This is a genomic window from Mesorhizobium sp. M0410, from assembly GCF_040321435.1.
Classification (GTDB): Bacteria; Pseudomonadota; Alphaproteobacteria; order Rhizobiales; family Rhizobiaceae; genus Mesorhizobium.
On the sequence record NZ_JAMYRN010000004.1, the window covers coordinates 169020 to 225185 of the forward strand.

Genomic DNA, 56166 nt, shown 5'->3' on the forward strand with positions numbered 1-56166 from the left:
ATCTCGGTCGAGTGGGTTGTAGAACATGTTGGCGGCGTCGAAACCCAGGTCGCCGAGGACGCCCTTCGGATCGATCGCCAGCCAGCCGCGTGGACCGTGCATGATGTTGTCGTGATGCAGGTCGCCATGCAGCGGCCGTACGTCGTGCGGATTGGACAACAGCCGTTCCGCGATTTCGGCAGCTTCGACATACAGGCTCTTTTCGCCGGCGGCGCGATCGGCCTTCGCCTTTTTGAACAGGCTGGAAAACCGTCTCCGCAACGGCTGAAGGTCCGGCGGGGCGGCGTGCTTCGACGGAGAGACCAGTCTTGCCATCACCTCGGCCGCGATGGCGGTGGCGGCATTGTCGTCCTGATCCGCAATGATCTGTGACAGCGAGATTTCGCCGGCGTATTCGAGCAGCATGCGGTGGCCGTCGCGGCCGAGCAGCCGCACCGCGCCTTCGCCGCGTCGCCAGGTGAGGAAATGCTCGCCACGCAACTCGTCCTCCACATCGTCGAAAGGCTTTAGATCCTTGACGATTGCCGGTGAGCCGTCCTCGCGAACAACTTTCCAGATGCGGCTACCGAACGTTTCGGCAATGAGCTCCGGCGCGCCGACCTTCCAGCGCTTTGGAAATCTCGGCGCATCCATTCAAAGGCCGAGCATCAGATCCATGTTCTGCACAGCGGCGCCCGAGGCGCCCTTGCCGAGATTGTCGTAGACGGCAATCAGCAGCGCCTGCGCCCTGTTATCATTGGCAAAGACATAAAGCTTCATCCGGTTGGTGCCGTTGTAGATCTCCGGATCGATGTCGGGCATGCGTTCCTGATGCAGATACGGCGCCACCTCGACCACGCCGCCATCGATGGAAGCGAAATGATCGGCGATTGCCGCATGAAGCTCGGCGCCGGTCGGCACATGGTCGAGGCCGCCGAGTTGCAGCGGCACCACGGTGATCATGCCTTGCGCGAAATTGCCGACTGCCGGCTGCATGATCGGATCGTGCGAAAGCTTGGCATAGGTCCTTAGCTCAGGCACGTGCTTGTGCTGCAGCGTCAGCCCGTAGGGCAGGAATTCCGGCGCATCTTCGCCCTTGGCGACATAATCCTCGATCATCGGCCGGCCGCCGCCGGAATAGCCGGAAATGCCGTTGACGGTGACCGGAAAATTGGCCGGCAACAGCCCCGCCGCAACCAGCGGCCGCAGCGTCGCGATCGGTCCTTGCGGCCAGCAGCCCGGATTGGCGACGCGCTTCGCCGAAGCGATCTTCTTCGCCTGTTCCTTTTCCATTTCGGCGAAACCATATTCCCAGCCCTCGGCGACGCGATGCGCCGTCGAGGCGTCGATCACCTTGGTGGTGTCATTGGCGATCAGCGAAACGCTTTCCTTAGCGGCCGCGTCCGGTAGGCAGAGGATCGCAACATCGGCGGCATTGAGGAACTCGGCGCGCGCTGCCGTTTCCTTGCGGCGTTCGGCCGTGATGGAGATGATTTCCAGGTCGCCGCGCTCGGCAAGCAGCGCCCTTATCTGCAAACCGGTGGTGCCGTGCTCGCCGTCGATGAAGATTTTCGGTTTCATTGCCTGCCAAAATTCCTGTTATCTCAAAGCTATATGCCGCTTGCCTGATTCAATCCGGCAACGCTGTGGTTGCTCTGGTTCATGTCCTCGAGCCGGGCCTTTCGTTCCGCCAGCAGCCCGAGATAGTGCATGGCCACCATCGAGCCGGCAATTGCCGTTATATCGGCGTGATCATAGGCTGGCGCAACCTCGACGACGTCGGCGCCGACGATATCGACCTGGTTGATCTGGCGCAGCACCGACAGGATCTTTGCCGAAGACGGGCCTCCCGCGACCGGCGTTCCCGTGCCGGGCGCAAAAGCCGGATCCAGACAATCGATGTCGAAAGTGACGTAGGTCTTCTTGCCGCCCGTACGGTCGACGATGGCATAGGCGATGTCGGACGCCCGCATTTCCTCCACTTCATGGCCATATAGGATCTTGATGCCGAATGTGTCGGGCGCATGGGTTCGGATGCCGATCTGGATCGAGCGGTCGGGATCGATGATGCCTTCCTTGACCGCACGGCCGACGAAGGAGCCGTGATCGATGCGCTTGCCGTCGTCGGGCCAGGTGTCCTGATGTGCGTCGAACTGCACCAGGGCCAGCGGGCCGTGGATGGCGGCATGCGCCTTGAGCAGCGGCCAGGTGACGAAATGATCGCCGCCGAGTGAAAGCAGAAAGGCGCCGGATTTCAAGATCTTCGCCGCTTCGCGCTCGATCGTGGCAGGCGTCTTCTGGTGATTGCCGCTGTCGAGCAGGCAGTCGCCAAAGTCGATCACAGCAAGCTGTTCGAACAGGTCGCGCGAAAACGGATATTGCGGATCGTTGTCGAGGATGGCCGAGGCGCGGCGAATCGCCTGCGGTCCGAAACGAGCGCCCGGCCGATTGGTGACCGCCGCATCGAAGGGAATGCCCCACACCACTACATCGGCGCCCTTCACGTCCTTCGAATATTTGCGCCGCATGAACGACAGCGCGCCGGCATAGGTCGGCTCAAACGACGCGCCCGTCCTGGAGCGGGTGGTGAAGGCGTGATCGATGGTCCTTGGCGGCATGAAGCGATCTCCTGTGCGTCGACGCGCAACCTTATTGGACATAATTCTCAGAATTGCGACCCCTGCGGAGGATCACGGCCATTCGATCCGGTCACAAATCCTTGCTCGCCAGGCGAACCCCGCATGGCCGGCCCGGAGATTGCCTGGTAAATAACCGAAAGTAGCCGCCAACGGCTGCTTCGGCCGGCATTGATCTGATTTTCCTGCGTTTGCGAAGCCGGCTTCGTTCACCTGCCTGTCACGGGCATCGCTTAACCGGGGTGCGATCCCGGTACGGAGCGATTCTCGTGCGAACGACTTGTCTCATGCGAACGATTTGGCTGAGCCTTCTGCTTTCCGCGGCGCTGGTGGTCTCCCTTGGCCAGGCATTGGCGGGTGAAACGCGCGCCAGGCAGATTCTCGACCGTTTCGAGCACGCCAACCAATGGCGCGACCATGTGATGGTGGCCGCGCACCGCGCCGGCGGCATGCAGGCCGGCAAGACGCTCTATCCCGAAAACTCGATCGCCGCCGTCGAGGCGTCGATCGCAATGGGCGCCGAAATCGTCGAGGTCGACATCAGGCGCTCGAAGGACGGAGAATTCGTCGTCATGCATGACAGCTGGCTTGACCGCACCACGACCTGCAAGGGCGAGGTGGTCAACCGCACATTGGCCGAACTCAAGACCTGCCGATTGGTGATCGAAGGCACCGGCGCCGTTACGGGCGAGACGGTCTCGACGTTGCGCGAGATGCTGGTGGCGACCAGGGACAGGATTCTCGTCAACCTCGACAACAAGCTCGACACCGGAAGCCTCGCCGGCATGGTCGCCGTCGCCCGCGATCTCGGCATGGCCGAACAGGTGATCGTCAAAGAGAACCTGTGGAATGCGGAGAGGATCGCCAGGGTCAAGGCTGCCATGGCCGAGATCGGCAGCGGCTTCCAGTTCATGCCGATCATCGCCGATGACGCGGTTCGCGACGCCATGTTTGCCGAGGAACTGAGCCGGGCCTTCCCGATGCGCGCAGTCGAGATGATCAACTGGCGCATGGGATCAGAGACGCTGACGGAGACCGGCGGCCCGCTGTTCAGCCCGCGCATGCGCGCGCTGGCGGTAAGGGGCGACTGGCACATCTGGGCCGACACCTATGCCATCGTCAACAAGCCGGGCGGCTTCCTCGCCGGCGGTCGCGGCGACGAGCTGGCGGTCGCGGCCAGCCTGCCGCGCGAGACCTACGGCTTCTGGGTCGAGCGCGGCGCCACCATCATCCAGACCGACGAACCGAAGGCGGCCATCGGTTGGCTGGCGGCGAACGGTTTTCGCGTGCCCTACGCCGGTGAGAAGCGCCCGGCCGAGCCGGCGAATACGGCCAGCATTAACTAACGCCGGGCACGAACCAGAGCGATTGCCGCGCTACGCGTGAGCGGGGACAGTTCCGGCGATACTGTCCAATTCCTCGATCGCATCTTCGGGCAACGCGAGATCGCCCGCGGCGAGGTTCTCCCTGAGATGCGCGACGGAAGACGTGCCTGGGATCAGAAGAATGTTGGGCGCGCGGCGAAGCAGCCAGGCGAGCGCGACCTGCATGGGCGTGGCGCCGAGGCGTGCGGCGACCTTGGACAAGGTCGACGACTGCAACGGATTGAAGCCGCCAAGCGGGAAGAACGGCACATAGGCGATGCCGTCGCGGGCGAGATCGTCAATCAAGGCATCGTCGCCCCGATGCGCCAGATTGTACTGATTCTGCACGCAGACGATCTTGCAAATCCTGCGGCCTTCGGCGATCTGCGCAGCGGTGACGTTGCTCAGCCCGATGTGGCGCACGAGGCCCTGTCGCTGAAGCTCGGCGAGCGTCGCAAGCGGCGCCTCGATCGACCCTCCGGCGGGGCCATGCGCGTCGAACATGATCCGAAGGTTGACCGCCTCCAGCACGTCGAGCCCGAGATTGTGCAGATTGTCGTGCACCGCCTGGGTGAGTTCTTGGGCCGAGAAGGCCGGCAGCCACGATCCGCCCTGGCCGCGCCTGGCGCCGATCTTGGTGACTATAACGAGGTCGTCAGGATAGGGTGCGAGCGCTTCGCGGATCAACAGGTTAGTCACGTGCGGGCCATAGAAGTCACTGGTGTCGATGTGATTGACGCCTTGTGCAACGGCTTCGCGCAGCACGGCCAATGCCGTGTCGTGGTCCTTTGGTGGCCCGAAGACGCCGGGCCCTGCGAGTTGCATGGCGCCGTAGCCGAGCCGTCTGACTTTGCGGTCGCCGAGGATGAATGTGCCGGACTGGTCGATACTGGACATGGTCTTTCTCCTTCAGGGATGGCGCACAGATAGACGCTGTCCGATCCAATGATAATTGGGTACAATCCGTACAGGCTGTGCGGAATGACGAACAATGAAGATCGATCTCGGGGATCTGAACGCTTTCGTGGCCGTAGCGCGCGCCAAGGGTTTTCGCGATGGCGCCCGCGCCAGCGGCGGCAGCGCGTCGGGGTTGAGCGAGGCCGTGCGGCGTCTGGAGACGCAGCTCGGTGTCAGGCTGCTCAACAGGACGACCCGCAGCGTCGTCCTGACGGAGGCCGGCGAAGGCCTGCTGGCGCGGCTCGGTCCAGCCTTGACCGAGGTGGAGTCGGCTCTCGACGTGGTGAACGGCTTTCGCGACAGGCCGGCGGGCTTGTTGCGCCTCAACGTGCCGGTCAGCGCGGCGCGGCTGGTCCTGCCCAGCATCGTCCCGCGGTTCCTTGCCGCCTATCCCGGCATCCGGCTGGAGGTGATCGCTGAGGAAAGCTTCGTCGATGTGCTGGCGGCCGGCTGCGACGCCGGCATCCGCTACGACGAGCGGCTGGAGCAGGACATGATCGCCGTGCCGATCGGACCGCGCGTGCAGCGCTTCGCCACCGCCGCCAGCCCTGCCTACCTGGATCGTCATGGCCGGCCGCAACACCCGAGCGACCTGCTCGGCCACGCCTGCCTGCGCGGCCGCTTTGCCAGCCGTGCGATGCCGCCGTGGGAATTCGAGCGCGACGGCGAGGTGGTGCGGGTCGACCCGACGGGGCCGCTTCTCGTGACCCTGGGCGGGGCGACGGACCTCAAAGTCGATGCAGCCATCGCTGGCACCGGCATCATCAGCCTGTTCGAAGATTGGCTACGCCCTCATTTCGAGAGCGGGGCGCTCGAGCCGCTGCTTGAACCCTGGTGGCAGAGCTTCTCCGGGCCGTTCCTTTATTATCCCGGCCGGCGCCTCGTGCCGGCGCCGCTCCGGGCGTTTATCGACTTCATCAAGGCCTGAAGTCTGCCACGATGCGAGCGAGCCGCGCCTGCCGCCGGTGATTGGTTGCCGCCATTCATGAAAAGGCCGCCCGGAGGCGGCCTTTCGATAGCGTGTAATTGCGCAGCGCTTAGCGCTTGGAGAACTGGAAGCTCCGGCGGGCCTTCGCCTTGCCGTACTTCTTGCGCTCGACGACGCGGCTGTCGCGGGTCAGGAAGCCGCCCTTCTTGAGTACGGCGCGCAGCGCCGGCTCGTAATAGGTCAGCGCCTTGGAGATGCCGTGGCGCACGGCACCGGCCTGGCCGGAAAGGCCGCCGCCGATGACGGTGGCAACGATGTCGTACTGGCCGGCGCGGTTGGCCGCGATGATCGGCTGGTTGAGGATCATCTGCAGGACCGGACGCGCGAAATATTCGGCGAACACCTTGTCGTTGACGACGATCTTGCCGGAGCCGGGCTTCACCCAGACGCGCGCGATGGCGTTCTTGCGCTTGCCGGTGGCATAGGCGCGGCCCGATTTGTCGAGCTTCTGGACATGGACGGGTGCCGCCGGCTGGGTGTTGGTGTTACCGGTGGCAGTTCCGAGTTCTGCGAGCGAGGAAAGCTCAGCCATCTTACGAAACCTTCTTGTTCTTGGCGTTCAGCTTGGCCACGTCGAGGACAACGGGCTGCTGGGCGACATGCGGATGTTCCGTGCCTGCATAGACGCGGAGATTCTTCATCTGGCGTCGGCCGAGCGGGCCGCGCGGGATCATGCGTTCGACGGCCTTTTCGACGACACGCTCGGGAAAGCGGCCCTCGAGCAGCTGGCGCGCGGTGCGCTCCTTGACGCCGCCGGGGTGGCCGGTGTGCCAGTAATAGACCTTGTCGGTGAACTTCTTGCCGGTGAACACCACCTTGTCGGCATTGATGACGATAACGTTGTCGCCGTCGTCGACGTGCGGGGTGAAGGTGGGCTTGTGCTTGCCGCGAAGATGATTGGCGATGACAGTGGCGAGACGGCCGACGACGAGACCCTCGGCGTCGATCAGCACCCACTTCTTCACCACATCCGCAGGCTTCTGCGAAAAGGTTGCCATGGATTGTTGCTTTCGGTTCGGACCTTCAAAAGAAGGCGTTTCTTGTTGCTTGGATTGGCAAAAGGCACTTGCCGTCGCCAATAACAAAACGGCGGCCTTTGCGGGCCGCTGCTTCGTCACGGTTTATAGGGGAGGGTGGTTATCGCGTCAAGGCGCATGAAATGATTGCTGGAAGATAAACTTAAATGAAAACAAGGATTTGAGTTAAAGGTGTGATTTTACCACATCGCGATTTTGGCCCTGTGTCAGGTGAGTTCAGTGCTTTGCCTCGATTTCCTTGCGAGCTGCGCTGGAGAGGAATGCCGATCGCGTTATGCCTCGGTCGCGCGCTGCGGCGTCGATCGCCCGCAAGACGCCGCGCTCGAAAGTTACATTCGCCCTTACGACGGCGCTGTCATTGTCGATGAGTGGTACCGAGACCAGATAGCCTCCTTCAGCAAGTGCTTTGCGTATATCCGCAAGCGCAACGATCGCCTCATGGCTGGACGGTTCGGGAACAGGCATGTCCTCCGCCCACAGTTGCAACGCTTCGACTGCATTCGGAACGATGTCTTCCGCCTCGTCCGCGGCTGAAAAGCAGCCGGGAATGTCGGGAAAGCGAATGCCGAAAGCGCTGTTGGGATCTTTATCGACCAACGCGAAATAGTTCTTCATCTCAGCCTCCAAGACGCTTCAGGTACCTATATCCAGCCCGCTTGTTTGGAGATGGCGCGAGCTGTACCGGTTGGTAGATCCTTCTCCGGATGCGGAACGATCAACACGATCTCGCCCTTTCGAAACTTGTGATGCGAGCCGCGTACGGAAACCAGCTCGAAACCATCATCCTCGAGACGCTTCACGATTTTGCGGCTGTCACGCTCAAACAAAAATCCCTGTGCGCACATATATACACATCAACAAAAAATTCAATAGAAAGCATCAGGCCGGTACCCGCCTTGGTGGGATCGAATAGGTGCCCGTTGCGTGCGCTACCGTGTGTCTCTCAGGCCCGGCGACGATGTCGATGTCGAACACCATCAGGCTCTTGCCCAGCTTCAGGATGCGGCAATGGCCGTCGATCGGCCCGGCCTCGGCCTTGCGGACGAAATTGATGTTGAGGCTGGTGGTGACCGAAAGCGCATCCGGTCCGGCATGCGATAGCACGCAGACATAGCCGCCTATGTCGGCCAGCGTGAACAGCGCCGAACCCGACACGGTGCCGCCGGGGCGCAAATGGCGCTCGTCGGCATTGAGTCGCACGATACAGCCGCCTGGAAACACCTCCAACGCCTCATAGAAGGTGAACTGGTCGTTGAGCTGCGGGAAAACGGTTGCCATCAGCGTGTTGATTTCGGCAGCCGCCAGCATCGGCTGGAGATTGCTTTGGGCAGGCATTTCAGTCTCCCGGTTTGCGCCCTGCTTGTATGAACGCGACGTGGCGTTTCTGGCAACGGCCATTCATTAGGGCAGAAGCGGACGAGGGAGTTGGACGAAGCGAGACGGCATACTAGATTAGTTCATCACCGATCCGGAATCGCAGAGGAACGATCATGGCCGAAATCGTCGCCATCAAGCCTGCCGTTGCCGAAGGGCCGGTCGTCTCCAGGCTGGACAACGGCGTGCTGCGCCTGACGCTCGCCAATCCGCCGGCCAACGCTCTTTCGCTTGCAATGATGGCGGCGCTGACGGCGGAACTCGACCGCGCCAAGGCCGACAAATCCGTCCGCGTCATCGTGCTTGGGGCGACCGGCAAAGTGTTCTGCGCCGGGCACGACCTCAAGGAGTTGAGCGCGCACCGCGCCGATGCCGATCGCGGCAGGGCCTTCTTCGAAAAGACGTTTTCCGCCTGCGCTTCCCTGATGCAGGCGATCGTTCGCCATCCTAAGGCGGTGATCGCCGAAGTCGATGGCCTGGCGACAGCGGCCGGATTGCAGCTGGTCGCCAGCTGCGACCTCGCCATCGCCTCGCACGAGGCGACCTTCTGCACGCCTGGCGTCAATATCGGCCTGTTCTGCTCGACGCCGATGGTCGCGCTGTCGCGCAACGTCTCGCGCAAGTACGCCATGGAGATGCTTTTGACCGGCGAGACGATCGATGCGGTAACCGCCAAGGAATTCGGCTTGGTCAACCGCGTCGTGCCGCGCGAATATCTGAATCAAATCGTCACCAAATACGCGCAAACCATTGCCTCCAAATCGTCCTTGGTCGTCAAGATCGGCAAGGAAGCGTTTTATGAGCAGGCCGAGATGGGGCTGGCCGAGGCCTATGACTACACCGGGCGCGTCATGGTCGAGAACATGCTGGCGCGCGATGCGGAAGAGGGCATCGGCGCCTTCATCGGCAAGCGCAAGCCGGAATGGCCGGAGGAATAGGAGGCGGGTATGGAACCGCGCGTCTCCATCATCACCATCGCCACGGACGATCTCGACCGCGCCGTGCACTTCTACGAGGCGATGGGCCTGAAGCGCCATGCCGGGATCACCGAGGGCGTTGCCTTCTTCCAGATGGGCGGCGCCATTCTCGGCCTGTTCCCGCGGCAAAGCGCCGAAGAGGATTCGGGCGTTACCTTCTCCAAGGCGCCGTCGGCCGTCTATCTCGCCTACAACACCCGCTCCGACGCCGAGGTCGATGCAGTGCTGGCGATGGCCGAGAAAGCCGGCGGCCGTATCGTCAAGCCGGCTGGCCGCGCCTTCTGGGGCGGCTGGTATGGATATTTCGCCGATGCCGACGGGCATGTCTGGGAAGTCGCGCACAATCCGGCCTTTCCGATTGCGGAAGACGGAACGATCTCGCTGCCCGGCTGACGAGGTTCCCCTCTGGCCCATTGCAAGCCACTTGCTCGGCTGTTGGCACCTCACTCCGAAGCGCTGTATGACAAGGCATGAACCACGACGCCTACGACAACGCCTATATCACCGGCATCCTCAATTCGGTGAAGACCATCGCCATGGTCGGCGCGTCGGCCAATGACGTGCGGCCGAGCTACTTTGTGCTGAAATATCTGCTCGGCAAGGGGTTTTCGGTGTTCCCGATCAATCCCGGCCAGGCCGGCAAGGAAATCCTCGGGCGGATGACCTATGCCAGGCTGGCCGATGTTCCAGAGCCAATCGACATGGTCGACGTCTTTCGCGGCTCCGTGGCAGTGCCGGGCATCGTCGAGGAGGTCTTGCGGCTCGATCCGCTGCCGAACGTCATCTGGATGCAGCTTGGTGTGCGCAATGACGAGGCCGCCGCGCGTGCCGAGGCCGCCGGCGTCAAGGTGGTGATGAACCGTTGCCCGAAGATCGAATACGGCAAGCTGTCCGGCGAGATCGGCTGGACCGGCGTCAATTCCGGCGTCTTGTCGTCGAAAAAGCCGCTGATGCGCCCGGGATTCCAGAGTTTCGGCGTTCGCCAGAAATAATCTTCCAGTTCTGCTGTATTTTTCCGCCAGCCCCGCCCGCCGTTGTCACGGGGAAGGGCATTTTCTTCTTTGCATTCGGAGCCGGGCTCCGCCAAGAATGCGGCGCGCTTTTCAGAAGGTTCAAAGGGAGGTTTTTCGATGGCCCGCACGCCCGGTTTCAACACGCTCGCCGTCCATGCCGGCGCCAAGCCGGATCCGGCGACCGGCGCGCGAGCGACGCCGATTTACCAGACGACCTCCTTCGTCTTCGACGATGCCGACCATGCCGCCTCGCTGTTCGGGCTGAAGGCGTTCGGCAACATCTATACCCGCATCATGAACCCGACCCAGGCGGTGCTGGAAGAGCGCATCGCGGCACTCGAAGGCGGCACGGCAGGCCTTGCGGTCGCCTCCGGCCATGCCGCGCAGGTGCTGGTCTTCCACAATCTGATGCAGCCCGGCGACAATTTCGTTTCAGCGACAAAGCTTTACGGCGGCTCGATCAACCAGTTCGGTCATGCCTTCAAGAATTTCGGCTGGCAGGTGCGCTGGGCCGACACCAATGACATCTCGAGCTTCGAGAGCCAGATCGACGACAGGACCAAGGCAATCTTCATCGAAAGCCTGGCCAATCCGGGCGGCGTCTTCGTCGACATCGAGAAGATCGGCGACGTTGCACGCAAGCACGGCCTGCCGCTGATCGTCGACAACACGCTGGCCTCGCCCTATCTGCTGCGGCCGATCGAACATGGCGCCGACATCGTCGTGCATTCGCTGACCAAGTTCATCGGCGGTCACGGCAATTCCATCGGCGGCGCCATCGTCGACGGCGGCACCTTCGACTGGTCGAAGTCGGGCAAATATCCGATGCTGTCGGAGCCGCGCCCCGAATATGGCGGCCTCGTCCTGCACGAGACCTTCGGCAATTTCGCCTTCGCCATCGCTGCCCGCGTGCTTGGCCTGCGCGATATCGGCGCGGCGCTTTCGCCGTTCAATGCATTCCTTATCCTGACTGGCCTGGAGACGTTGCCGCTCAGGATGCAGCGCCACTGCGACAATGCGGCGGCGGTCGCCGGATGGCTCTCCAAGCACCCCAAGGTCGCCTGGGTGTCCTATCCCGGCCTGCCCGGCGACAAGAACAATGCGCTGCAGAAGAAGTACTCGCCGCTTGGCGCCGGCGCGGTGTTCACCTTCGGGTTGAAGGGCGGCTATGCGGCGGGCATCAAATTCGTCGAAGCGCTCGAATTGTTCTCGCACCTGGCCAATGTCGGCGACACCAAGTCGCTGGTCATCCACCCGGCATCGACCACGCATCGCCAGCTTTCCGACGAGCAGAAGATCAACGCGGGGGCAGGGCCGGACACAGTCAGGCTTTCGGTCGGTATCGAGGACGTCAACGACATCGTCGCCGATCTGGAACAGGCTCTCGCCAAGGTTTGATCGCCATGACTCCGCCGAAATTTCTTTCCGTCGGCGTCGACACCGTCGAACCGGAACTTGGCGCGCCGGCGCCGGATCGCCTGATTTCGGGCGATCCGAAATTCCGCACCTGGAATGTCGAGGAACAGGACGGCGGCCTTTATGCCGGCGTCTGGGAAGCGACGCCAGGCAAATGGCGCATCGAATATGATGAGTGGGAGTTCTCCCACATCCTGTCAGGGGTTTCGGTGATCGCCGAAGACGGCGGCGATGCGCGCACTGTCAGGGCAGGCGACAGCTTCGTGCTGAGGCCGGGCTTTAAGGGCAGCTGGGAAGTGTTTGAAACGACTCGCAAGGAGTATGTGATCAAGCTTTGATCACCCCTGCGGCTGAGCCTGCCGGACGAATGCTCAAAAGCGCACGGCGAGCGTTTCCAGCCCATGGAAATGATAGGTGTCGCGCAAGCGCGGCTGTTCGGCAAGATGCAGCTGCGGTAGCCGGTCGAACAGGGTTTTCAGCGACACCTGCAATTCGAGCCGGGCGAGCGGCGCGCCGATGCAGAAATGAATGCCGGCGCCGAACGATACGTTCTTCTGGTCGGCGCGGCCCGGCCTGAAGGCGAAGGGCTCGGCAAAGGCCGCCGGGTCGTGATTGGCCATGCCGAGCAGCAGACCGATCGTCTCGCCCGGCTGGACGACGATACCAGGCCCGGCCTCGACCTTCTGATAGGCGTAGCGCGTGAACATGTGCAGCGGCGCGTCGAAGCGCAGGCACTCTTCGACCGTCGCGGCTGTTGCTTCCGACGAGGTGAAGAAGCGGCGTGGATCGCCGCCTTGTGCGAGGATCGACCGCACCGCATTGCCGGTCTGGTGGACAGTTGCCTCATGGCCGGCATTGAGCAAAAGGATGGCCGAGGATACCAGCTCGTCCTCCGACAGTTTCTGGCCGTCCTCCTGCGCCGCAATCAGCAGCGACAGAAGATCGTCGCCCGGCCTCTTTCGCCGCTCGGCGACGTAGCCGCGCAAAAAATGCGAAAAGTCCCGCGCCGCGCGATTGGCCGTCTCTTCGGTCTCGCGGGTGCGGCCGTGCATGTACATGGCGACCATCCGATGCGACCAGTCGAGCAGCTGCGGCCCCATGTCGACCGGCACGCCGAGCATCTCGGCAATGATGGTGATCGGCAAGGGAGCGGCGAGCGCCGGCAGCAGGTCGACTTCTCCTGGTTCGAAGCGGTCGATCAGTTCGTTGGCCAGCGCCTCGACGCGCGGCCTGAGCCGCTCGATCTGGCGCGAGACGAAGGCGCGGTTGACCAGCGTTCTGAGCCGTGTGTGGACAGGCGGCTCCAGCTCCAGCATCGAATTGGCCTCGACGCCGTCGAATGCGCTGAGATGCGTACGGTCCTGGCCGATGCCTCGGCTGTCCGGAATGCCGGCCGGGTTCTGGCGGCCGAAGCGGCGATCGCGCAGCAGACGGTTGACATCGTCGAAGCCGCCAAAGCACCAGAAGCCAAATTCTTCCCAGAAGAAGGCGTTCGATGCGCCATGCAGGAAGGTGTAGGCCTCGTATGGATTGTGGAAGAAAGCCGGCTCGTGCGGATCGAGCCGCAGGCTGCGCGTGGCTGGATCAAAGGCAAGGTAGGGCGGCTTCAATTCGGTCATGCCAGATCATTAGCGCGGCTTGCCAGTCTGGTGCCAGACCGTATGTTGGCCCTGCCGTGAGGTGAGCCGCCGAAGCGGTTGCGGAAGGACAGTTTTCATGAATGTGATCGTGGTCGGTGCAGGCATTGCCGGACTTTCGACGGCGTGGTCGCTGGTCAAGGCTGGTCACCTCGTCTCGATCGTCGAGCAGGGATCGATTCCCAATCCGCTCGCCGCCTCCGGCGACCACCATCGCATTATTCGCCGCGCCTACCGGGCCGGAACGGGCTACGGCCGGCTGATCACCGAAGCCTATGAGGCCTGGGACGAGATGTGGGCCGATCTCGGTGAAAGCCATCTCGATCCGCGCGGCTTCATCTGTATTTCGCGCGAGCCGGGAGATGAGGCGGAGGAATACCGCGAGGGCATGGAAGCGGGAAATTATCCGTTCGAATTGGTCGAGCCGGACGCCGCGGTCGAACGCTGGCCGTTCCTAGAACCTGGTTCATTCCGCTATGCATATTTTTCGCCGGACGGCGGCGCGCTGCACTGCCGCAAGATCGCTTCGGGCCTCGCCAGGTGGCTGCGCGCGAACGGCGCCAATGTCTACGAAAACAGCAAGGTCGCCGAGATCGACGCCGACGCCGGACAGGTCGTGCTTGCGAGCGGCGAAACGATGCAGGCCGACCGGATCGTCGTCGCTGCCGGCGCCTGGGTCCTGAAACTGTTCCCGGAACTGGACGGCGAACTGAAAACCTGGCGCACCGCGCTCGCCTATGTCGAACCGCCGGTTGATCTGAAGGCAGCCTGGCAGGCAGCGCCGGTCGTCCTCAACGTCGGCGGCACCATCGACGGCTACGCAATTCCGCCGACAGGTGGCGCCGGCATGAAATTCGGCTCGGGCCTGCACAGGGTGCCGACCAGCGATGCCGACTGGAACCGCCAGCCGGTGCCGGGCGAGGGTGAGGCGATCCGCAACCTGTTTTCGCCGCCGATTGCCCGGATCGAGGAGTACAGGGTCACCGAAGTGGTCACCTGCGCCTACACCTTCACCGTCGACGAGAGATTCCTGGCCCACCGGAAAGGCAAATGCCTGGTCGTCTCGGCCTGCTCCGGCCACGGCTACAAGTTCGGCGCGGCTGTTGGCAGAAGGGTTGCGGCCTGCGTCGGCAATGACGATGTCGACGGCCTGAAGAAATGGCTCAGGGCCGAGGCGCCCTGAGCGCCTAGTATCGGCAATGCCTCGGAATATGCACTCGCCGCCAGCTCGACGAACCCTCCCTGACCACCAAGCGGCGAGCCACTGTCTGATACGACGCCGGAATGTCGATGATGCGCCGCTGCTCCGGCCGCACCAGAACCTCTTCGGCGACGCTCTCGTATTCGGCGGGGAGGACAACGCGCCGCCGGCGTTCCGGCTCAACCACGACGATTTCGGCCACGCGTTCATAGCGCGCCTTGTGCCTGACCTTGCACAGCACCTTGCGGCCATTGATGATGCGCCATTCCCAGGAATAGCCGCCGTCAGCAACCTTCACGGAGCGGTAGATGATGCGGGTGATGGCGGGCACGATCTCGTAGCTGACGTGCGCCGGCGCGATCTGCACCAAGCGCTCGCGCGTCCCGTAGATTGGCGCTTCGTATTCCACCTGCTGGCCGGCTGGGCTGACGAGCACGTCCTCATAGACTGTGTCGTAGACGGCCGGCCTGTTGACCTGCTCGTAGCATTCGATCACGCGTCCGCCGGCAGCCGTTTCGGACGCCATGCCGAGAACGGTGATGCCGGTAAGGGCCAAGGAAGCAGCTTTCCTGATCATCGCACTCCCCTGTTTGAACTGCATGAAGCGAGTTCAACGTTGAATTGTAGGGTAAGCCGTGGCTGGAAAAAGCGGTTTCACCACTTTTCGTTAAGCGATGCGGTTAAGAAAACGCTAAACGCCGGCCAGGCATGAGCGACCTTCCGACGGCAGGAGAGGGCTGCCGGCACGGCGACGGGCAAAACTTGCTTTGGAAACCTTGATTCGACTTAACCGGATGGCTAGGAGAGGCGGCCTTGCGCTAGGGTGAGCCGGCATCCTATTTACACAATAACGATCCAGAACCGATTCTGCCCGATTGCAAATCTCCGGCGCCGGAATCCCATCCTCAAAAAGGGATAGTCCATGAAGAACCCCGTCGAAACCTACATGAACCTCGTTCCGATGGTGGTCGAACAGACCAATCGCGGCGAGCGGGCCTACGACATTTTCTCGCGGCTCCTCAAGGAGCGCATCATTTTCATCACCGGCCCGGTCGAGGACGGCATGGCGACGCTGGTCTGCGCGCAACTGCTGTTCCTCGAAGCGGAGAATCCGAAGAAAGAAATCAACCTCTATATCAACTCGCCCGGCGGCGTCGTCACCTCCGGCATGGCGATCTACGATACCATGCAGTTCATCAAGCCCGCCGTGTCGACGCTCTGCATCGGCCAGGCCGCATCGATGGGTTCGCTGCTCCTGACTGCCGGCCACAAGGACATGCGCTTTGCTACACCGAATGCCCGCATCATGGTCCACCAGCCTTCCGGCGGCTTCCAGGGCCAGGCCTCCGACATCGAGCGCCATGCCCAGGATATCATCAAGCTGAAGCGCCGCCTCAACGAGGTTTACGTCAAGCACACCGGCAAGAGCTACGATGAGATTGAAAGAACGCTCGACCGTGACCATTTCATGACTGCCGACGAGGCCAGGGATTTCGGCCTCATCGACAAGGTCATTTCGTCACGTGAGCCGGTCGAAGGTATTGCCTTATAGTCCCGCGGTGGCCACGCGGTGGCAATGAGTGGCGGGATTACGCGCTTTTGGCGCAGCTTGCGGCATTTCGGCCACAATTGGCTGTTCCCTCGACGGGTGCAATTGCCTACGTTAAGGCTATGTTGATTTTCGACGGCTTAGCTTTGCGTGGGGTTGTTCGAATCATTGCCCCGTTTTCCGATTTGTGTTTCGTACGGAATGCGTTGCGGGAGCCGGGGCACTGGCGGCAGCGGATTCCCGCGATAGATTGAATATGCGCCCTTTCAACCAGACCATCGGCGGGCGGCCATGAAAGGACAGGAAAATGAGCAAGGTCGGCAACAACAGCGGTGATTCCAAGAACACGCTTTATTGCTCGTTTTGCGGCAAAAGCCAGCACGAAGTGCGCAAGCTGATCGCCGGGCCGACGGTGTTCATCTGCGACGAATGCGTCGAACTGTGCATGGACATCATCCGCGAAGAGAACAAGACCTCGATGGTGAAGTCGCGCGAGGGCGTGCCGACACCGCAGGAAATCCTCAAGGTTCTCGACGACTACGTCATCGGCCAGCCCTACGCCAAGCGCGTGCTGTCGGTGGCCGTCCACAACCACTACAAGCGCCTCGCCCATGCCGGCAAGAACAACGATGTCGAACTGGCGAAGTCGAACATCCTGCTGATCGGCCCGACCGGCTGCGGCAAGACGCTGCTGGCGCAGACGCTGGCCCGCATCATCGACGTCCCCTTCACCATGGCCGACGCGACGACGCTGACCGAAGCCGGTTATGTCGGCGAGGACGTCGAGAACATCATCCTGAAGCTGTTGCAGTCGGCCGACTACAATGTCGAGCGCGCCCAGCGCGGCATCGTCTATATCGACGAGATCGACAAAATCTCGCGCAAGTCGGACAACCCGTCGATCACCCGTGACGTATCGGGCGAGGGCGTGCAGCAGGCACTTTTGAAGATCATGGAGGGCACTGTCGCGTCCGTGCCGCCGCAGGGCGGTAGGAAGCATCCGCAGCAGGAATTTCTGCAGGTCGACACCGCCAACATCCTATTTATCTGCGGCGGCGCTTTCGCCGGGCTGGACAAGATCATCTCGGATCGCGGCAGGAAGACCTCGATCGGTTTCGGCGCTATCGTCGCTTCGCCCGAGGATCGCCGCACCGGCGATGTTTTCCGCCTGGTCGAGCCTGAGGACCTCTTGAAGTTTGGCCTCATTCCCGAGTTCGTCGGCCGTCTGCCTGTCTTGGCGACGCTGGAGGATCTCGACGAGCCGGCACTGATCCAAATCCTGACCGAGCCGAAGAACGCGCTGGTCAAGCAGTATCAGCGGCTGTTCGAGATGGAAAATGTCGACCTGACCTTCCACGAGAACGCGCTCTCGGCGATCGCCAAGCGCGCCATCGAGCGCAAGACCGGCGCACGCGGCCTGCGTTCGATCATGGAAGCGATCTTGCTCGACACCATGTTCGAGCTGCCGGCACTGGAAGGCGTGCGCGAAGTGGTTATTTCGGAAGAGGTGGTGTCAGGCAACGCCAGGCCGCTCTACATCTATTCCGAGCAGAAGGAGAAGAAGGGCAACGTCAGCGCCTGACGTGAGCCGGCAATGGATTTTTCTGAAACGGCGCCGCGGGGCGCCGTTTTGCTGTCGCATACCGCGCATGGCGCCGCGTGCTGGGTGCGGATTGGAGGTACGGACCGTGTTGACCCTTGATCTTTACCCTCAGTGCCTCCAACTAATGGCAGAAGGCCGTGGTGCCGAATTCTGTGCTGTAAAACTCCCGTCACAAACGGTGGTAGGCGGAACGATCCTCGGTCGTTAATATGAGATTCGCGGTTGGCCGATTGGCGGCCGCGACATGAAAGGTTGGACAATGGCCAAATTATCCAAGGCTCCCAGCGACGGCGTCTTCGCAGTCCTCCCACTGCGCGACATCGTGGTGTTCCCGCACATGATCGTTCCGCTCTTTGTCGGGCGTGAAAAGTCGATCAAGGCGCTGGAAGAAGTGATGGGTCAGGAAAGGCAGATCCTGCTCGCGACCCAGATGAATGCCGCCGACGACGATCCGGAGCCCGATGCCATCTTTGACATCGGCACGCTCGCCAATGTGCTGCAATTGCTGAAACTGCCGGACGGCACCGTGAAGGTGCTGGTCGAAGGTGCCTCGCGTGCGAAAATCGTCGCGTTCACCGACCGTCCCGACTTCCATGAAGCCCGTGCTGCGGCGCTGGTCGAACCGGATGAGGAAGAGGTCGAGGTCGAGGCGCTGGCGCGTTCCGTGGTCACCGACTTCGAGAACTACGTCAAGCTGAACAAGAAGATCTCGCCCGAAGTGGTGGGTGCCGCCAGCCAGATCGACGACTATTCCAAGCTCGCCGACACGGTCGCTTCGCATCTTGCCATCAAGATCCCCGAGAAGCAGGAGATGCTTGCCACGCTGTCCGTCAAGGAACGGCTGGAAAAGGCGATGGGCTTCATGGAAGCCGAAATCTCGGTGCTGCAGGTCGAGAAGCGCATCCGCTCGCGCGTCAAGCGCCAGATGGAGAAGACACAGCGCGAATACTACCTCAACGAGCAGATGAAGGCGATCCAGAAGGAGCTCGGCGAGGGCGAGGACGGCCGCGACGAGGCCGCCGAGATCGAGGCGCGTATCAAGAAGACCAAGCTTTCCAAGGAGGCCCGCGAAAAGGCGGAAGCCGAACTGAAGAAGCTGCGGACGATGTCGCCGATGTCGGCTGAATCGACCGTGGTGCGCAACTATCTCGACTGGCTGCTGTCGATCCCATGGGGCAGGAACTCCAAGGTCAAGCAGGATCTGGCCTTTGCCCAGAACGTGCTCGATACGGATCATTTCGGCCTCGACAAGGTCAAGGACCGCATCGTCGAATACCTCGCCGTGCAGAGCCGCCAGAAGAAGCTGAAGGGGCCGATCCTGTGCCTCGTCGGACCTCCCGGTGTCGGCAAGACCTCGCTCGGCAAGTCGATCGCCAAGGCGACCGGTCGCGAGTTCATCCGCATGGCGCTGGGCGGCGTGCGCGACGAGGCCGAGATCCGCGGTCACCGGCGCACCTACATCGGCTCGATGCCCGGCAAGGTCATCCAGTCGATGAAGAAGGCGAAGAAATCCAATCCGCTCTTCCTGCTCGACGAGATCGACAAGATGGGCCAGGATTTCCGCGGCGATCCGTCATCGGCTTTGCTCGAGGTGCTCGATCCCGAGCAGAACTCGACGTTCATGGACCATTACCTCGAGGTCGAATACGACCTGTCGAGCGTGATGTTCGTGACGACGGCGAACACGCTGAACATCCCTGCGCCCTTGATGGACCGCATGGAGATCATCCGTATCGCCGGTTACACCGAGGACGAGAAGATCGAAATCGCCAAGCGTCACCTGATGCCCAAGGTGATCCGCGACCACGCATTGCAGCCGAAGGAGTTCTCCGTCGGCGAGGACGCGATCCGCGGCATCATCCAGACCTACACCCGTGAAGCGGGCGTCAGGAGCCTGGAGCGCGAGCTGATGAAGCTCGGGCGCAAGGCGGTGACCGAGATCCTGAAGACGAAGAAGAAGACGATCAACATCACGGCGGACAATCTTGCCGATTACCTTGGTGTTCCGCGCTTCCGCTTCGGCCAGGTCGAGAGCGACGATCAGGTCGGCGTGGTCACCGGGCTCGCCTGGACGGAAGTCGGCGGCGAGCTGTTGACGGTGGAAGGCGTCATGATGCCCGGCAAGGGGCGCATGACCGTGACCGGCAATCTGCGCGATGTGATGAAGGAATCGATCTCGGCGGCGGCCTCTTACGTCCGCTCGCGGGCCATCGATTTCGGCGTCGAGCCGCCGCTGTTCGATAAGCGCGATATCCACGTCCACGTGCCGGAGGGCGCAACCCCGAAGGACGGACCGTCGGCTGGCGTGGCGATGGCGACGGCAATCGTTTCGGTGCTGACCGGTATCCCGGTCAGGGCCGATGTGGCGATGACCGGCGAGATCACGCTGCGCGGAAGGGTGCTGCCGATCGGCGGCCTTAAGGAAAAGCTGCTTGCCGCACTGCGCGGCGGCATCAAGAAGGTGCTGATCCCGGAAGAGAACGCCAAGGATCTGGCGGAGATTCCGGAAAACGTGAAGAGCGGCATGGAAATCATTCCGGTCTCACGCGTCGGTGAAGTGTTGCGCCATGCGCTGGTGCGCATGCCGGAACCGATCCAGTGGGTCGAACCCGTTAATGCGCCGGCCGTGGTCGATGTCGCAGACGAAGCTGGTAAATCGCTGGCGCATTAGCGCTTGCTAAAGTTGCAATGCACAAAGAGAGAGCCGGGCCTTGAGCCCGGCTTTTTCATGTGAAGAACCGCAGATTTCCGGGCTTTTTTCAACTTTCTTGGCGCTTTTCGACTTGGTTGCCGGGGCGCTTCTTTCTAAAGTCCGTTTCCTGCCGGATGAGTCGAGTGTTCCGGTTTTCTCATGGAAGGGAATTTTTATGAACAAGAACGAACTGGTATCCGCTGTCGCCGATGCCGCGAGTATTTCGAAGGGTGACGCGCAGTCGGCGGTTGATGCGGTGTTTTCCGTCATCACCGGCGAACTGAAAAAGGGCGGCGATGTCCGGCTTGTCGGCTTCGGAAATTTCACCGTGTCAAAACGCGCCGCGTCGACCGGCCGCAATCCGCAGACCGGTGCGGAAGTGAAGATCCCGGCGCGCACCGTGCCGAAGTTCTCGGCCGGCAAGGGCCTCAAGGACGCGGTCAACTAAGCGCCTCCTTAAGTCTTTCAGAGAAAAGAAGAACCGGCATATCCGGTTTTTCTTTTCTGTTGGAAAGGACGGCGCTACGCCGTCGGCGCGTCCGTGCGCATCAAGCCTTCTTTCTTGAGATCGGCCCACAGCGCCGATGGCAGCTTCGCGTCGAGCAGCGAGCGATTGCTTTCGACTTCGCCAGGCCACTGGCCGCCGGGGATTACCGAGACGACGGAAGGATGCAGCAGCGGGAACTGCAGCGCCGCCTCGATCAGGCGCGCGCCGTGGCGCTTGCAGACGGCCTCGATACGGGTGACGCGGTCGATGATGTCCTGCGGCGCCTTCGAATAGTTGTAGTAGGCGCCGGGCTTCGGCCCGGTTGCCAGGATGCCGGAATTGTAAGGCCCGCCGAGAACGATGCCGATGCCGCGTTGCTGGCATAGCGGCAGGAAAGACTGCAGCGCCTCCTGCTCCAGCAGCGTGTAGCGCCCGGCAAGCAGGAACAGATCGAAATCGCCGCGCTCGGCCAGCGTCTGGGCAACCTGCCACTCGTTGATGCCGCCGCCGAACGCCTTGATCACGCCCTGGTCGCGCAATGCCAGCAATCCATAGTAGCCGGAGCTCATGAATTCCTGGATGCGCTGGTCCGAGGCTTCCTTGCTGCCATGCGTGAAGACGTCGACATCGTGCACGAAGAGGATGTCGATGCGGTCGACACCGAGCCGTTCCAGCGAGGCCTCGAAGGAGCGCATGATACCGTCATAGCTATAGTCGTAGACCTCGCGGCGCGAAGGGGTGTCGAAGAATTTGCCGATGCCGGTGCGCTGATCCGGCGGACAGGCGCGCATGATGCGTCCGACTTTGCTGGACAGCACGTAGTCGTCGCGCTTCTTCGAACGCAGGAACGGATTGAGCCGCGTTTCGGCTAGGCCTAGCCCATAAAGCGGCGCGGTGTCGAAGTAGCGGCAGCCGACCCGCCATGCCGCCTCCAGCGTGGCATTGGCGTCCTCGTCGGAGACGGCGCGGTAGAGATTGCCGAGCGGCGCGGTGCCGAAGCCGAGCTCGGTGAAGGTGATGCCGCCATTGCCGATGCGGTCGAAATGCCGTGTCTTCATATACTGTTGTTCCTCATTTGCGATTTGCCGTGACACTATCACGGCTGTGGCACATCAAAAGCACTGCGTGTCGTTGGACACCGATTTTCGCGGTGATAGCATGAATGAAAACAAGCTGTTCGGGGCAGATGTGACTGACATATTCAAGTGGTTCTCCGGCAACTGCAAGCTGGTGCAGTCATGAGGGACGCCGGCGAAAACCTGTTTGGGATTGCGCTGAGCGAGCTTGGTACCGTGCTGGAACGTATCGACGAAAGCCGCATCGACGCCGCTTGCGCCATCTTGGCGGGCGCGAGAAAGATCGTCACCTATGGGTGCGGCCGCGAGGCGCTGCAGGTCAAGGGTTTTGCCATGCGGCTCTATCACCTCGGTCTGCCGGTTTCGGTTGTCGGCGATATGACCACGCCGCCCCTGGGCGCGGGCGATGTCTTCCTCGCCAGTTCCGGCCCGGGCGAGACCTCGACGGTGCTGACCTTGATGCGGGTCGCGCGCGAGGCCGGTGCCACAGTCCTGCTGCTCACCGCGCAATCCCACAGCACTGCCGCGAAGCTGGCCGACTTCACACTGCTTATCCCGGCTCAGACCATGGCCGACGACCAGGGGCCGGAAAAGACGTCCGTGCTGCCGATGGGCTCGGTCTTCGAAGGCGCGCTGTTCGTTCTCTTCGAAGTGATGGTGCTGAAGCTCCGGGACCTGACCGGCGTCTCGCCTGAAGCGATGCGCGCCCGCCACACCAATATGGAGTAGTTGTCATGCGGTACGAATTGATGCTGCCGCACCAGATCCGCAAGGCGATTGTCGAGAACCGGCCGGTCGTGTTGCCGCTCGGTGTGCTTGAATACCATGGCGAGCACATGGCCGTCGGCATGGACACGCTGGCGGTGATCAAGAGCCTGGAACTGTTCGAAAAAGAAGCCGAGATCGTCATTCTGCCGCCCTTCTATTACGGCGCGGCGAGCTATGCGGTTGCAGCACCGGAGGGCAGTGGTTCGGTGCAGGTCGGCGGCAATGTGCTGGCGCCATTTGCGGAAGAATTGTTCTACAGCCTGCTGCGTATCGGCTTCCGCAACATCCACGCCATCATTCACCACCAGACGGAAAATTTTGCTGCCGGCATGCCAACCGATCTCGCCTTCAAGGCCGCCGGCCGGCAGGCGATCTTCCGCTTCCTGGAGAAAGAACGTGGCGAAGGCTGGTGGGGCTCTGCGGCGATGGCCAACTATTATGCCGAGCACGCCGAGGGCAGCAATTTCTTCAACTGGGTGCAGGTGCATCCGCTGATGCCGGCTTCAATGCACACCCAATACCCGTTTGACCATGCCGGCATCGGCGAGACGTCGCTGATGCTGGCGTTGTGCCCGGAAGCGGTCGATGCCGACCGCTTCGCCGACAACACCGGCTGGTACACGGCAAGTGCTTCCGAAGCCTCGGCCGAATTGGGGCAAAAAGGGATCGCCATGATCCTCGATCATTTGCGGGCAACCCTTTCGGGTTAGCGCGGTTTTCCCTCTTCCCTTGTTATTCCCTTGTTGTGGAAGAAGGGAAGGCTGGCGCAGTTATTTCACCGCGCCCGCCGTCATGCCCATGATCAGGTAACGCTCGAGCGCGATGCCGATAACGGCGAGCGGTGTGATGGCCGCGGTGGCGAGCGCTGCCATCGACCACCAGTTGATGCCTTGTGAGCCGGTCTGGCTCGCCACCATGACAGGGATGGTTTTGGCGTCGGTCGAGGTCAGAAGCGCGGCGAAGAAATACTCGTTCCAGCACAGCACCATTGCAAGGATGAAGGCCGCGACCATGCCCGGCAGCGCGATCGGCATGACGATGCGCAAGAAAGCGCCCCAGATCGACAGGCCGTCGACGAGTGCTGCCTCCTCCAGTTCTACGGGAATGGAATTGAACTGGTCGCGCATGATCCAGATGACGATCGGCAGCACCATCAGCGTATAGAGCAGGATCAGCCCGATGCGTGTGTCGAGCAGGCCGACTTCCCGGTAGAGCACGAGAAAGGGCAAGGCCAGTACCACCGGCGGCAGGATCAGCTGCGACAGGAAGAAGAAGGAAATGTCCTCGTTCCTGAACCAGGCGAACTTGTAACGATAGCGGGTCAGTCCGTAAGCGGCGAGGCTGCCGATGACGATCGCCAGGCTCGAGGCGCCGACCGAAGTGATGACCGAATTCATGAAGCGCTTGATAAATTCGTCGCGAACCGTCGACGTCCGAAAGATCGAGTCCGGAGAGAGGCCGAGTGACCGCCAGCCTTTCCAGTCGGGCTGGAAGTCGACGAACGGGATCAGATGGCCCTGGGTCACGTCGACCGCGGTCTTGAACGAAGTGGTTATCGTCCAATAGATCGGAAACAGGCAGAGGAAGGCCCAGAAGATGAGCGCGCCGTAGATGAAGACGCGATTGGCGACGAAGCTCGCCGGCGAGCGAATTTCGGAAGCTGCATAGTCCGTGGTCTGAACGCTCATCTTGCCGGCCCGATCAGTTCACGTTGCGCACGAAGCGGCTGGCGAATTTCAGCAGCCAGGTCACGAACACGATGATGATGATCAAATAGGCCATCGCCAGCATCGTGCCGTAGCCGACATTCGATCGATCGCGATATTCGCGGTAGATGAAGCTCGACACTGAATCGGTAGCGCCGCCCGGGCCGCCGGAGGTGACGGTGATGATGATATCGGCGAGCTTCAGCTTGAAGATGATGCGCAGGATGACTGCCGTCACCGACACCGGCAGCATCAGCGGGAAGGTGACCTGCCAGAAGGTCTGCCATGGGGTGGCGCCATCGACACGCGCCGCCTCGAGCACTTCGCGCGACATCGCCTGCAGGCCGGCGAGCAGCATGATCATCATGAACGGGATGAAGGTCCAGGCGTCGAGCACCATGATCGAGATCCGGGCGGTGATCGGGTTGGAGAAGAAGGCCGGGTTTTCCCAGCCGAGATGGCGCGCCAGCGTCGCGGCAGGCCCGAAGCGGTATTCCATCAACGACTTTCCGATCATCCACGACACCGCCACCGGCGACAGCATCAACGGCAGCAGGAAGACGACGCGGAAGAATTTTCGTGCCCTAATCTGCGCGTTGAGCAGGAGCGCCAGGCCGAAGGCGATGACATATTCGACCAACACCGCCAGCACGTAGAGCACCATGTTGAACAGCGCGTTGCGATAATAGGCGTCGTTCAGCATCTGCCAGAAATTGTCGAGCCCGTTGAACTGCCGTCCGCTGAAAGAACTGAGGTTCCAATCGGTCAGCGCGATGTAGAAGCCGAACAGGGTCGGGAAGATCACCATGGCAATGGTAAACAGCAGCGCCGGCAGCAGGAACAGCGCGCGCTGGCCGTCCTCGCCGCGCGTCAGCACCTGGCCGATGCCGAGTGCGACACCCCACAGCACATAGGCGTAGACCACCGGCCGCCAGGTCTCGAAGCCGATAGCGTCGACCTCGCTCTTGTAGAGGATTTGCAGCGCGATCACCGCCAGAAGGCCGAGCGTCGCAGCAGCCATCAGAGCCCAGCCAAGCCGTTTGCGGCTCCGCGGTATCAGGTCGGATGGCGCGGCGCCTGCCGGCCATTCACTTGTCGACAAAGTCTGGTCAGCCAGGGTCCGGTCAGCCACGCGTTCTTGCCCGTTCACAGGAGGCTCGATGACCGGCTGAGCCGGTCGAGGCCAAGTCGGTAAAGGTCAGATCCGGCGGCTGTGCGCCGCCGAACCAGTTTCACGATCTCAGCCTACATGCCTAGCGAGGCCTTGTAGAGCTTGATCTGGCTGTCGCGGCCGATCTGGTCGGTGATCTTCTCCCAGGCCGCTGCAATGGCATCGGCACCTTCCTGCGCCTTCATCTTGCCGGCAAAGGTGTTGGCCAAAATGTCCTCGGCGGCGCTGTAGTACTGGAAGATGCCGGGGATACGCGGCTCGATCGCCGCGTTCGGATGGTTGTAGCTGTCGGCTTCCGACTTGAGATATGAGCTTATGAACGCTTCGTCGTAGCCCGCTGCCACCCATTCCGGAATGTTGAAATGCGAGTTGCGGTAGGGCTGGAAACCCGACGGATAGGCCGCGCACCAGAGCGACAGGTCCTTGCCGCCGAGATGAGCGGCGGCCGACCAGGCGGCCTTCTTCTTCTTTTCGTCGCTGTCGACGCGCGCCATTACGTAGACGCCCCAGCCGAGATAGGCGCAGTTCGGCGCATGGTTTGGGCCGCTGGCGAGCTTGTCCCACTGGCCGGTCTTGGAGTTATAGACATCGTCCGAGCCCGGCAGGATCGAGAAGCCGGTGACGTCCCCTACGACCGACGAGTCGTTGGTTTTGACGTTCGAGCCAGCGTCTCCCCACCAAACCAGCATCGACCCGGTGCCGCCGAGGAATTGAGAGAAACAGGTCTGGTTCGGGTCGGCATTGATCTGATCTTGCGGTTCGGAAGGCAATGCATCGATCACGTCCTGGATCGCGCGGACCCAGGCCGGGTTGTTGACGCGCGGTTTCATGGTGTCCGGATCGAATAGCCAGGCTTTGTCGTCGGGATGTTTGGCGTAAGCGCTGGCGCGGCTGCCGAGGAAGTAGAAGCCGAAACCGCCCCAGGGCTTGGGCGCATCGAGATAGCCATAGACGTCCTGGCCGTTCACCTGCTTGCCCTTGAGGAACTTGGTCACCGCCTGCACTTGCTGCCAGGTCTTCGGCACGCCCCATTCGCCTTCGCCGCCCCCATCCTTCCACGCCTTGGCGAGATCGGCATCGGCGAACACATCGGTGCGGTAGTTGAAGTTATGCGCGTCGCCGTCGACGGTCACACGATACTGCTTGCCGTTCCATGTGCCGACGGGAGGTTTCAGATAGGCCACCAGGTCATCCATATCGATCTGCGTCCTGACCCAGTCGGGCATCTCCGAAGTCAGGCCCTTGCCGCAGACGTCGCCTTCGAACGGTGCGCCCATTTCGACAATGTCGAAGTCGATAGTGTTGGTAGCGATCGCCTGCTGCAGACGCGGATTGTAGTCAGCCTGCGCCAGGTCGATCCAGTTGATCTTGGCGCCGGTATAGGTCTCCCACGGCTTCAGGAAGCCGCGAAACAGCACATTGTGCAGGTTCTGGTTGTTGAGGCCCATGAAGGTGAGTTCAACGCCGGCGAATTCGCCTTCCTTGACATTGGCCTTGGTGGCTCCCAGGCAAAGCTCGCCGACCTGCTGGAAATCGGCATCGGTCGGCTGACCCTTGCCGACGCCCGGAATCTGCAGGATCTGCGCACGCAGGTCATCGGCGGCCGCGGCCGGGCGCGTCAGGGCGCCAAGCCCGGCGCCAGACGCCGCGGCGAGGGCGGCCATGCTGGCCGCTCCCTTCAGCACGTCGCGGCGGGTGGCCCCGGCGCGGACAAATTGGTTATAAAGGCTGACTTTCATCTCGTTCCTCCCAGAAGGTCAATCGTGAATTTGGTTCAGATGATGGAGCGCCGATTATGTTCCCCAACGACAGCGACTCTCGTAAATAGCGGCCCGAATTCTCCCTCCCGCGACGCTTGGCATTCAGTCCCGGACAAGCGTACCGGTGCGCCCGGAACAGGGTCATAAGCCGGACACTGTCACTATTCGCACAACGAAGTGCGGTGTCAACGTGAATGGGTTTTTTATCTATAAGAGACCGACTTGCCCTCGCCGTTTGCGTTGTTTAGCTTCACGGCAACCAAAGGGGGAATGATGGCTCAAGTCGCGATCCGCAATGTGGCCAAGGCGTTCGGAACCGTCAAGGTTCTGCACGATGTCAGCGTCGACATCGCCGACGGGCAGTTCGTGGTGCTGGTCGGGCCTTCCGGTTGCGGCAAGTCCACGTTGCTGAGGATGGTAGCGGGGCTGGAAACGGTCTCCGGCGGCACCATCGCCATCGGCGAGCGCGTCGTCAACCATTTGCCGCCGGCCAAGCGCGACATTGCCATGGTGTTCCAGAACTACGCGCTCTATCCGCACAAGACGGTCGAGCAGAACATGGCCTTCGCTCTCAAGCTGCGCAAAACCGACCCGGCGGTGGTCACTGAGCGGGTCAAGCGGGCCGCCGACATCCTCGACCTCAATCCCTACCTCAAGCGCTATCCGCGCCAGCTCTCGGGCGGCCAGCGCCAGCGCGTCGCCATGGGCCGCGCCATCGTGCGCAACCCGCAGGTGTTCCTGTTCGACGAGCCGCTCTCCAATCTCGATGCCAAGCTGCGTGTCCAGATGCGCACGGAGATAAAGGAACTGCACCAACGACTGAAGACCACCACCATCTACGTCACCCACGACCAGATCGAGGCCATGACCATGGCCGACAAGATCGTGGTGATGCGCGACGGTCGCATCGAGCAGGTCGGCGCGCCGCTGGAATTGTTCGACCGGCCGGCCAACCTGTTTGTCGCCGGCTTCATCGGCTCGCCCTCGATGAACCTGCTCAAGGGCGTCGTGCGCAAGGGCGACAAGCCCGTCGTCGAGATCGCCGGGACGCCGTTCCCGATTGCTGCCAAGAGTGCCGTGGAAGATGGCCGCAATGTCGTCTACGGCGTGCGGCCCGAGCACCTCGAAATCCATCCAGATGGTGTTTCGGCGAAGATTTCGGTGGTCGAGCCGACCGGTTCCGAGACGTTGGTGTTCCTGCGCTTCGGCGAGGGCGAGATGGTGGCGCTGTTCCGTGAGCGCCACGACTTCAAGCCGGGCGACACACTGCAGCTGAAACCGCGGCTCGACCAGGTGCATCTCTTCGACGCAGAGACCGGCAAGCGTCTTTGATTTCGCCCCAGCAAACTTCGCGAGGAATACCATGCTCAAAGGAATCAATCCCCTGCTCAATGCCGATGTGCTGCAGGCGCTGCGGGCGATGGGCCACGGCGACGATCTGATTATCGCCGACACCAATTTCCCGTCCGATTCGGTGGCGCGCCAGACCGTGCTTGGCCGGCTGCTGCGCATCGATGCGTCGGCGGCCGACGTGGTCAAGGCGGTGCTTTCGCTCTATCCGCTGGACACCTTCGTCGACGACGCGGCCGCGCGCATGGAGATCGTCGGCAAGCCGGACGACATTCCCGCCGTGCAGCAGGAAGTGCAAAAAGAGATCGATGCCGCCGAGGGCAAGGCCTGGCCGATGATCTCGGTCGAGCGCTACGCCTTCTACGAACGCGCCAAGAAGGCCTATTGCGTCATCCAGACCGGCGAGCGCCGCTTCTATGGCTGTTTTGCCTTCCGCAAGGGCGTCGTGCCACCGGATGCGGAGTAGGGGCATGCCGGCGAAACCGATCGTCATGAAGCCGGTTGTCATATTGGGCGTCTTCGTCGCCGACACGGCCTACCGCGCCGCCCGCCAGCCGCGGATGGGCGAGACGATCCTGGGCACGTCCTTCACGCTCGGCCCCGGCGGCAAGGGCTCGAACCAGGCGGTGGCAGCCGGCCGGCTCGGTGCCGATGTCACCTTCCTGACCCGCCTCGGGGCTGACCCCTTTGCCGATATGGCGAGACAGACCTGGTCGCAGGCCGGAGTGAAGAGCGCCGTCATCGACACGCCGGAAAGCTACACCGGTGCCGCCTATATCTTCATCGAGGAGACGAGCGGCAACAACGCGATCATCGTCAGCCCCGGTGCGGCGATGCTGATCACGCCCGCCGATATCGAGGCAAATGCCGGCCTGATCCGCGCGGCCGGCGTCTTCGTCACCCAGCTTGAGCAGCCGATCGAGGCGGCGATGCGGGCGCTGGAGATCGCGCGCGGGGCAGGGGTGACCACCATTCTCAACCCGGCGCCGGCGGCCAAGCTTCCGGACCGCATCTATACACTTTGCGACTATGTGACGCCGAACGAGACTGAGGCCGAGGAACTGACCGGCATCAAGGTGTCCTCCATCGACGATGCCCGCCGTGCCGCCGACAGCCTGCTTGAGAAGGGCGTGGGCGCTGTCGTCGTGACGCTCGGCGAAAAGGGCGCGCTGCTGCACACGGCCGACCGTTCCGAGCATGTCGCAGCGGTCGCCGCCGGCCCGGTCATCGAGACCACCGGCGCGGGCGACGCCTTCAATGGCGGCCTGGCCGCCGCGCTGTCGAGCGGGATCGAACCCCTGCAGGCGGTGCGCTTCGCCTGCGCCGTCGCCGGCATCTCGGTCACGCGCCCGGGCACCGCGCCGTCCATGCCGACGCTGCAGGAAGTCGAGGCACTGCTCGCCAAGGGGTGAAGCCCGGCGCTGCGGGATGAGACTGTGAGCGGGAGCGAATGGGTTAGACCCGGCTCTTGTCCGAGAAGCTATTGTCTTCTGGCTTGACCACAAACAGGCGGGCAGGTCGATGGATGAGGATCAATGCCAGAATTCGAAAGGAATGGACCTGGACTGGGTCACGAAAGAAGATGATTTTTGACAAATCAACGTCGACATTTCTCCGACATCAAGGGCACGTGGCCCTAAGGAGAAATGGCGCGAGTGACGGGGCTCGAACCCGCGACCTCCGGCGTGACAGGCCGGCACTCTAACCAACTGAGCTACACCCGCGCATGGACGAGCACGTGTCAGCCGTGTTCGTCGTTGGGGCGGTGGATAAGGGGTAAGCCACCGGGTGTCAAGCGGACCCGGACAGCATAACAGCAAACAGGAGAAGGTTTTTTGACAAGCCGAACTTTGTTGCCGAAACCGACTCCCGGCCAAGCCACTCGCCGTTCATTTGGCCTTGCGAAGCCGGTCCTAACTGCTTAAAGGTCCGGCCCGGAGCGGGCGATTAGCTCAGTTGGTAGAGCGCTTCGTTTACACCGAAGATGTCGGCGGTTCGAGCCCGTCATCGCCCACCACTTTCCATCGACGTGTTCATTCAGGCATTGTCTTTTTGCAATGTCCGGTTCACACGCCTGCACCGTCGGAGAATCGTCCAACTGGCGGTTGGTAGACGCAACTATCTGGCATCTTATCATTTCTCCTTGATCGCCCCGCCGCATCGGAAAGAGGCGGCGGGCTTCTTCGTTGCCAGGCACTGGTCTTCGCGATAATGTCGGCATGGTTTGGAGGTCGGAGCGTGAAAGAATTCCCTCGGAAGCCCGACAATAACCAAGTAGCACGTGCTCGTCAGGCCACTGAACACGGAACCGCGCTGATTGAAGAGCTTCGCTACACGATCGCCCTATCGCGTCGGCTGATCGAGGCGTCACATTCACTGCTGAAGAGGTCGCAGAGCCAGGGCAGGCCTCTCGAGAGTGATGGTATCGAGATTGGCTAACAGGCACGTGGTCGGTCGACGGTAAGGTCCCGCCGCAGTGCACATGGACCCTTCGATACTGAGTTGTCCCGGCAAACAAACCAGCAATCGACGCAACTGGCGGTTTCGTGATTGTTGCGGTATCTCCGCTCCCAAACGCTTCGCGGTCCGGGGTGAGCGCATAGACAGTAGGACTTTGGTCTGATCGAACTGTCTTTCCCGTGGGACCTAAGTCTGATCTGCTGGCTCCCTGGGTGGCAAACGATTGCCGAAAGTTAAAGCTTACAGTAATTTAAGGGAGCACAAAAGAAAGCTAAAATCTTACTGCACATGGGCATGGGTGGGCGCGAAAATATTCCTGGATGGCTTGCGAGTCATCTTCCGGATGATGCGGTGATCGCAGGAGATCTCGCCGATAAGATATCTAAGGAGGCCGAAGGAAACCGGCTTCCGGGCGAACGGGTTGTGGAGACAACCCGTAGCGCAGAAGACACCTTCAAGAAGGAAAAAGGCGAACCGTATCGCCGCGCCACGATTGCGGGAATCTTGGCCAGCGGCTCATTCCTCGCGCTGTTGGTGTTAGCGATCTATCTGCTTTATGTGTTCTCGATCGTGGCCGGGGAAACGGTCGCGAATGTTCCCCTGCCGCCCACAGTGAACTAGTAGCCGCTCCGCCAACACTCGAATTAGCCCCGCACTGTGTTGATGCTGGTAACTTTCGTGTCTGCGGTGGACCACCCGAGGAAGGTTTCGTTCCCGCGGCAAAGGTGTTCACACGGGGCAACTGGCTGCTGCAGAACGGCAGCATTGTACTTCCATCGGCCTCCCGGTTCTTTGCAACTTGGGCGATTGGCTTGTCGCAGATCAGCCTGCACTCGCCGGAGCGTGAGCAATCAGTTTCGCCACATAAACACAACGCTTCGATGAATCAGCGTCCTGCACCACCTCAAATCCAATCGCCTTATAGAACTTCAGCGCACCATCGTTCTCCGGCATGACTTCGAGGTGAATGCCGGTCGAGCCGCTCGCGGCAAGGCGCTGCTCGAGGAAGGCCATCGCGCGCCTGCCGATGCCTTTCCCGCGCGCTTGCGGCAACAGGTCGATATGGCCATGCGACGGGTAGGCCGCCAGCGCAGGCGAAACAGCGAAATCGGGATGATGGACCCGGTGCCGCGCCCAATCGCTGCCACGCCAGCGTGAGCTGTCGGGTCCCGGGGCTGCAACGCGCCGCTGCAGCTCCGGGTACCAGTCTGATGCCAGGCTGGCATTGAAAGCGGCTGTTTCGGCTGCGCCAAGCAGATAGCCGGCCGCACCTGTCGGGCTATCGATAATAAAGGCCAGATCGGGTTCGAGGGCCTGGTAGGGAATGGTGTAGAGCAGGCCGAGCAGGTCCGGGTCGTCCTCTCGGCAGCTGGCCTCCTTGCCGGCATCGCCGGTCTTGAGACAGATCATCGCAAGTGCCGGATGATCGGCGGCGGTCGCCCGGCGCAGGAAGAAACCGCCGCCGAAATCGAGGATCATCGCGGCAGCAGCCGGAAATCCTTGCCCTCAGGCAAAAGCTGCCCGCCGTCGACGATGATGGTCGTGCCGGTGATGTAGTCGGCGTCATCTGAGGCTAGGAACAGGAAGGCATTGGCCACATCGCGTGGGCTGCCGAGACGGCCGAGCGGGATGGCGTCTTCCATGTTCTTGATGAAGGCCGTACCGCGATGCTGCTCTATGCCTTCGGTGAGGATGTTGCCGGGCTCGACGCCGTTCACGGTGATGCCGTACGTCGAGAATTCGAGAGCCGCCGAACGGATGAGGCCGTTGATACCGGCCTTGGTCGCCGAATAGTGGCCATGACCGGGGCTGGTGACGTGCGGGCCGGTGATGGAGGAGGTGAACAGCATGCGGCCAAAATGCTGTGCCTTCATCGGCACCAGCGCCGCGCGTGCGGCGATGAAGCTGCCACGCAAGTTCACCGCCATGACCCGATCCCAATCGTCGGGACTCGTGTTTTCCAGCAATTGCCAAGGATAGATTCCGGCATTCTGCACCATGATGTCGAGCCGGCCGTGACGGTCGAGCGCCAGTGCAACAGCAGCCTCGGCATCGGCCATCTGCGAGATGTCGGTGCGAATGAAGGCGGCGCCAAGCTCGTCCGCAGTCGCTTGCCCGGCCTCAACCTCGGTATCGGCCAGGACCAGCTTCGCGCCCTCCTCGGCAAAGCGCTGTGCGATCGCCTTGCCGATCCCGCGTGCGCTTCCGACGATCAGCGCGACCTTATCTTCCAGACGGCCGGTCATGCCAGCCTCTGGCGAATGGTCTGCTTGAATGCGTCGAGCAGCACGGCGGCGAGCACCAGAAGGCCGTGGATCACCTGGGTGAAGTTGGCCGGCAGGCCCATCAAATTGATCGCCGTGTTGATGGCCGAGAGCAGCAGCACGCCGGCATAGACGCCGGGCAAGGTGCCGACGCCGCCCTTCAGGCTGACGCCGCCGATGACGACCGCGGCGAAGGCATTGAACAACAGGCCGACGCCGAGATTGGCGGTTGCACCGGAGGTGCGGATTGCCAGCAGCCAGCCAGCAAGACCGGCAATGGCGCCGGCGAGAACGAAGGCTATGACCAGGTTGCGGTTGACGCGGATGCCGGCGCGAAAGGTCGCCGTCTCGTTGCCGCCGATCATGACCAGGTGCCGGCCGAAGGGCGTCTTGGCCATGATCAGCGAGAAGACGATGAAACAGGCGATGGCGATCCAGGCGGTCAGCGGCAGGCCGCCCAGGCGCTGGATGGCGAACCAGCGGATTGCCGGCGCAAGGTCCTGTGCCGAGCGGCCGCCGGAAATGACCAGCACCAGGCCGCGCACCCAGATGTAGGAGGCCAGCGTGATGATGAAGGCACTCATCTTCACCTTGACCACCAGGTAGCCGTTGATGACGCCGATGAGGCCGCCGACGGCAAGGGCGATGAGCAGCGAAACCGGAACCATCAGCCATTGCGGCTGCAACTGGATGCCAAGGCCGATGCCCGACGAGCAGAACAGAATGCCGACCGCCATGGCGCTGAGCGCCGCCACCGATTCGACAGACAGGTCCATATGGCCGGCGATGATGACCAGCGCCAAGCCGATCGACATGACGCCGAGCACGCTCGACGCCTCGATGATGTTGGCGAAGATGCCGAGCTGAAAATAGTTCGGGATAAGGATGGAAAAGACCACCAGCACGAAGACCAGCATGAACCAGACGAGATTGTCGAGGATGAACTCGAGGGTTTGGCGCGTGCGGGGGTTCATCTCAGGATCCGGTTGGCGCCGACCCCGAAAAACCACCCGGTTTTCGGACTATCAGGCGCGGTTGCAAATTGCTGCAGCATTCCCGTGCGCGTCCGTTCGAACGCACCGTGGCTGCAGGGCTGGGCTCCGGGCCGGCATGGCCCGGAGCTTCTGGTGAGTTCGCTATTCGACCGGCTTTATGGTTTCGGTCGGCGGCTTCATGTTGCCCCAGAAGGCCGGGTTATCGACGTTTTCCTTGGTGATCGCAGCGCCGGGGATCTTGATGTTCGGCCCCCACGCTTCCTTGGTCAGGGTCGATTTCAGGCCAAGCACATCATATTCGCCTGGCTTGATCTCCTGCTTGCTGACCACCTTGTCCATGAACATCGCGACCGCCGCAGCCTGAGCGTAGAGCGGCTGCTCGACTTCGACATTGAGCCAGCCCTTGCGGATCAGGTCGAGGCCGACCGGAGCGCCGTTCGAGCTCATCAGCATGACGTCGCCCGGTTTCTTGCCGGCGGCCTCGAGCGAGGCGACGGCGGCGACCGAAAGATGCGCGGCGTGGCTGAAGATCAGGTCGATGTCGGGGTTGGCGAGCATCTGGTCGGCAACGATGGTGCCCGCGTTACTGGCCTCCCATTGCATGGCCGGCAGCGAGATGATCTTGACGTCCGGGAACGCCTTCATCTTCTCCTCGAAACCCTTCTGAATGTCGAGCGTGTAGGGGTCGCCCGGATCGCCGAGCACCTGCAGGATCTTGCCCTTCACCGAGCCGTTCTTCGCGGTCAGGAGCTTTTGCGCCTGATCGGCAGCGACGTAGCCGATCTCGACGGTTCCGGCCACCGAGGTGAAGTCGGACGGGGTCGAGGTTATCTGGCGGTCGAACTCGACGACCGGGATGCCGGCGGCACGGGCCGCCTCGACCGACGGCTTCAGCGCATTGAAATCGACGGCGGCAAGGATGATCGCCGCCGGCTTCAGCGCGATGACGTCGTTCATCTGCGATTGCTGCGCGTCGGTCTTGTTGTCGGCGTTCAGCGTCTTCATCTCGTAACCGACCTGCTTCAGGAACAGTTCCAGCGCGCTCACCGAGCCGGTCTGGAACTCATCGAGCAATGTCGGCACCATGTAGTAGACGGTGCCCTTCGACTGAGCGAATGCCGGCGTGAGCGTGGCAAAGGCCAGTGCCAGGATACCGAAGACGGAAAGAAGTATTTTCTTCATGTCGTTCGCTCCTCTTGCGCCGGACCCCTCATTTGTCCCTCAGTTCGCCGGTCCGGCACCGGCGAGCGTCTCTCCGGTGATCATGTTGATCACCGCGTCGGGACTTGTTTTGTTGCGTGCGACGTCGCCAGCCACGACACCTTGCCGGATCACCACGATCCGGTCGGCGACCTGGAAGGCCTGTTGCATGATATGGGTGATGATGACGACGCCGATGCCCTGGCTCGCCACCTGGCGGATCATGTCGAGGCCGCGCCGCGTCTGCTCGACGCCGAGCGCCGCGAACGGCTCGTCGAGAAGCACCAGCTTGCCGCCAAAATGCACGAACCGATTGAGCTCGATGGCCTGCCGCTGGCCGCCGGAAAGATGCTCGACATTGGTGCGAAGCGAGGGAATGCGGGTGCCGGCGCTGGCCAGTGCCCTTTGTACCACCTGCTCCATCGCGCGCTCGTCGAGTACCGGAATGCCGAGAACCTTCCTGGTGATCTCGCGGCCCATGAAGAAATTGGCGACCACGTCGACGTTGGTGCAAAGCGACAGGTCCTGGTAGACCGTCTCGATCCCAGCGGCCTTGGCCTCGGCGGGAGATTTGGCCAGGAATTCCTTGCCTTCGAACAGCATGCGGCCGGAGGTCGGCTCGAGGCCGCCGGCAATGATCTTGACCAGCGTCGATTTGCCGGCGCCGTTGTCGCCCAGAAGCGCCACCACTTCGCCCTTGCCGATCGAAAAGCTGATGCCTTTCAGCGCTTCGATGGCGCCGTAATTCTTGGCGACGTTGTCGAGCACCAGCAGCGGTTCACTCATGCCGCGATCCCCTTGTTATGCAAGAGATCCCGACCGCGTTCGCGTTCGGCGGTGAAGATCTGGCCGAAGCGCGGCGAAAGCACCCCCGAAACGGCAAGTGCGGCGGCGCCGCGCAACACCGCATGCTGGCCGCCGCGTGCGACGCTGACGCGGGGCGTCGTGCGATCGCTTCGCGCCGAGACCGAATTGGGCAGGTGCGCGGCCGCGCCGGCAAGCCTTTCGAGCAGGTCGGTGGACGCCAGCCCGCCGAGGATGATGGTTTCGGGGTCGAACAGGTTTTCGATGATGGTGACGGCGTTGCGGAATATCGGCGCAATCTCGCTCACCCACTCGGCGTCGGCGATTTTGCGGCGCCGCAGCGCCTCGAGCGAGAGATACCGTTCGAGGCAGCCGCGATTGCCGCACGGGCACGGCTCGCCGCCCGGCACAGCAGGAATGTGGCCGATCTCGCCGGCATTTCCCCAGGCGCCGCGCAATGCGGCCCCATCATGCACCATGACGCCGCCGAGGCCGACACCGAAATAGAGATAGTAATATTCGGAATATGCCGTCCCGAGGCCGTAGAGGCGCTCGCCGATAGCCGCCGCCGCCATGTCGGTTTCGAAAAAGGCCGGCAGCCCGGTTGAGGCGGCCAGCCGCTCGCGCAGCGCCACATCCTTCCAGCCGGTCATGGTGGTCGGCCCCACAAAGCTCATGGACTCCACGCCGAACGGTCCGGGCAGCGCCATGCCGATGCCGAGAACGCGGCCACCGGGCCGCAATGCCGTCAATTCGAGCACCATGGCGCCGATCAGGTCGAAAGCGTGGTCGGGCGTTGCATTTGGGGCTTCGCGGTAGGTGCTCTCGATAACATCGCCGCTTAGGTTGATCAGGGCGGCATTGATGCCCAGCGGGGTGACGTGGATGCCGACGGCATAGCCGCCTTCCGGATTGATGCGCAGCGTCGCCGGTGGCAGGCCGCGCCCCTTGGGCTCTTCGCGGAGCGACAACACGTAACCGTGCTCTTCCAGCTCGCGAACGATAGTCGACACCGTCTGCACGGTGAGCCCGACGCGTCTTGCAATGTCGCCGCGGGCAATCGGTCCGTGAAGGCGGATGGATTCGAGCACGATACGCCGATTATATGGCCGCCCGAACTCCTGATTGGTTCCCCGCAGTGCCATGCCTTGTGCCCCCGAGAGAGGCTAGACTGGCACCGAAGATTTATTCAGTCAAATGGAATTCAAAAATAAAATTGACCAGCCCGTGCAGAGCGAATCTGGCGTCATGCCGAGCCCGAAGGGAGCAGCCCGGCTCCCTAGAGGTACCGCTCGACCTTCTTGCCGATGGTCAGAAACCGTAGCGGATCGATTGCCTCGCCGTTGTGGCGGACCTCGTAATGCAGATGCGGGCCGGTTGAGCGGCCGCTGTTGCCGGTCTTGCCGATGATGTCTCCGGCATCGAGCTTCTGTCCGACGGCGACGTCGATTTCGCTGAGATGCCCGTAACGCGTCACAAAACCGTTGCCGTGGTCGACCTCAATCATGCGGCCGTAGCCGCCGTTCCAGCCGGCCTTGACGACCACGCCGGCTGCCGTGACCTTGGCCGGCATACCGACCGGCGCCCTGAAATCCATGCCGGAATGCAAGGCGGCCGTGCCGAGGATGGGATCGGTGCGCACGCCGAACGGGCTGGTGACGCTATGGCCGGGCGCGGGGTTGGCGAGCGGCAGCCGCCGCGCTTCCTTTTTAAGATGATCCAGCGCGTCAAGAGCCTCGTCCAACTCCTTGACCTTGCTGTCGAAGACCAACGAGCTGTCGAGTGGTATCAGCGGGCCGCCGACGTCGCTCTTTTCGAATTCGCTGTCGACGGGCAGGCCTGCGGCCTCGAGCGCCTGCGAGATCGCGTCGGCGCTCTTGTAGGCATTGTCGGCAAGTGTGGCGATGCGGGTGAGCTGCTGGCTCTCGATGGCCTTCAGCGAGTTGTTGATCGAAACGAAGAGCTTGTCCGCCCGGTCGGCCGCACTTTCGCTCGGCAGCGGATCGGCGCGGGTCGACCACAGTGAGAACGGCCTGGTGTCGTCAACGCCCACAGGAGCCGCAAGGGGGGCAGCAAGGCTGGCGACAGAATAGGCCATCGGCTGGATGCTGCCGGTCGCGTCGGCATGTTCGTCCGGCTTTGCCGTCGGCACGGGCGGCGTTGCGACCTCGTTTTCGGCTCGTTCGAGGATCGGCCCGAGGCGGCCGTGACGCAGGCTGAGCTGGCTCTGCCGTTCCAGCAACTCGCTGACCTTGGTTTCCATCAGCTGCTGATCGAGTAGCTGGCGGCTGGTGATGCGGTCGACCTGGCTGCGCAGTGCCGAGATGCGGTCTTCGTAGGCCTGCTGCATGCGCGCCTGCCGCGCCGTCGTGGCGCCGATCAGGTCGTCGCGCAGCACCAGATAAGAGGTCGCCAGCAGGTAGCCGATGACGATCGCCGCCAGCGCCGAGCCGCAAAATGCCGCAAGCCACGGGCGTATGGTGAAATGCCTTATCTGGTCGCCCCGGGCGATGATGACCGTGTGGGGCTCTTTGCGTCTGCCGAAGACCGCTGACTGACTGGCTACGTTCACGGGACCAAGCTTTCGTTACGACACCAACGACGAGCCTGATTACACATTATTAGGGTTAACAAAGTTTTGTCGGATCGAACGAAGGCAAAGGTCTTCGCGTAAAACGGGCATCGCATTGCAACGGCCTGGCGCAGATCTCAAAGCGCGCGAACCGCCTCCAGCACCTCTTCGGCGTGCCCCTTGACGCGGACGTTGCGCCAGATCCTGGCGATGCGTCCGTCGCGGCCGATCAGGAACGTCGCCCGCTCTACGCCCATATAGGTGCGGCCGTAGAGCTTCTTTTCCACCCACAAATGGTAAGCCTCGATCACTTTGCGCTCTTCGTCGGCGACAAGATCGACGCTCAGATCGTACTTCGCCTTGAATTTGTCGTGTTTCTTGGCGCTGTCCGGCGAGAGGCCGATGACGACAGCGCCGGCCTTTTCGAACTCCGGCTTCAACTGCGAAAAGCCGATCGCCTCGTTGGTGCAGCTTGTGGTGTCGTCCTGTGGGTAGAAATAGAGTACGATGGGTTTTCCCAGCACTGCGGCGAGGCTGAGTGAACCGCCGCCGTCGCGCGGAAGATCGAATTGCGGCGCAACATCGCCCACGTCGAGGTCAGCCATACCGATGCCCTTGTTTGAAGTTACGCGCCAGGCTGCACCGATATAATGTCGAGCGGGGATTCGTCCACGATCGAATTCGTTTCAACGGAAGATTGCGTGGATCAGGAGCTACCGCAGCACGAGAAGATCAGGTTCAGGCGTGACGAGATCACCGACCTGGGAACCTTTCCGTCCGCGTGCCGCGTCCCGCCGCTCGGCCAGGCGTCGATTGGTCGCGGCGTCCGTTTGATGGCGCGGCTGTTTGCCGGCCTCGTCGCCCTTGTGCTGCTGGCTGCCGCCGGCGTCTACGCGATCGGCGTGTCCGGCTTCGGCTCGGAGCGGCTTCGCGCGGAAGCCGAAACGGCAATCGAGAAATTGGCAGGCTTCGATGTCGACGTTGCCGTCGGACCGGCCCGGCTGACGCTTGACGGGTCGAGCTTCATTGCGCTGCAGGTCAGCGACGTCAGCCTCAAGACCGCCGACGGAACACCGATGGCCGACGCCGGCCGGGTCCGCTTTGGCATCCGGCTGATCCCGTTGCTTTCGGGCGAGGTGCGGCTGACCAGCGCCCGGATTTCCGACGCGCACATCGTCATGGCGGCAATGCCGTCCGGCGGTGACTGGACGGCGGAGCTGCGCAACCAGGACGGCCTCATCGATCCGGAAAAACTTTCCGCCGCCGTCTTCGCCAACCTCAACCGTGCGCTCGATGCGGTGCGCGAGGATTCGATGCGCCAGATCGATCTGCGCAACGTCGAGCTGGCACTGCCCGAGACCGGATCTGTCGAGTCGGTCACCATCGCCGACGCCTCAGTCTCGCAATCGGGACCGGGAAGCATGGAGTTTTCATCCGACGCGGATGTCGACGGCAGGGCGCTCACCATCGCCGCTTCCGCCACCCGCGATCCGGCGACGCGACGCATCACCATGCTGGACGCCAGCATCCAGGCAGCGGACGCCGACGCTGCGGCAGCAGGTGGCAAATTGGGTGCGATCGCCTTGAAGCTGGCGGGATCGGAAGGGACCGGCGACAACGGTTCGTGGCTGACCGCTGCCCTGTCGCTGACCGGATCGGTGCTCGATCTCGGTTCGCGCGGCCTGCTTCCGGCCGATATCGATCTCGATGCGACGCTCGTCGCCGGGTCGAACAAGATCCAGGTCGACAGTTTGCTGGTGAAAACCGGCCGCTCGACCTTCGATTTCGCCGGTTCGATCGGGCCGAAGCCGGCTACCGGCACAGCCGGCGAGGAGCCATCCTATCGTTACGACCTGACCAGCGACGGTTCGACCCTGGCGCCTTCGGATTCGCCGGAGCCGGCGCTCAGCTTCATCGCTCGTATTGCCGGCGTCTACCAGCCGACGAGCCAAAAGCTGATCGCCGAGCAGATCGGCGTCCGGTCCGCACCGGGCAGCGAAGTGCTGGGCACGGCTTCGGTTTCATTTGTCGCCAACCAGGCGCCGGGCATATCGGTGGCGCTCAATGTCCACGACATGCCGGTCTCGCACGTCAAGCAATTATGGCCGTGGTTTTCGGCGCGCAATGCCAGGCTGTGGGTGCTTAAGAACCTGTTCGGCGGCCGCGTCGTCGATGGCAGCCTGCAGTTCCAGGTCGTACCCGGACGGCTCGGCAACGGCGTGCCGCTTTCCGCCAATGAAGTGTTCGGCCGGTTCCAGGTCGAAGGATCGCGCTTCGATACGGCCGGCCGCATTCCGCCGATCCGCGATGCCGTCGGCGTCGTCGGCTTCCACGGCAACGACGTCGACGTCGCGCTGTCGTCGGGCAGCGTCTATATGCCGAGCGGCCGCACCGTGGCGGCAAGCAACGGCACGCTCACCGTCAAGGCGGCGAACCATCCGCCGGTGATCGGCGCGCTCGACATCGATGTCGCCGGCGAGGCGCCGGCAATCGCCGAACTGGCATCGTTTGACCCGATCAACGCCATGCGCCATGTCGGCCTGCTGCCGGACGACCTGTCCGGCACGGTGACCGGCCACGTCAAGGCTGATATTCCGCTGCAGTCCGGTGTCGACTCGTCCAAACTCGATTGGCTCGTGGCGCTCGACTACAAGGACCTGTCGCTGGCCAAGCCGTTCGAGGGCCAGACGGTCAGCCATGCCGACGGCTCGATCACGGTCGCGCCCGACCGGGCGGTGATCTCGGCCAAGGCACTGCTCAACGGGATTCCGGCCGAGCTCGACCTGATTGAGCCGCTGAGGGATGGCGGCCCGCCGCGCAGTCGTAAAGTAGCGCTGGTGCTCGACGACAAGACGCGCGCCACCGCCATGCCTGGCCTGTCGACGCTGCTTTCCGGAACCATCAAGGTGGCGATCGACAAGAGCGGCGCCGGCAACCAGAACGTGTCGGCCGACCTGACCAATGCCAGGCTGGACCTTCCCTGGGCCGGCTGGAGCAAGGGCCCCGGCATTCCCGCCAAGGTCGTCTTCGCCATGGCGAAGACCGGCGACACCACGACGCTGTCCAATTTCGAACTCGACGGCAAGACCTTCTCCATCGACGGCAGCGCCGTGCTGATTAACGGCGCCTTGTCCTCGGCCCGGTTCAGCAAGGTCACGTTGAACAGGGGCGACGACGTCGCCGTCTCGGTGAAGCGGTCGGGCAAGGCCTATGCGGTCGAGGTCAGCGGCAGCGCGTTGGACGCACGCTCGCTGATCAAGCAATTCATGTCCGATGTCGATACCGCCACCAAGACCACCGGCGTCGATGCGATCTCGGTCAGCGCCGACGTCAGCTCCCTGACCGGCTTCCACGACGAGGTGCTGTCGAATCTGAAGCTCGACTACAGCGCCGCCGGCTCCAGAGTGAACGGGCTCAAGGTGAGCGCCACCGCAAGTTCGGGGGCCGCGATCACCGTCAGCAACACCACCGGCGGCGGCCTGCGAACGCTCAACATGAAGTCGGCCGACGCCGGCGCCATACTGCGCTTCCTCAACATCTACGAGCATATGGAAGGCGGCTCGATCACGTTGGCGCTCACCGGGGCCGGCGACGGGCCGATGAAGGGCCAGGTCGACGCCAGGAATTTCGTTGTCGTCAACGAGCCGAAGCTCGCCTCGATCGTGTCGACGACGCCGGCCGGCGACAGCCGCAGCCTCAACGAGGCGGTCAAAGGCAATCTCGACACGTCGAGGGTGAAATTCGAGCGCGGCTTCAGCGAGATCGACAAGGGCAGTGGCTATCTGAAGCTGCGCAACGGCGTGCTGCGCGGCCCGCGCATCGGCACCACCTTCCAGGGCACGCTCTACGACCAGAACAACAACATGGACATGACCGGCACGTTCATGCCGGCCTACGGCGTAAACCGCATCTTCGGCGAACTGCCGCTGATCGGCGCGCTGCTTGGCAACGGCCGCGACCGCGGCCTGATCGGCGTCACCTACAGGCTCAAGGGCAACGCCAACAAGCCCAACCTGGAGGTCAATCCGCTATCGGTGATAGCGCCCGGGATTTTCAGGTCGATCTTCGAGTATCGGTGAGGTCAAAACCCAATTACCTCGAGCGACCGAGTTTTGATCTCAAGCGGCCGCTCGTCCGCCCGCGAATTCACGCCCATGATCCAAAGGCGACTGACGTCAGCCCGGGCTTAAATGGCCGCTTTGCGCCCGAACCCGGTCATTCCGGCCAGCTTTAAAAGCGACCAAAAGCGGACATGCTAAAGCCGAACAGTAGGTAAGGATTCGCGAAGCGGACCGGGCGTTGACGCAATGACCATCTCGCAAATTCTACCCCGATTTTTCACAACCCTTGGACGTCAACGATAAACAACCGATTTCATATGCAAGCGCCAAAATTGTTGCTACCACTTATCTCACGGGACTATTTTGGGGGGCGAATGTTCGAAATCAGTGAGCATGAGAGCAACCTGCTTCAAAAGGCTGTCAAAGATGGTAACGCCGTCTTGCTGCTCGGCGCGGGGACATCCGCCACATCGTTGAATGCGCAGGGGCAGACGGTCAAGTTAGGGAAAGCTCTTGCGGGCGAACTCGCCGGGATGGCAGGGTTTCCTTACGCGAACGAAGATTTGCCTGATGTCATCCAAGCCGTAGGCCCGAGAGGTAGCGAGGTGCAGCTTCATCAGCTATTTCGGAAGGAATTTACTCGTATCGTCCCCGCTGCCGAGTTGAACGAGCTTTTTCAATACAGCTGGCGCCGACTGTATACCTGGAACATAGATGACGCGATTGAAAATGTTCGATCTCCCGTGCAGCTTCGACGCTACTACAATGGACTGAATGACAAAGTAGCTATCGACGAAGGGATCGAATATCTCCATGTTATTCACCTGCATGGCGAAGCCTCTAAGCCCGAGCACGGCTTTATATTCAGCCCCTCCGAATACAATCGGAGGCTTAATAACGACAAGCATGACTGGTATCGACAAGCCGCAGCCGACTACGCGGCACATGTCCCAGTCTTCATTGGCAGTACTCTAAAGGAGCCCATTCTTTCGGCAGAGCTTGACCGCGCACGTCCGAATGCGAATGCATCATTGGGCACGGCCTTTCTGATCACGCCTGATCAGTTCACTGCACTTCAAAAAGCTGCCTACCAAGCCCGAAACATCGTTGTAGTTCAGGGCACATTGGCTGATTTTATCGAATGGCTGGGCAAAGCTGTCGGCCGCGGCATGAGCCCGTTGGAAATTAGCAAGGAGAAAAATTCATTCACTGAGACCGTTGCATCCAGAATATCTCCGACGCGAGCAGAGATTAGTACGGCCAATTCCATTCTGGTCCATACTTGGCAGGATGCCAAAAACAAAGCGGATGAACTTCAAGGCTTGAAACGCCAACAAGCTGCCCGAGCCTTCCTCGAAGGAGAGCCTCCGAGCTGGAAAATCGCCGCAAGCGACATACCGGTTTGGCTCAGTGCAACGGATGAGTTGTACGAGGCACTTTCGTCGTCCATTGATGCTGGAGACCGAATGTTCCTTGTTTATGGCCAATCGGGTAGCGGGAAAACAACTGCGCTTCTTCAGGCGCTCCTCCGATATGTTCGAGAGCATGATGGAAGGGCTATCTACGAGCTAAAGGGCGACGTGAAATCTCTGCGCTCGTCACTAGAGCTGATCGCTCGGCTTCACAAGGACGATCACGCTATCGTCTACGTAGGCGATGCCTTCATTTATGGCGACGCGCTCGGCGAGGATGCACTAGCCCTTCCGCGAGGTAAGCTTACTCTTATCTCAAGCGCCCGATCAAATGAATGGCGCCAGCATATAGAGAGGCGTGTCGGGGATTTTACAACGTCGTTTGAGTTTCAACGATTTGTGAAAAAGGACTATCCCGCCCTTATTGAAAAGTTACTTCAATATGTTCCCTCGCCGAGGTTCCTAAAGATGAGCCCGAACGAGAGAGCGCAGAAGCTTGCAACTTCACAAGAGCAACTTCTGATCGCTCTAAAGGAGACAACTGCTTCCGAGAAATTCACAAAGGTCATCACTGACGAGTATGAGAGGCTTTCGGACAATGACACCAAGGCGCTATTCCTGATTGTCGGTCTCGCAACAATCTCGCGAACTGGCATTTCCCGGGCAGCAGCGCGTGAAGCTTACAATCGGCTTCGAATGGGATCATCGTTCGAGGGCGCAATGCGCCAGCTTGAGGGCATTGTAAGTGAAAATGCTATTGGGCGTCTCGTTGCGCGCCATGAGTTGTATGTCCGGCACATCGTCGAGAATGTCGCGGACTTCTCAGCTGTCGTGGATGCCGCAATTGAAACACTGCGAACGTATACCAAGTATGCCCTGCCGGTTGTAAAAAATGTAGATCGGCTAGATGGCTTATTGTTCAAATTCATTCTCAATCACAATTTTATCGGCGAGTTGGCTCGTCGCCGAAATGAGGTGGAGGAAGGCCTGCGGGTATTCCAAAGTTTTGAAATCGAGTTTCAACTGGATGGTCATTTTTGGCTGCAATACGGTCAGTATCTTGTCATGTTCGGCGAACTCGAACCGGCATTGCACGCGCTGGAGAAGTCAATTGCGGCTTATCCTGAAAACATTTTCGCCGTCCACGCTTTAGCCGACCTCCAGTTACGAGTTGCGCACAATCGGAATATTTACGATGCAACTACAGTTGCACTGATCGGTGATGCCGTGGAGACGTTGGAAGGTCTTCACGCTGCGCAAAGCGATGACACCGACTTTTATCCAATTGTGACGCTAGCTGACAGGCACGTATCCGCGCTAATTAAGCATGGTCAGGGGAAATCCGCTTTGTCCGCTGCCCAGCGGTATTTCCGGCTCATCGAGGCGATGCGGCGCACTGATATGCAGATTGATCGGGCAAGAGAGCGCTTTGCCCACTACATCACGCACGGTACGTGGGAGAAAAGCAAGCCCTCACAAAACGGCCAACCGAAACATCGCAGGCGCGCTCGGTTCGGGCGATAACTCAGAGCAAGCGCGAGCGTCGAACTGTGTTTCTCCGTTGACAATCGGCGTCAGGGTCAATGCATTCAAAGACTGTGGCCCCGAGTTACCGCATGGTGGTGAATTGTGGGGGCCGGTCGTCGCGACCAACGCGGCGAACGTCCGCTTGCCCAACGTTAGTCACCTTGAGCTGACCTTCCGCTTCCGGCCCAGAACAAGACGTTCATCGAAGCGCCGCAGAACGTCCGCAATTTTGCGCTACCTGCTCGTTCCGATCGATGAGACGAATGGCATCTCGGCCATTCTCGGGAGCTAGCTGATTAACCTCGGCCGTGATTCCGAACCGAAGGTCAGCGCCGCAAAGATGAAACCGGTTTCGGAAAAGATCTAACAGGAAGGGCGGGCCCTGGTCAGACCGGCCGCACCAGAACGTGCTTCTTCTTGCCGAGCGACAGCTTTGCGACGTTTTCCGGCCCCAGATCCTGCAGCGTCACCATCCTGCGATCGTCTGACACGGGCTGATCGTTAAGGCGCATGGCGCCGCCCTGGATATGCCGCCGTGCCTCGCCGTTGGACGCAGCCAGCCCGGCGGTGACGAACAGCGACAATATGCCGACGCCGGCTTCAAGATCGGCCCTGCCCACCTCGACTGTTGGCAGTGTTTCGGCGAGCGCTCCTTCTTCGAACGTCTTGCGCGCCGTTTCGCGGGCCTCCGCAGCCGCCGCGCGGCCATGCAGCATGGCGGTAATTTCGGTGGCGAGGATCTTCTTGGCTTCGTTGATCTCCGAGCCGCCGAGCCGTTCGAGGCGCGCGACCTCGGCGAGCGGCAGGGTCGTGTAGAGCTTGAGGAAACGGCCGACATCGGCATCCTCGGTGTTGCGCCAATATTGCCAGAACGCGTACGGGCTCAACATCTCCGCATCGAGCCAGACCGCGCCCGAGGCCGACTTGCCCATCTTGGCGCCAGAGGAGGTGGTGAGCAGCGGCGTCGTCAGCGCATAAAGCTGCGCGCGTTCCATGCGATGGCCGAGATCGATACCGTTGACAATGTTGCCCCACTGGTCGGAGCCGCCCATCTGCAGCCGGCAACCGAGGCGCTTGTAGAGCTCGACGAAGTCGTAGGCCTGCAGGATCATGTAGTTGAATTCGAGGAACGACAGCGACTGCTCGCGATCCAGCCGGAGCTTGACCGAATCGAAGGCCAGCATGCGGTTGACCGAAAAATGCCGGCCGACATCGCGCAGGAAATTGACGTAGTTGATATCCATCAGCCAGTCGGCATTGTTGATCATGACGGCGTCGGTCGGGCCGCTGCCGAATTTGAGGTAGGGCGTGAAGTTGCGGCGGATGCCGGCGAGATTGGTCTCGATGTCCTGCGGCGTCAAAAGCTTGCGCGCCTCGTCCTTGAACGACGGATCGCCGATCATCGAGGTGCCGCCGCCCATCAGCGCGATCGGCCGGTGGCCGGTCTGCTGCAGCCAGTAAAGCATCATGATCTGGATCAGCGACCCGGCATGCAGGCTCCTCGCGGTGGCGTCGAAGCCGATATAGGCGCTCACCGTTTCCGTGGCGAAAAGCTGGTCGAGGCCGGCATCGTCCGAGGTCTGGTGGATGAAACCGCGCTCGCTCATGGTGCGCAGGAAATCGGATTTGAAGGCGGACATTTTCTTTCCCGAAAAGCTTCCGGCCGAACGCGGCCCGGCTATGCATGAAGGCGGGCGTTTAGCACTCAAGCGCGATCAGCAAAAGTGGAATCCGGTTTTGTGTCCGCGCGGATAGCGTGCGGCCTGCTTGCGTCATTGTTTCGGCTGGCGTAATGAGGCGCCGCGCCAGCGGGGCTCTTCCTCTGGACCGCGCGGCATCGATCGAATGCCATATCCTGTGACAGAGTCGAGATGCCGGAGATATCCATCGTCATTCCTTGCCGGAACGAGGCGGCGAACCTGCCGCTTCTGCTCGACGAGATCGGCACTGCCATGGCCGGGCGGGACTTCGAGGTCATCGTCGTCGACGATGGCTCGACAGACGATACGCCTTCGGTGCTTGCAGCAGAGGCAGCGCTTCGCCGGTTTCCGCTGCGCCATCTCAGGCATGAAAAATCCGCCGGACAGTCGCTCTCGGTGCGCTCAGGCGCCTGGGCGGCGCGGGGCGATATAGTCGCCACCATTGACGGCGACGGTCAGAACGACCCCGGTTATATCCCAGTGTTGATCGACGCGCTGCGGCAGGCTGGTCCCGAAGTCGGGGCCGCGCAGGGACAGCGTCTGAAGCGCCGCGACAGCAAGATCAAGCAACTGGCGTCGCGTTTCGCCAACGGGCTGAGAAAAGCCATCCTGCACGACGAGACGCGGGATACCGGCTGCGGCCTCAAGGCGATTCACACCGACATTTTGCGGAAATTGCCCTTCTTCGACGGCACCCATCGCTTTGTTCCAGCGCTGGTCATCCAGGAGGGCTACCGCGTCGTCCATTGCGATGTCGTCGACCGCTCCCGCCGTCACGGCAAATCGAATTACGGCATCTTCGATCGCGGCCTTCAGGGCGTGCTCGATCTTGCCGGCGTCTGGTGGCTGCGCCGCAGGCGCCGCAGAATGCCCAAAGTAGAGGAAATCAGGCATGGGTAACGTGCTTCAGGAATTGGCGACCTGGCTTCACGATGTTTTCGTCAAGCAATTCGATGCCTGGGTGCTGCTCGGCTTCGTCGCCCAGTTCTTCTTCACCATGCGCTTTCTGGTGCAGTGGGTGGCGTCGGAAAAAGCCAAGCGCAGCGTCGTGCCGATTGCCTTCTGGTTCTTTTCGCTGTTCGGCGGCGGCCTGCTGCTGATCTACGCCATCCAGCGTCAGGATCCGGTGTTCATCGCCGGCCAGGCCATGGGCCTGTTGATCTATATCCGCAATCTCTGGCTGATCGCCAACGAGCGCAAGGCGGCGATGACCAAGGTCGATTGAGCCCGCCACCGGCCTGAACCGGTCGAGCAAGCAAGCAAGACTACTTGCCGTCCAGCCCGCCGTAGGACCTTACCAACTGGACCATGTCGGCCGAGTTGGCGGTCTCGCTCTCGAGCCCCTCGGCGACACCGACGCGGTCGCCGGCCGGGCGGTTCTGGCTGACTTTCCACTTGCCGCTGATTTCGGTGATTTCGATTTCCAGGCCGACGATGCCCTTGATCTGTGACTGGATGAAGGGTGCCGGCGCGTCGGTCACCGCCCACGGCGCCGGGCGGCTGCCCTCCTGCGACATCGTCAGATCGGAAATCTGCTCGGCCAGCCAATCCTGGTCTTCGATCACCGTGACGATGCCGCGCACCTGGACGATGGCGTAGTTCCAGGTCGGCACCACCTTGCCGGTTTCACGCTTGGTCTCGTACCAGGACGGCGTCACATAGGCGTCGGCGCCCTGGAAGACGACCAGCACCGGCACCAGGGGATTGTCGGCCAAAAGCCGCCATTGCGGATTGGCCTTGGCCAGATGGGCGCGCAGCCTGCCGTTCGGCGGCACATCCGCGTTGAGCAGGGAGGGCGCGTCTAGAAGAAAGGGAATTGCGTTGGCGATCGGCCCCTCGGTGCCGTTCGACACCAGCAGGCCAAGCGGATGCGCCCGGATCAGCCCGTGCAGGACGTCCGGCCGTGTTTCCTGGAAGTGAGGCGGTTGGTACATCGCCGATTATCTCAGCCGCTTCGGCCGTGGGTCGGACAGTTCCCCGGCCAGCCGGCGGTCAAGGTAGTCCGCGCATTCCTCGATCAGAAGCTCCGCATGGTTGGCAAAGAAATGGTTAGCGCCGGGCAAGGTCTTCTGGGTGATGGTAATGCCTTTTTGCGTGTGCAGCTTGTCGACCAGGCCCTGCACGTCCTTGGGTGGCGCGACCTTGTCGGCGTCGCCGTGGATGATCAGGCCGGACGACGGGCATGGCGCCAGGAACGAGAAATCATAGGTATTGGGCTGGGGCGCGACCGAGATAAAGCCCTCGATCTCCGGCCGGCGCATAAGAAGCTGCATGCCGATCCACGAGCCGAACGAATAGCCGGCAACCCAGCAACTCTTCGAATCGGGATGCAGCGACTGCACCCAGTCGAGCGCCGCCGCGGCGTCGGACAACTCGCCGGTGCCGTGGTCGAACTCTCCCTGGCTGCGGCCGATGCCGCGGAAATTGAAGCGCAGCGTGGTGAAATTGCGCTTCTGGAACATGTAGAAGAGGTCGTAGACGATCTTGTTGTTCATCGTGCCGCCGAACTGGGGGTGCGGGTGCAGGACGATGGCAATCGGCGCGCTCTTTTCCTTCGAGGGCTGATAGCGACCCTCCAGACGGCCGGCCGGACCGGTGAAAATGACCTCAGGCATGAAATACTCCACTTGGCATAAATTGCGCGGCGCCCGGAACAACTTTTCCTCTGGCCCCAGTTTTCCCTAGGCCTTGACGCAGGGCGAGCGTCTTTCTAGAAGCTAGTTTAGAATTGTTCAAAACTGGGCGGCCAAAACTGTGGCTCGGCCACCCGCGCCGCAAGCCGCGTAAATAGGACGTCTTGCCTTGCAATTTCAAGGAAATAACGCGCTATCTTCGCGGAACGGCTTTTGAAGGGACCAGTTGGACGGAAATGGCCGGAGCACGCGCCTATCTCGACTACAATGCCAGCGCGCCGCTGCTTGCCGCCGCGCGCGCGGCGGTGGTCGCCGCGCTCGACGTCGCCGCCAACCCGTCCTCCGTCCATGCCGAGGGCCGCGCTGCGCGGCGGCTGATCGAGGATGCCAGGCGCAATGTGGCGCGACTGGCCAACGCCAGGGCCGAGCATGTCGTATTCACCTCCGGCGCGACGGAAGCGGCCTCGACGCTGCTGACGCCGGACTGGCAGATGGGGCGCGGTGCTGTCCGTATGAGCCGGCTCTATGTGTCCGAGGCCGATCATCCTTGCCTGCTGAACGGCGGGCGTTTCCCAGCGGCGCAGGTGATACGGATCGGCGTCGACGCCGACGGCGTCGTCAGGCTCGACGTTTTGGCCGAGGCTCTCGCCCAGCATGACAAGGCCGAAGGCTTACCGCTGGTGGCCATCCACGCTGCCAACAATGAAACCGGCGTAATCCAGCCGGTCGGCCGCATCGCCGAAATCGTCAAGGCGGCGGGTGGCATCCTGGTCGTCGATGCCGTGCAGGCAGCCGGCCGCATTCCGCTCGATATATCAGAGGCTTACGCGGACTATTTTATTCTCTCGTCGCACAAGATCGGCGGCCCCAAGGGCGTCGGCGCCATTGTCGCGGCGTCGGACCTGATGATGCCAAAACCGCTGGTCAGCGGCGGCGGCCAGGAAAAGGGCCATCGGGGCGGCACCGAAAACCTGGCGGCGATTGCCGGGTTTGGTGCGGCCGCTAGCGAAGCGTCTGCCGGCTTGCAAACGATCGAAGCGGTGCGGCAGCGTCGCGACGAAATCGAGGCGATCGTTAAAACGCTTGTTCCGGACGCCGAAATCTTCGGGACCGGCGCTGCAAGGCTTGCCAATACCACATTCTTCGCTATTCCCGGCATCAAGGCCGAGACGGCGCAGATCGCCTTCGACCTTGCCGGTGTGGCGCTGTCGGCCGGATCGGCCTGTTCGTCGGGCAAAGTCGGGCCGAGTCACGTGCTGAAAGCCATGGGTTACGGCGATAGCGTTGGCGCGTTGCGTGTGTCCATCGGCCACGCGACCAGCGCCAAGGATATCGAGCTGTTTCGCGCGGCGCTGGCGACGATCGTTGCACGGCAAGCCGGTAGGGAAAAGGTGAACAGGGAAAAGGCCGCCTGAGCGCGGCGAAGGAATATTTGGGCCTTGTGGCCTGGTAGAGCCGTGCGTTCGAATTTGGCCGGGTGAATTTCCGGCATGAACGCACTATATGAAACTTACGCCGCCGCGGGTGCTCAAGGGTGCTCGTTCGCGGTGCCATAGTTTGAAAACTGCCGGGCCTTGACCCCGGCGTGGATGGAGAACGCTGATGCCTGCTGTGCAGGAGACGATCGATCGAGTTCGAAAGATCGATGTCGACCAGTATAAATACGGATTCCAGACCGAAATCGCGATGGACAAGGCCCCCAAGGGCCTGAGTGAAGACATTATCCGCTTCATTTCGGCCAAGAAGGACGAGCCGTCCTGGATGCTGGAATGGCGCCTGGAAGCCTATCGCCGCTGGCTGACGCTGGACGAGCCGAAATGGGCGCGCGTCCACTATCCCAAAATCGATTTCCAGGACATTTATTATTACGCGGCGCCCAAGAGCACGCCCGGCCCGACTTCGCTCAGCGAGGTCGATCCCGAACTGCTGAAGGTCTACGAGAAGCTCGGCATTCCGCTCAGGGAACAGGAAATCCTCGCCGGCGTGCAGAAGACCGATGCGTCGGAGCTCGAGGAAGCCAGCGACAACGTCTACAAGTCGGGCCGCGTCGCCGTCGATGCGGTGTTCGATTCCGTCTCCGTCGTCACCACTTTCAAGAAGGAGCTGGCGCAGGCCGGCGTCATCTTCTGCTCGATCTCGGAAGCCATCCGCGAGCATCCGGAGCTGGTGAAGAAGTATCTCGGCTCGGTCGTGCCGACCTCCGACAATTTCTACGCGACGCTGAATTCGGCCGTGTTCACCGACGGCTCCTTCGTCTTCGTGCCCAGGGGCGTGCGCTGCCCGATGGAACTGTCGACTTATTTCCGCATGAACGAGAAGAATACCGGCCAGTTCGAGCGCACGCTGATCATCGCTGAGGAGGGGGCTTACGTCTCTTACCTCGAAGGCTGCACGGCGCCGCAACGCGACGAGAACCAGCTTCATGCCGCGGTGGTCGAGCTGATCGCGCTCGATGACGCCGAAATCAAATATTCGACGGTGCAGAACTGGTATCCCGGCGACGCCGAAGGCAAGGGCGGCATCTATAATTTCGTCACCAAGCGCGGCGACTGCCGCGGCCATCGCTCGAAGATTTCGTGGACACAGGTCGAGACCGGTTCGGCCATCACCTGGAAATATCCGAGCTGCATCCTGCGCGGCGACGATTCTAGTGGCGAGTTCTATTCGATCGCCGTCTCCAACGGCTATCAGCAGGTCGACAGCGGCACCAAGATGATCCATCTCGGCAAGAACACGTCGAGCCGCATCATCTCCAAGGGCATTGCCGCCGGCTTCTCGCAGAACACCTATCGCGGCCAGGTCTCGGCGCACCGCAAGGCGACCAACGCCCGCAACTTCACCAATTGCGATTCCCTGCTGATCGGCGATCAGTGCGGCGCACACACCGTGCCCTACATGGAAGCCAAGAATTCGACCGCGCAGTTCGAGCACGAGGCGACCACTTCGAAGATTTCAGAGGACCAGAAGTTCTACGTCATGCAGCGCGGCATCCCGGAAGAAGAGGCGATTGCGCTGATCGTCAACGGCTTCGTCAAGGACGTCATCCAGCAACTGCCGATGGAATTCGCGGTCGAAGCGCAGAAGCTGATCGGGATTAGTCTTGAGGGGAGTGTTGGGTGAGTTAACTGGAACGGCGATCATGGATTTGTTCAAGCGGATGGAAGGCTTGATATTTGCCGTTCTGATGCTCTTGCTGACATTGGCTGTTGGTGGTGCTGTGATGGCGTTGATAGGCGCAGTGTTTGGCTTGAGTTCGACAAAAACTATTGGTGGTTCGATTGCAGGCTTAAGCGCGGCTGGGTTTTTTGGCTGGATGTTGGTCACCAGCAAGTTTGTACGCGCTTTTCGAGCTTTTAGAAAAGTTCCGTCGCAGGCCGGGCACCGCGAACAAGAAAGTGGAAAATAATGCTTGAAATCAGAAACCTCCATGCCCGTATCGTCGATGACGGCACCGAGATCATCCGCGGCCTGAATCTTTCGGTGAAGGCCGGTGAGGTCGCCGCCATCATGGGGCCGAACGGCTCGGGGAAATCGACGCTGTCCTATATCCTCGCCGGCCGCGAGGACTATGAGGTCACCGAGGGCGACATCCTCTACAACGGCCAGTCGATCCTTGAAATGGATCCGGCCGAGCGCGCTACCGCCGGCATCTTTCTCGCCTTCCAGTATCCGATGGAGATACCGGGCGTGGCGACGATGGAATTCCTGAAAGTGGCGATGAACGAGCAGCGCAAGGCGCGCGGCCAGGAGCCGCTAAAAATCCCGGAATTCCTCAAGCGCGTGAAGGACGCGGCGGCCTCGCTCAACATGGATATGGCGATGCTGAAGCGGCCGCTCAATGTTGGCTTCTCCGGCGGCGAGAAGAAGCGTGCCGAGATCCTGCAGATGAAGCTGCTCGAGCCAAAGCTCTGCGTGCTCGACGAGACCGATTCCGGTCTCGATATCGACGCGCTGAAGATCGTCGCGGACGGCGTCAACACGCTGCGCTCGCCGGACCGGGCCATCGTCGTCATCACCCATTACCAGCGCCTGCTCCAATACATCGTGCCGGATACGGTGCACGTGCTCTACAGGGGACAGGTCATCAAATCGGGCGACAAGTCGCTGGCGCTCGATCTCGAGGCCAATGGCTATGCAGGCGTGATCGGGCAAGCCGCGTGAGATGCCGGAAGGCAGGACGAAACTGATGAATATGCACACGACAACACCCCAGCGAACATTAGCCGAAACGGCGCTGATCGACGCCTTTGGCGAGCGGCTGTCGCTGCTGCCCGGTGACGGCGCGGTGATGCTGAAGCGCGACGACGCCATCGAGGCGATCAAGAGCGGCCTGCCGACGCGGCGCATCGAATCCTGGCACTATACGGACCTGCGCCGGCTGCTGACCTCGGTGCCGGACTTCGATCCGGCAGCGGTTGCGAAAGCCATTGCGCCGATCGTCGAAGGCTCCTCGGTTTTGCCGGTGCTGAACGGCGTTTCGAGCGCCAAGCTCGCTAGCATCGAGGGCGTTGTCGTGCAGCGCCTGTCGGAGAAGCTGACCGACGGCAGCGCAGCACCTGGGCTCGATTCTTATGGCAGCGACGACGCCATCGGCGCGCTCAACACCGCCTTTGTCGCCGACGGCTATTTCGTCGACATCGCCGACGGCGCCCAACTGGAAAAGCCGCTTGAGCTGCAGAATCTGCAGGCCGGTGGACAGACGCATGTACGCCTGGCCGTCCGTGTCGGTGCCGGCGCCAACGCTGTCATCGTCGAACGCCAGGCGGGCGAGGGGGCGGCGCTGGTCAGTTCGGTCAGCCAGCTTGTGCTTGGCGAGGGCGCCGAAGTGACATGGCTTGTCGTGCAGGAGCAGCCGGATACGGCGACGCATCTCGCCCAGTTCAAGGCGCATCTCGGCAAGAATTCGAAGCTGACGCTGTTCGTCATGAATGCCGGCGGCAGACTGGTGCGCCAAGAGGTCGTTGTGAAGACGACCGGCGAGGGCGCCGAATTCACGCTGCGCGGCATCAATCTGCTCGCCGGCGACACCCATACCGACGTCACCATGGTGCTCGACCACGCCGTGCCGCATACCGCATCGACCGAAGTCATCCGCAATGTGGTGACCGGCAAGGCGCGCGGCGTCTTCCAGGGCCGCATCAACGTCCACCAATATGCGCAGAAGACCAACGCCAAGATGGCCTGCAACACGCTGCTTCTGTCGGACGACGGCGAGTTCTCGACCAAGCCGGAACTCGAAATCTTCGCCGACGACGTCGTCTGCGGCCATGGCGCGACCGTCACCGAGATCGACCACAGCCATCTGTTTTACCTGATGGCGCGCGGCGTCGACGAGAAGACCGCGCGCGGCTTGCTGGTCAAGGCCTTCGTCGCCGAAGTGATCGAGGAACTGGACGACGAGGCCATCGTCGAGGCGCTGGAACGTCGGCTCGACGATTGGTTTTTGACGCACGGGTAGAGGTGACTGAGGGGTTGGTGCCAACACCCCTCATCCGTCGCCTTCGGCGCCACCTTCTCCCACAAGGGGAGAAGGAGAGGCGCTCTTCCTTCTCCCCTTGTGGGAGAAGGTGGCCGAGCGAAGCTCGGTCGGATGAGGGGTGCTGGACGGAATGAGGCGATGCCTCGAGAGAGCTTGTGATGGACCAGAAAGTCGAAAACATCCCCTACGACGTCGAGGCGATCCGCCGCGACTTCCCGATCCTGTCGCGGCAAGTTTACGGCAAACCTCTGGTCTATCTCGACAATGGCGCCTCGGCGCAGAAGCCGCAGGCCGTGCTCGACGCTATCCAGCACGCCT

54 protein-coding genes and 2 tRNA genes (2 of these 56 running past the window's edge) are annotated in these 56166 nt (G+C 61.8%); 29 read left to right on the forward strand and 27 right to left on the reverse strand.

The features are described from left to right. The 3 genes in view from NKI63_RS06850 to speB are tightly spaced (at most 29 nt apart) and all read right to left on the reverse strand, a layout consistent with a single transcriptional unit that may run on beyond the window. On the reverse strand, positions 1-633 hold the 5' portion of the coding sequence (locus NKI63_RS06850; RefSeq protein ID WP_352506482.1) for an aminoglycoside phosphotransferase family protein. 207 nt of this gene lie to the left of the window's left edge; the window shows 633 of its 840 coding nt (coding positions 1-633); its start codon is at positions 631-633; the stop codon falls past the left edge of the window. Continuing rightward, the gene (gene argC / locus NKI63_RS06855) at positions 634-1560 is read right to left on the reverse strand and encodes an N-acetyl-gamma-glutamyl-phosphate reductase (RefSeq protein ID WP_352820807.1); all 927 of its coding nucleotides are present in this window, start codon (positions 1558-1560) and stop codon (positions 634-636) included. Between the two features lie 29 nt (positions 1561-1589). Continuing rightward, a complete protein-coding gene (gene speB, locus NKI63_RS06860) occupies positions 1590-2597 on the reverse strand; it encodes an agmatinase (RefSeq protein ID WP_352477301.1) in 1008 nt (335 codons plus the stop codon). 305 nt (positions 2598-2902) lie between these two features. Between speB and NKI63_RS06865 the strand changes: the two genes are divergently transcribed. Then, the gene (locus tag NKI63_RS06865; protein ID WP_352506480.1) at positions 2903-3961 is read left to right on the forward strand and encodes a glycerophosphodiester phosphodiesterase family protein; all 1059 of its coding nucleotides are present in this window, start codon (positions 2903-2905) and stop codon (positions 3959-3961) included. Between the two features lie 30 nt (positions 3962-3991). Here the strand turns inward: NKI63_RS06865 and NKI63_RS06870 are convergent, their stop codons facing one another. Beyond that, positions 3992-4876 (reverse strand): aldo/keto reductase family oxidoreductase, encoded by an 885-nt coding sequence (locus NKI63_RS06870; RefSeq protein WP_352506479.1) that lies wholly within the window; start codon positions 4874-4876, stop codon positions 3992-3994. 94 nt (positions 4877-4970) lie between these two features. Between NKI63_RS06870 and NKI63_RS06875 the strand changes: the two genes are divergently transcribed. Next, a complete protein-coding gene (locus NKI63_RS06875; RefSeq protein WP_254817589.1) occupies positions 4971-5864 on the forward strand; it encodes a LysR family transcriptional regulator in 894 nt (297 codons plus the stop codon). Between the two features lie 109 nt (positions 5865-5973). Here the strand turns inward: NKI63_RS06875 and rpsI are convergent, their stop codons facing one another. The 5 genes from rpsI to NKI63_RS06900 all read right to left on the reverse strand — a co-directional run bounded on the left by rpsI (position 5974) and on the right by NKI63_RS06900 (position 8296). Then, positions 5974-6456, reverse strand: coding sequence for a 30S ribosomal protein S9 (rpsI, locus tag NKI63_RS06880; RefSeq protein WP_023717316.1), 483 nt, complete (start codon positions 6454-6456; stop codon positions 5974-5976). Between the two features lies 1 nt (position 6457). Continuing rightward, complete coding sequence (gene rplM / locus NKI63_RS06885; RefSeq protein WP_023674645.1) at positions 6458-6922, reverse strand: 50S ribosomal protein L13; 465 nt, start codon at positions 6920-6922, stop codon at positions 6458-6460. A gap of 255 nt (positions 6923-7177) precedes the next feature. Then, positions 7178-7576, reverse strand: coding sequence for a type II toxin-antitoxin system HicB family antitoxin (locus tag NKI63_RS06890; RefSeq protein WP_352506478.1), 399 nt, complete (start codon positions 7574-7576; stop codon positions 7178-7180). Positions 7577-7602: 26 nt separating this feature from the next. Next, a complete protein-coding gene (locus NKI63_RS06895; protein WP_352506477.1) occupies positions 7603-7806 on the reverse strand; it encodes a type II toxin-antitoxin system HicA family toxin in 204 nt (67 codons plus the stop codon). A 34-nt stretch (positions 7807-7840) separates the two neighbouring features. Beyond that, positions 7841-8296 carry a PaaI family thioesterase gene (locus NKI63_RS06900; RefSeq protein ID WP_352506476.1) on the reverse strand — a complete coding sequence of 152 codons (456 nt, stop codon included), beginning with the start codon at positions 8294-8296 and terminating at the stop codon, positions 7841-7843. 155 nt (positions 8297-8451) lie between these two features. Between NKI63_RS06900 and NKI63_RS06905 the strand changes: the two genes are divergently transcribed. The 5 genes from NKI63_RS06905 (at position 8452) to NKI63_RS06925 (ending at position 12079) form a co-directional block, all read left to right on the forward strand. Then, on the forward strand, positions 8452-9273 hold the full coding sequence (locus NKI63_RS06905) for an enoyl-CoA hydratase (protein ID WP_352506475.1): 822 nt from the start codon (positions 8452-8454) through the stop codon (positions 9271-9273). Between the two features lie 9 nt (positions 9274-9282). Continuing rightward, the gene (locus NKI63_RS06910; RefSeq protein ID WP_352506474.1) at positions 9283-9705 is read left to right on the forward strand and encodes a VOC family protein; all 423 of its coding nucleotides are present in this window, start codon (positions 9283-9285) and stop codon (positions 9703-9705) included. A 77-nt stretch (positions 9706-9782) separates the two neighbouring features. Further along, positions 9783-10304 carry a CoA-binding protein gene (locus tag NKI63_RS06915; RefSeq protein WP_352820811.1) on the forward strand — a complete coding sequence of 174 codons (522 nt, stop codon included), beginning with the start codon at positions 9783-9785 and terminating at the stop codon, positions 10302-10304. 138 nt (positions 10305-10442) lie between these two features. Then, positions 10443-11723 carry an O-acetylhomoserine aminocarboxypropyltransferase gene (locus NKI63_RS06920; protein WP_352506472.1) on the forward strand — a complete coding sequence of 427 codons (1281 nt, stop codon included), beginning with the start codon at positions 10443-10445 and terminating at the stop codon, positions 11721-11723. A gap of 5 nt (positions 11724-11728) precedes the next feature. Beyond that, a complete protein-coding gene (locus tag NKI63_RS06925; protein ID WP_352506471.1) occupies positions 11729-12079 on the forward strand; it encodes a cupin domain-containing protein in 351 nt (116 codons plus the stop codon). Between the two features lie 33 nt (positions 12080-12112). Here the strand turns inward: NKI63_RS06925 and NKI63_RS06930 are convergent, their stop codons facing one another. Next, the gene (locus NKI63_RS06930) at positions 12113-13360 is read right to left on the reverse strand and encodes a cytochrome P450 (RefSeq protein ID WP_352506470.1); all 1248 of its coding nucleotides are present in this window, start codon (positions 13358-13360) and stop codon (positions 12113-12115) included. Between the two features lie 97 nt (positions 13361-13457). Between NKI63_RS06930 and NKI63_RS06935 the strand changes: the two genes are divergently transcribed. After that, positions 13458-14561, forward strand: a complete 1104-nt coding sequence (locus NKI63_RS06935; RefSeq protein WP_352506469.1) for an NAD(P)/FAD-dependent oxidoreductase — start codon at positions 13458-13460, stop codon at positions 14559-14561. Between the two features lie 4 nt (positions 14562-14565). Here the strand turns inward: NKI63_RS06935 and NKI63_RS06940 are convergent, their stop codons facing one another. Next, positions 14566-15156 (reverse strand): hypothetical protein, encoded by a 591-nt coding sequence (locus NKI63_RS06940; RefSeq protein WP_352506468.1) that lies wholly within the window; start codon positions 15154-15156, stop codon positions 14566-14568. A 345-nt stretch (positions 15157-15501) separates the two neighbouring features. Here NKI63_RS06940 and NKI63_RS06945 point away from each other — a divergent pair, with 345 nt between their 5' ends. From NKI63_RS06945 to NKI63_RS06960, 4 genes are all read left to right on the forward strand, one after another. Next, positions 15502-16131, forward strand: coding sequence for an ATP-dependent Clp protease proteolytic subunit (locus NKI63_RS06945; protein ID WP_254817601.1), 630 nt, complete (start codon positions 15502-15504; stop codon positions 16129-16131). Between the two features lie 304 nt (positions 16132-16435). Then, a complete protein-coding gene (clpX, locus tag NKI63_RS06950) occupies positions 16436-17710 on the forward strand; it encodes an ATP-dependent Clp protease ATP-binding subunit ClpX (RefSeq protein ID WP_006332719.1) in 1275 nt (424 codons plus the stop codon). A 280-nt stretch (positions 17711-17990) separates the two neighbouring features. Beyond that, positions 17991-20402: an endopeptidase La gene (gene lon / locus NKI63_RS06955; protein ID WP_254817728.1), complete on the forward strand. Its 2412-nt coding sequence runs from the start codon at positions 17991-17993 to the stop codon at positions 20400-20402. Between the two features lie 196 nt (positions 20403-20598). Beyond that, complete coding sequence (locus tag NKI63_RS06960; RefSeq protein WP_006201846.1) at positions 20599-20871, forward strand: HU family DNA-binding protein; 273 nt, start codon at positions 20599-20601, stop codon at positions 20869-20871. A 74-nt stretch (positions 20872-20945) separates the two neighbouring features. On the opposite strand, the gene NKI63_RS06965 is transcribed toward NKI63_RS06960, so the two are convergent. Continuing rightward, positions 20946-21968, reverse strand: coding sequence for an aldo/keto reductase (locus tag NKI63_RS06965; protein ID WP_352506467.1), 1023 nt, complete (start codon positions 21966-21968; stop codon positions 20946-20948). A gap of 180 nt (positions 21969-22148) precedes the next feature. On the opposite strand from NKI63_RS06965, the gene hxlB reads away from it, so the two are divergent. Together hxlB and NKI63_RS06975 are read left to right on the forward strand one after the other, a co-directional pair. Continuing rightward, positions 22149-22715, forward strand: a complete 567-nt coding sequence (hxlB, locus tag NKI63_RS06970; protein ID WP_352506466.1) for a 6-phospho-3-hexuloisomerase — start codon at positions 22149-22151, stop codon at positions 22713-22715. Between the two features lie 5 nt (positions 22716-22720). After that, entirely contained in the window at positions 22721-23464 is a 744-nt protein-coding gene (locus NKI63_RS06975) for a creatininase family protein (protein ID WP_352506465.1), read from the forward strand. Between the two features lie 60 nt (positions 23465-23524). Here the strand turns inward: NKI63_RS06975 and NKI63_RS06980 are convergent, their stop codons facing one another. The 3 genes from NKI63_RS06980 to NKI63_RS06990 form a co-directional block, all read right to left on the reverse strand. Then, a complete protein-coding gene (locus NKI63_RS06980; protein ID WP_352820817.1) occupies positions 23525-24442 on the reverse strand; it encodes a carbohydrate ABC transporter permease in 918 nt (305 codons plus the stop codon). Positions 24443-24455: 13 nt separating this feature from the next. After that, positions 24456-25577, reverse strand: coding sequence for a carbohydrate ABC transporter permease (locus NKI63_RS06985; RefSeq protein ID WP_352820974.1), 1122 nt, complete (start codon positions 25575-25577; stop codon positions 24456-24458). A gap of 128 nt (positions 25578-25705) precedes the next feature. After that, a complete protein-coding gene (locus NKI63_RS06990) occupies positions 25706-27370 on the reverse strand; it encodes an ABC transporter substrate-binding protein (protein ID WP_352820820.1) in 1665 nt (554 codons plus the stop codon). Positions 27371-27664: 294 nt separating this feature from the next. On the opposite strand from NKI63_RS06990, the gene NKI63_RS06995 reads away from it, so the two are divergent. From NKI63_RS06995 to rbsK, 3 genes are read left to right on the forward strand one after another with little or no spacing between them, the layout of a single operon-like run. After that, positions 27665-28723, forward strand: a complete 1059-nt coding sequence (locus tag NKI63_RS06995) for an ABC transporter ATP-binding protein (RefSeq protein ID WP_352506462.1) — start codon at positions 27665-27667, stop codon at positions 28721-28723. Positions 28724-28754: 31 nt separating this feature from the next. Beyond that, entirely contained in the window at positions 28755-29207 is a 453-nt protein-coding gene (locus NKI63_RS07000; RefSeq protein ID WP_023674665.1) for an RbsD/FucU family protein, read from the forward strand. 4 nt (positions 29208-29211) lie between these two features. Further along, a complete protein-coding gene (gene rbsK, locus NKI63_RS07005) occupies positions 29212-30153 on the forward strand; it encodes a ribokinase (RefSeq protein ID WP_352506461.1) in 942 nt (313 codons plus the stop codon). Positions 30154-30388: 235 nt separating this feature from the next. Here the strand turns inward: rbsK and NKI63_RS07010 are convergent. Next, positions 30389-30465 (reverse strand) — tRNA-Asp (locus NKI63_RS07010). A 217-nt stretch (positions 30466-30682) separates the two neighbouring features. On the opposite strand from NKI63_RS07010, the gene NKI63_RS07015 reads away from it, so the two are divergent. Both NKI63_RS07015 and NKI63_RS07020 read left to right on the forward strand, forming a co-directional pair. Further along, positions 30683-30758 (forward strand) — tRNA-Val (locus tag NKI63_RS07015). A gap of 737 nt (positions 30759-31495) precedes the next feature. Continuing rightward, positions 31496-31822, forward strand: a complete 327-nt coding sequence (locus tag NKI63_RS07020) for a hypothetical protein (protein WP_254817609.1) — start codon at positions 31496-31498, stop codon at positions 31820-31822. Between the two features lie 201 nt (positions 31823-32023). Here the strand turns inward: NKI63_RS07020 and NKI63_RS07025 are convergent, their stop codons facing one another. The 8 genes from NKI63_RS07025 to NKI63_RS07060 form a co-directional block, all read right to left on the reverse strand. Further along, positions 32024-32680 (reverse strand): GNAT family N-acetyltransferase, encoded by a 657-nt coding sequence (locus tag NKI63_RS07025; protein ID WP_352506460.1) that lies wholly within the window; start codon positions 32678-32680, stop codon positions 32024-32026. Continuing rightward, the gene (locus NKI63_RS07030; RefSeq protein WP_352820825.1) at positions 32677-33447 is read right to left on the reverse strand and encodes an SDR family NAD(P)-dependent oxidoreductase; all 771 of its coding nucleotides are present in this window, start codon (positions 33445-33447) and stop codon (positions 32677-32679) included. The genes NKI63_RS07025 and NKI63_RS07030 overlap by 4 nt, the downstream gene beginning before the upstream one ends. Next, positions 33444-34439 carry an ABC transporter permease gene (locus tag NKI63_RS07035; protein WP_254817612.1) on the reverse strand — a complete coding sequence of 332 codons (996 nt, stop codon included), beginning with the start codon at positions 34437-34439 and terminating at the stop codon, positions 33444-33446. The genes NKI63_RS07030 and NKI63_RS07035 overlap by 4 nt, the downstream gene beginning before the upstream one ends. A 162-nt stretch (positions 34440-34601) precedes the next feature. Next, the gene (locus tag NKI63_RS07040) at positions 34602-35642 is read right to left on the reverse strand and encodes a sugar ABC transporter substrate-binding protein (RefSeq protein ID WP_352506458.1); all 1041 of its coding nucleotides are present in this window, start codon (positions 35640-35642) and stop codon (positions 34602-34604) included. A gap of 39 nt (positions 35643-35681) precedes the next feature. After that, complete coding sequence (locus NKI63_RS07045; protein WP_254817614.1) at positions 35682-36446, reverse strand: ATP-binding cassette domain-containing protein; 765 nt, start codon at positions 36444-36446, stop codon at positions 35682-35684. Next, complete coding sequence (locus NKI63_RS07050) at positions 36443-37609, reverse strand: ROK family transcriptional regulator (RefSeq protein ID WP_352506457.1); 1167 nt, start codon at positions 37607-37609, stop codon at positions 36443-36445. Before NKI63_RS07050 ends, NKI63_RS07045 begins: the two co-directional genes overlap by 4 nt. A 134-nt stretch (positions 37610-37743) precedes the next feature. Then, positions 37744-39036, reverse strand: a complete 1293-nt coding sequence (locus NKI63_RS07055; protein WP_352820828.1) for a M23 family metallopeptidase — start codon at positions 39034-39036, stop codon at positions 37744-37746. Between the two features lie 137 nt (positions 39037-39173). Further along, positions 39174-39641 carry a peroxiredoxin gene (locus tag NKI63_RS07060; RefSeq protein WP_352820831.1) on the reverse strand — a complete coding sequence of 156 codons (468 nt, stop codon included), beginning with the start codon at positions 39639-39641 and terminating at the stop codon, positions 39174-39176. Between the two features lie 96 nt (positions 39642-39737). On the opposite strand from NKI63_RS07060, the gene NKI63_RS07065 reads away from it, so the two are divergent. Further along, a complete protein-coding gene (locus NKI63_RS07065; RefSeq protein ID WP_352820833.1) occupies positions 39738-43115 on the forward strand; it encodes an AsmA-like C-terminal region-containing protein in 3378 nt (1125 codons plus the stop codon). A gap of 356 nt (positions 43116-43471) precedes the next feature. Continuing rightward, complete coding sequence (locus tag NKI63_RS07070) at positions 43472-46033, forward strand: P-loop NTPase (protein ID WP_352820836.1); 2562 nt, start codon at positions 43472-43474, stop codon at positions 46031-46033. Between the two features lie 389 nt (positions 46034-46422). On the opposite strand, the gene tyrS is transcribed toward NKI63_RS07070, so the two are convergent. Beyond that, positions 46423-47676, reverse strand: coding sequence for a tyrosine--tRNA ligase (tyrS, locus tag NKI63_RS07075; protein WP_352820838.1), 1254 nt, complete (start codon positions 47674-47676; stop codon positions 46423-46425). Positions 47677-47907: 231 nt separating this feature from the next. On the opposite strand from tyrS, the gene NKI63_RS07080 reads away from it, so the two are divergent. Next, positions 47908-48636: a glycosyltransferase family 2 protein gene (locus tag NKI63_RS07080; protein WP_352477338.1), complete on the forward strand. Its 729-nt coding sequence runs from the start codon at positions 47908-47910 to the stop codon at positions 48634-48636. Then, complete coding sequence (locus tag NKI63_RS07085; protein WP_023674681.1) at positions 48629-48961, forward strand: lipid-A-disaccharide synthase N-terminal domain-containing protein; 333 nt, start codon at positions 48629-48631, stop codon at positions 48959-48961. The genes NKI63_RS07080 and NKI63_RS07085 overlap by 8 nt, the downstream gene beginning before the upstream one ends. Positions 48962-49001: 40 nt before the next feature. Here the strand turns inward: NKI63_RS07085 and NKI63_RS07090 are convergent, their stop codons facing one another. Next, positions 49002-49670: an FMN-binding negative transcriptional regulator gene (locus tag NKI63_RS07090; RefSeq protein ID WP_352703043.1), complete on the reverse strand. Its 669-nt coding sequence runs from the start codon at positions 49668-49670 to the stop codon at positions 49002-49004. Positions 49671-49676: 6 nt separating this feature from the next. Then, positions 49677-50351 carry an alpha/beta hydrolase gene (locus NKI63_RS07095; protein ID WP_023674683.1) on the reverse strand — a complete coding sequence of 225 codons (675 nt, stop codon included), beginning with the start codon at positions 50349-50351 and terminating at the stop codon, positions 49677-49679. Positions 50352-50605: 254 nt separating this feature from the next. Here NKI63_RS07095 and NKI63_RS07100 point away from each other — a divergent pair, with 254 nt between their 5' ends. From NKI63_RS07100 to NKI63_RS07125, 6 genes are all read left to right on the forward strand, one after another. Next, on the forward strand, positions 50606-51784 hold the full coding sequence (locus NKI63_RS07100) for a cysteine desulfurase family protein (protein ID WP_352506448.1): 1179 nt from the start codon (positions 50606-50608) through the stop codon (positions 51782-51784). A 187-nt stretch (positions 51785-51971) separates the two neighbouring features. Continuing rightward, positions 51972-53489 carry a Fe-S cluster assembly protein SufB gene (gene sufB, locus NKI63_RS07105; protein WP_352506447.1) on the forward strand — a complete coding sequence of 506 codons (1518 nt, stop codon included), beginning with the start codon at positions 51972-51974 and terminating at the stop codon, positions 53487-53489. Positions 53490-53508: 19 nt separating this feature from the next. Next, positions 53509-53775 (forward strand): hypothetical protein, encoded by a 267-nt coding sequence (locus tag NKI63_RS07110; RefSeq protein WP_352820843.1) that lies wholly within the window; start codon positions 53509-53511, stop codon positions 53773-53775. Beyond that, the gene (sufC, locus tag NKI63_RS07115) at positions 53775-54530 is read left to right on the forward strand and encodes a Fe-S cluster assembly ATPase SufC (RefSeq protein WP_352506445.1); all 756 of its coding nucleotides are present in this window, start codon (positions 53775-53777) and stop codon (positions 54528-54530) included. The genes NKI63_RS07110 and sufC overlap by 1 nt, the downstream gene beginning before the upstream one ends. A 25-nt stretch (positions 54531-54555) precedes the next feature. Further along, positions 54556-55827, forward strand: a complete 1272-nt coding sequence (gene sufD, locus NKI63_RS07120) for a Fe-S cluster assembly protein SufD (RefSeq protein WP_352820846.1) — start codon at positions 54556-54558, stop codon at positions 55825-55827. 179 nt (positions 55828-56006) lie between these two features. Next, positions 56007-56166, forward strand: the 5' portion of a protein-coding gene (locus NKI63_RS07125; protein WP_352506443.1) for a cysteine desulfurase. 1082 nt of this gene lie beyond the right edge of the window; the window shows 160 of its 1242 coding nt (coding positions 1-160); it begins with the start codon at positions 56007-56009; its stop codon lies beyond the right edge, outside the window.

Bases quoted from the DNA above. Each gene is read 5' to 3' on its own strand.
- NKI63_RS06945 (WP_254817601.1), top strand. From the start codon at position 15,502: ATGAAGAACCCCGTCGAAACCTACATGAACCTCGTTCCGATGGTGGTC.
- lon (WP_254817728.1), top strand. From the start codon at position 17,991: ATGGCCAAATTATCCAAGGCTCCCAGCGACGGCGTCTTCGCAGTCCTC.
- NKI63_RS07035 (WP_254817612.1), bottom strand. From the start codon at position 34,439: ATGAACCCCCGCACGCGCCAAACCCTCGAGTTCATCCTCGACAATCTC.
- sufD (WP_352820846.1), top strand. From the start codon at position 54,556: ATGAATATGCACACGACAACACCCCAGCGAACATTAGCCGAAACGGCG.
- NKI63_RS07095 (WP_023674683.1), bottom strand. From the start codon at position 50,351: ATGCCTGAGGTCATTTTCACCGGTCCGGCCGGCCGTCTGGAGGGTCGC.
- sufB (WP_352506447.1), top strand. From the start codon at position 51,972: ATGCCTGCTGTGCAGGAGACGATCGATCGAGTTCGAAAGATCGATGTC.
- NKI63_RS06895 (WP_352506477.1), bottom strand. From the start codon at position 7,806: ATGTGCGCACAGGGATTTTTGTTTGAGCGTGACAGCCGCAAAATCGTG.
- NKI63_RS06875 (WP_254817589.1), top strand. From the start codon at position 4,971: ATGAAGATCGATCTCGGGGATCTGAACGCTTTCGTGGCCGTAGCGCGC.
- rpsI (WP_023717316.1), bottom strand. From the start codon at position 6,456: ATGGCTGAGCTTTCCTCGCTCGCAGAACTCGGAACTGCCACCGGTAAC.
- NKI63_RS06935 (WP_352506469.1), top strand. From the start codon at position 13,458: ATGAATGTGATCGTGGTCGGTGCAGGCATTGCCGGACTTTCGACGGCG.
- NKI63_RS07070 (WP_352820836.1), top strand. From the start codon at position 43,472: ATGTTCGAAATCAGTGAGCATGAGAGCAACCTGCTTCAAAAGGCTGTC.
- NKI63_RS07025 (WP_352506460.1), bottom strand. From the start codon at position 32,680: ATGATCCTCGATTTCGGCGGCGGTTTCTTCCTGCGCCGGGCGACCGCC.
- NKI63_RS07100 (WP_352506448.1), top strand. From the start codon at position 50,606: ATGGCCGGAGCACGCGCCTATCTCGACTACAATGCCAGCGCGCCGCTG.
- NKI63_RS07110 (WP_352820843.1), top strand. From the start codon at position 53,509: ATGGATTTGTTCAAGCGGATGGAAGGCTTGATATTTGCCGTTCTGATG.
- speB (WP_352477301.1), bottom strand. From the start codon at position 2,597: ATGCCGCCAAGGACCATCGATCACGCCTTCACCACCCGCTCCAGGACG.
- NKI63_RS07020 (WP_254817609.1), top strand. From the start codon at position 31,496: ATGGGTGGGCGCGAAAATATTCCTGGATGGCTTGCGAGTCATCTTCCG.
- NKI63_RS06960 (WP_006201846.1), top strand. From the start codon at position 20,599: ATGAACAAGAACGAACTGGTATCCGCTGTCGCCGATGCCGCGAGTATT.
- sufC (WP_352506445.1), top strand. From the start codon at position 53,775: ATGCTTGAAATCAGAAACCTCCATGCCCGTATCGTCGATGACGGCACC.
- NKI63_RS06865 (WP_352506480.1), top strand. From the start codon at position 2,903: ATGCGAACGATTTGGCTGAGCCTTCTGCTTTCCGCGGCGCTGGTGGTC.
- NKI63_RS06915 (WP_352820811.1), top strand. From the start codon at position 9,783: ATGAACCACGACGCCTACGACAACGCCTATATCACCGGCATCCTCAAT.
- NKI63_RS06920 (WP_352506472.1), top strand. From the start codon at position 10,443: ATGGCCCGCACGCCCGGTTTCAACACGCTCGCCGTCCATGCCGGCGCC.
- clpX (WP_006332719.1), top strand. From the start codon at position 16,436: ATGAGCAAGGTCGGCAACAACAGCGGTGATTCCAAGAACACGCTTTAT.
- argC (WP_352820807.1), bottom strand. From the start codon at position 1,560: ATGAAACCGAAAATCTTCATCGACGGCGAGCACGGCACCACCGGTTTG.
- NKI63_RS06870 (WP_352506479.1), bottom strand. From the start codon at position 4,876: ATGTCCAGTATCGACCAGTCCGGCACATTCATCCTCGGCGACCGCAAA.
- NKI63_RS06940 (WP_352506468.1), bottom strand. From the start codon at position 15,156: ATGATCAGGAAAGCTGCTTCCTTGGCCCTTACCGGCATCACCGTTCTC.
- NKI63_RS07085 (WP_023674681.1), top strand. From the start codon at position 48,629: ATGGGTAACGTGCTTCAGGAATTGGCGACCTGGCTTCACGATGTTTTC.
- NKI63_RS06975 (WP_352506465.1), top strand. From the start codon at position 22,721: ATGCGGTACGAATTGATGCTGCCGCACCAGATCCGCAAGGCGATTGTC.
- NKI63_RS07090 (WP_352703043.1), bottom strand. From the start codon at position 49,670: ATGTACCAACCGCCTCACTTCCAGGAAACACGGCCGGACGTCCTGCAC.
- NKI63_RS07080 (WP_352477338.1), top strand. From the start codon at position 47,908: ATGCCGGAGATATCCATCGTCATTCCTTGCCGGAACGAGGCGGCGAAC.
- NKI63_RS06910 (WP_352506474.1), top strand. From the start codon at position 9,283: ATGGAACCGCGCGTCTCCATCATCACCATCGCCACGGACGATCTCGAC.
- NKI63_RS06905 (WP_352506475.1), top strand. From the start codon at position 8,452: ATGGCCGAAATCGTCGCCATCAAGCCTGCCGTTGCCGAAGGGCCGGTC.
- NKI63_RS06900 (WP_352506476.1), bottom strand. From the start codon at position 8,296: ATGCCTGCCCAAAGCAATCTCCAGCCGATGCTGGCGGCTGCCGAAATC.
- hxlB (WP_352506466.1), top strand. From the start codon at position 22,149: ATGAGGGACGCCGGCGAAAACCTGTTTGGGATTGCGCTGAGCGAGCTT.
- NKI63_RS07000 (WP_023674665.1), top strand. From the start codon at position 28,755: ATGCTCAAAGGAATCAATCCCCTGCTCAATGCCGATGTGCTGCAGGCG.
- NKI63_RS06925 (WP_352506471.1), top strand. From the start codon at position 11,729: ATGACTCCGCCGAAATTTCTTTCCGTCGGCGTCGACACCGTCGAACCG.
- NKI63_RS07050 (WP_352506457.1), bottom strand. From the start codon at position 37,609: ATGGCACTGCGGGGAACCAATCAGGAGTTCGGGCGGCCATATAATCGG.
- NKI63_RS06890 (WP_352506478.1), bottom strand. From the start codon at position 7,576: ATGAAGAACTATTTCGCGTTGGTCGATAAAGATCCCAACAGCGCTTTC.
- NKI63_RS07040 (WP_352506458.1), bottom strand. From the start codon at position 35,642: ATGAAGAAAATACTTCTTTCCGTCTTCGGTATCCTGGCACTGGCCTTT.
- rbsK (WP_352506461.1), top strand. From the start codon at position 29,212: ATGCCGGCGAAACCGATCGTCATGAAGCCGGTTGTCATATTGGGCGTC.
- NKI63_RS06980 (WP_352820817.1), bottom strand. From the start codon at position 24,442: ATGAGCGTTCAGACCACGGACTATGCAGCTTCCGAAATTCGCTCGCCG.
- rplM (WP_023674645.1), bottom strand. From the start codon at position 6,922: ATGGCAACCTTTTCGCAGAAGCCTGCGGATGTGGTGAAGAAGTGGGTG.
- NKI63_RS07045 (WP_254817614.1), bottom strand. From the start codon at position 36,446: ATGAGTGAACCGCTGCTGGTGCTCGACAACGTCGCCAAGAATTACGGC.
- NKI63_RS06990 (WP_352820820.1), bottom strand. From the start codon at position 27,370: ATGAAAGTCAGCCTTTATAACCAATTTGTCCGCGCCGGGGCCACCCGC.
- NKI63_RS07030 (WP_352820825.1), bottom strand. From the start codon at position 33,447: ATGACCGGCCGTCTGGAAGATAAGGTCGCGCTGATCGTCGGAAGCGCA.
- NKI63_RS07060 (WP_352820831.1), bottom strand. From the start codon at position 39,641: ATGGCTGACCTCGACGTGGGCGATGTTGCGCCGCAATTCGATCTTCCG.
- NKI63_RS06995 (WP_352506462.1), top strand. From the start codon at position 27,665: ATGGCTCAAGTCGCGATCCGCAATGTGGCCAAGGCGTTCGGAACCGTC.
- NKI63_RS06965 (WP_352506467.1), bottom strand. From the start codon at position 21,968: ATGAAGACACGGCATTTCGACCGCATCGGCAATGGCGGCATCACCTTC.
- tyrS (WP_352820838.1), bottom strand. From the start codon at position 47,676: ATGTCCGCCTTCAAATCCGATTTCCTGCGCACCATGAGCGAGCGCGGT.
- NKI63_RS06930 (WP_352506470.1), bottom strand. From the start codon at position 13,360: ATGACCGAATTGAAGCCGCCCTACCTTGCCTTTGATCCAGCCACGCGC.